Origin of the sequence: Proteiniborus sp., assembly GCF_040308045.1 — a bacterium.
In the GTDB taxonomy this organism is placed as follows: domain Bacteria; phylum Bacillota; class Clostridia; order Tissierellales; family Proteiniboraceae; genus Proteiniborus.
Genome location: NZ_JAWRHZ010000008.1, coordinates 1 through 57671, shown reverse-complemented (window position 1 = coordinate 57671; position 57671 = coordinate 1). Strand labels below are relative to the sequence as shown.

Sequence of the window (57671 nt, the reverse complement as noted above, 5' to 3'; positions counted from 1 at the left end):
AGTATTTCTACAAAGTCTTGCTCCACAAGTAGCTACGCAATTTAGCAGTAAAGAGGGAAAAGCAAAACTATTACAGGAACTTGTGAATCAAGAACTATTTTACTTAGACGCTATTAACAATAATTTTGATAAAGAAGAAGCTTTTGTCACAGAGCTTGAATTAGTAAAAGCAAATCTTTTAAAACAGTATGCAGTTGCTAAAGTATTAAATAATATAACTGCTAATGAAGAAGAAATTAAGGATTATTATGAAAAATATAAAGACACTTTTAAAAAGCCTGAAAGCGTTAGAGCAAGCCATATATTAATTGATGATGAGAACACAGCGTTAAGTATCATAAAAGAAATAAAACAAGGTCTTGCATTTCAAGATGCAGCTAAAAAGCACTCTAAATGTCCTTCAGGAGCAAATGGTGGTGACTTAGGGTATTTTACTAAAGGAAGAATGGTTCCAGAATTTGAAAATGCTGCATTCGAATTAAATATAGATGAAATTAGTGACCCTGTAAAATCTCAGTTTGGTTATCATATTATATTAGTAACTGATAAAAAAGAGGCTTCTGAAAGCAGTATCGAAGAAGTAAGAGATGAGTTAGTAAAACAAATCACTATTGTAAAACAAAATGCTATTTATTCAAAAAAGGTTGCAGAATTATCTAATAAATATGATGTAAAAATTCAATAATATATCAATCAAAGCTCTAGTGTTTACTAGAGCTTTGATGCTAATAAGGCCTCTATTACATGTTTCTCAGAAATCACAAAAGATATTTTCTTTGAAACAAACTATAAAAAAGTGTTATAGTATTATTGTAGATATAAGCTGAATATATTTTTATTTCTTATATTATTGTAAATCTTTGTATATTTGTTAAGGGAAAAGAGGTGTTAATTTGCTACTACAAATGTTTAGTAGCTTAGTAGATAAAGCTGGACTAATAATAATTCTTGCATTTGCCATGTCTAAGATGAAGCCTTTTAGAGAACTTGTTTCCAAGAAAAACATCAGTATAGGCGATAAGATTATGTTATCTTTGATTTTTGCTATATTTGGAATTATTGGAACATATAGAGGAATACCTATAAAGGGAGCATTAGCGAATTCAAGAGTAATAGGAGTTTTTGTAGGTGGACTTCTTGGAGGCCCATTTGTAGGTATTTTATCTGGAATTATTGCAGGACTTCATAGATGGTCAATTGATATAGGTGGATTCACTTCCATTGCTTGCGCTGTTTCCACTCTTGCTGAAGGGATAATGTCTGGGCTTCTGAGCACAAAACTATACAAAAGCGAGCATAGATGGCTATTTGCTCTTACAATGGGAGCTGTTGCTGAGGCAATGCAAATGATTATTATTTTATTACTAGCAAAACCATTTTCTGAAGCGTTAAATCTTGTTGAGATTATAGGATTTCCCATGATAATAGCTAATTCCATAGGTATATCGATTTTCATAGTAATAACAGACAGTGTATTCAAAGATCAAGAAAGAGCTGGTGCCTATCAGGCTCAACTTGCTTTGAAAATAGCGAATAAGACAATAAAGTATTTTAGAAAAGGTTTTAATAGTGAAACTGCATATGAAACTGCGAAAATAATTAAGAACATGACTGGCTTGAAAGCTGTAGCTTTTACGGATACAGAAAAGATAATAGCTCATGTGGGGCTTGGAGAAGAACATCATAAGGTCGGAGACAAAATAATGACAGATATTACGAGAGATGTCATATCTAGCGGCACATATAAGATAGCAAACTCCAAAGAAGAAATTCATTGTATGTGTAAGGACTGTGAACTAAAATCTGCAATAATAGTGCCTCTTAAAGAAGAAAATAAAACCATAGGCACACTTAAATTATACAAAAGTGAAGAAAATGCAGTTTCTCAGGTTGATTTAGAACTTGCACTGGGATTAGGGCTACTATTTTCAACACAAATAGAACTTAGTAAAATAGATTATCAATCAGAGCTTCTTGCAAAAGCTGAGCTTAAAGCTCTTCAAGCCCAGATTAATCCGCACTTTTTATTTAATGCTATAAATACTATTGTTTCATTAACTAGAACAAGTCCAGAAAAAGCAAGAGATTTACTTATCCATTTAGGAAATTATTTTAGGAAGAATCTGCATACTAATGTGGAGGAAGTAGATTTAGAAAAAGAAATAGAGCATATAAAATCTTATCTAGAAATTGAGAAAGCCAGATTTGGAGATAAATTAAATGTAAAGTTTAATATACCAGATAATATTGATTGCACTTTGCAGCCATTAACATTACAGCCTATAGTAGAGAATGCTATTAAACACGGGATATTAGAAAAAATAGAGGGAGGATCAGTGGAGATTGAGGCTATAGATTGTGGAGATGAGACAAAGATAATAGTTAAAGATGATGGAGTAGGCATAGATAGCCAATATCTTGACTCTATTTTTAACAGCAAAAAGCAAAACGATTCTATTGGACTGATTAATGTAAATAATAGATTGAAAAACAAGTATGGTAAAGATTATGGACTAGACATTAAAAGTAGTATTGGGCAAGGTACAACAGTAACAATTAGAATTCCTAAAGATCAGGGGGGAGGAATGAATGATAAGATGTATAATTGTCGATGATGAAAAGCCTGCTAGAGAAGAGTTAAAATATTTATTACGTGATTTTGGAAAATTAGAAATTGTGGGCGAAGCATCACATGGAGCAGAGGCAATAGAGTTAAATAACAGGCTAAAACCAGATCTTATTTTTTTGGATATTTCAATGCCTCAGCTAAGTGGTATTGAAGTAGCACAAATAATAATTAAGGAACAGAAAAATAAGCCTCTAATCATATTTGTTACTGCTTTTGAACAGTTTGCTGTAGAAGCTTTTGAGGTCAATGCCATTGACTATTTGTTAAAACCAATATCAAAAGAACGGTTAGAAAAGGCACTTTATAGGATTACGAATACTAATAAATTTACTGATTCTGAGCGTGAAGAAAGAATTGAGAGGTTAATAAGCCACTTAAAAGCTGGGGATATTAAGAGAATAAATAAAATTATGGTTTATAATAATGGAATACTAATACCCATAGCACCTTCTGAGATATTATATGTAACAGTGGAGGGAAGAAATACTATTTTGTTTTCAACTAAAGGTAAATTTGAATTAAGCAGTACTCTTAGTCAGCTGGAAGATAAATTAAGCTCAAATAATTTTTTTAGAAGCCATAAAAGCTATTTAGTAAACTTAGATTATATTGAGGCAATTGAACCATGGTTCAATTCAACTTTTATGATAAAACTTAAATATGTAAGTGAAAAAATTCCTGTAAGTAGAAGCCAATCTAAAGATTTTAAGAAAATAATGGATATAAACTAGTTGCATTTCACACTTGTTTCTATGCAATTGAAGTACAAAATTAAGCATCTTGCACAGAATAAAACCTTTTCCTGTTTATTATAGATTATAATATGTTTAAATAATTCTATAATAAACAAGGGAGGGTTATTTTCATGGTATCATTTTTACTATCTATAGTTGCTTTAATTGCAGGATATTTTATTTATGGTAAAATTGTAGAAAAAGTTTTTGGGGTAGACGAAAATAGAACTACACCAGCAGTTGAAATGGAAGATGGAGTAGACTTCGTTCCAATGAGCTGGGGAAGAATTTTTTTGATTCAATTCTTAAACATTGCAGGGTTGGGACCAATATTTGGAGCAGTAATGGGCGCATTGTATGGACCAGCAGCATTTCTTTGGATTGTACTAGGAAGTATTTTTGCAGGTGGAGTACACGACTTTTTCTCAGGGATGCTTTCAATCAGACATCAAGGCAAGAGCGTTTCGGAAATAGTAGGTATCTATTTAGGTGAAACTGCTAGAAAAATAATGAGGGTTTTCTCAGTTGTTTTGCTTATTCTAGTAGGTACTGTTTTTATGACTGGACCTGCTGATTTATTGGCAAGTCTTAAACTAGGAGGGATATCTAGTTTAAATATTTGGTTAGCTATAGTACTTATATACTATTTCTTAGCAACAATTCTTCCAGTAGATAAAATAATAGGTAAAGTTTATCCTTTATTTGGTGCAGTACTACTTTTCATGGCAATAGGGGTAGGCGGCATGTTGGTTATTAAAGGGTACAATATACCAGAGGTAACACTTGCAAGTCTTCATCCTAAAGGATTACCTTTATGGCCAATGTTATTTGTTACAATAGCATGTGGAGCAATAAGCGGATTTCACGCTACACAATCTCCAATGATGGCTAGATGTATGACTAATGAAAAATATGGGAGACAAGTTTTCTATGGTGCAATGATAGCTGAAGGAATAATAGCTTTGATTTGGGCAGCAGCAGCCATGACATTCTTTGGCAGTACTCAAGGTCTTAGCGATGCACTTGCTGCTAATGGAGGTGCAGGTGGAGTAGTAAATATTATTTCAAAATCGCTTTTGGGACCTATAGGTGGAGTATTAGCAATGCTTGGAGTTATAGCTTGTCCTATTACATCTGGAGATACAGCATATAGAAGTGCAAGACTTACAGTAGCTGATGCAGTTAACTATGATCAAGGACCTATAAAAAATAGACTTTTGTTAGCAATACCAATATTTGCAATAGGTTTTGGACTTACGAGAATAGATTTTAATATAATATGGAGATATTTTGCTTGGTCCAATCAAACACTAGCTATGATAGTTCTTTGGGCTTCAGCAGCATATCTAATAGCTAAAAAGAAGCTACACTGGATAGCTACTATACCAGCAACTTTTATGACTGCAGTAAGTATTACTTATATATTACAAGCACCAGAAGGATTTAAGCTACCAGTTACTATTTCTTATCCCGTAGGTATTGTTGCAGCAGTGTTAGCTCTTGCTATCTTTCTTTTTAAGTTTAAGGGGAAGAAAGTTCAACTAGCTAAAAACTAATTTTTAGTACTTGTCATTAAGCATTACTCTTGTTATAATCAGTTTAAAGACAAATACTATTTTAGGTGTTGCCTTTAACAATATGTATAGAAATATAATGTTGTCATTTGTGAGATTTTGGTTAAACTAATTAAATATTACTTTAATTACTATAATATAAGGGGGAATAATCCTCCTTATTTTATTATTTTTTATAATTTGTTGTAAAACTTAAGAAAGGAGATACCTATGGAAGAAAGAGACTATTATAGAGTATATTCAGAGTATCTAAGAAATAAATATGGAGCAAAATCTTATAAGCTTCCAATAAATCTTCCTCTTACATGTCCAAATAGAGATGGCTGTGTAGGATATGGAGGGTGTATATTTTGTGGAGAGAAAGGGACTGGATTCGAGAATCTTTCAAATACCATTTCTGTTAAGAACCAGCTATTGGAAAATATGGATTATATAAAAAGAAAATATAAAGCTGAAAAGTTTATTGCTTATTTTCAGAATTTTTCTAACACATATATGGACTTAGGACTTTTTAAAAAATATATTAAAGAGGCTATATTAGAAGATATTGTAGAAATATGTATTTCAACTAGACCTGATTGTATATCGGATTCATATTTAGAGTTTCTTTCATCAATAAAGAAAGAACATAATATAAATATAAGTATAGAGCTTGGATTACAGACAGTTAATTATCATACCTTGAAAATGATTAATAGAGGACATACCCTAGCAGAATTTATTGACAGTGTGTTAAGAATAAAACCTTATGACTTTGATGTATGTGCCCATATTATACTAGATTTGCCCTGGGATAACATGGACGATACTATTGAGTGCGCGAAAATATTATCTTCATTATCAGTAGAGCAGGTCAAGCTACATTCTTTATATATAGTTGAGAAGACAGTACTTGAAAGGATGTATAAAAATGGAGAGATTATTTTGCTGTCAAAGGAAGAATACATAGATAGAGCAGTAGTATTTCTTGAGCATTTACACCCTGACATTGTGATTCAAAGAGTTATAGGTAGAGCACCAGAAGAAAACACCCTTTGTGTAAACTGGCATACTAGCTGGTGGAAAATAAGAGATGAAATTCTTGAAAAGATGGAAGAAATGAAAACATACCAAGGTAGAAAATGTGATTATCTTAATGGTAAGGCTCTTAGTAAATTCAAAAAATAGCGTAAAGCAAAAAAAGTTCCAGCCTCTTGTCTTTACAGGACAAAAGTTTAGAGTATCGTATTTTAATCATTGAAATGAAGTCGAAGAAGCAAGTAGTTTTAGTCTTTCTGAAGCGAAGCTGAAGAATCTTATGTTTTTATCTATAAAGTAATGGAGGAAATAAGTAATATGAGAAGAAGAAAAAAACCAGGTGCCAAAGATGAACTATTAAGATTAGATAATATGCTAATACTAAATCCAGAAGAACATAAAGGTAGTTGGAAGGATGTTGTAAATAATAAAAAAATACATGTAGAGCTTGGCACAGGAAGAGGACAGTTTATCAATACTCTTGCAGAAAAGCATAGTGATATCTTTTTTATAGGTATAGAAGTAAAAGAAGAAATACTTTTAGATGCAATAAGAAAGTCTATTGATAAAGAATTAGATAATTTAAAATATTTTTGGTATGATATTAATAAAATTGATTCTATATTTGATGAAAATGAAATAGAAAGGCTATATATAAATTTTTGTGATCCCTGGCCTAAAAAGAGGCATAGTAAAAGAAGACTTACCCATAGAAACTTTCTGAATAAGTATAGAAAAATATTAAAACCAAATGGAGAAATACATTTCAAGACTGATGGAGAAGAACTTTTTGAGTTTTCTCTAAATGAAATGCTTGAAATGGAATATAAAGTAAGAAATGTATCTTTAAATCTTTATAGAGATGAAAACATAGATACTGTAAAGACCGAGTATGAAGAAAAGTTTATCGGTCAAGGGAAAAAAATATATAGGCTATTAGGAAAAAATAGCAAATAGGCAGAAAAATTTCTGCCTAAGGTGTATTACTATTTCATTGAAGGAGTAAAAGTCGCACAATCTGTTTCTTCAGTTGAGCTTGCATTTCTTGGCTGTATCTCGATTTTTGCAGCAGAGCAATAATCACCGTCTGTATGATAGTAGCAAGTATTAACTACACATTTAACTCCGTTTAAATTTCTATCTGTTTTTTCAATACGCATTTAGCATACCTCCTTAAAATAATATTTCCTCAATCATATTGTGTGAAAAAATTAAAGAAATATTCATCCTTTGAATAATTTAGATAAAACAGTTGAAAAATAAATAGAAAATATGTATTATATCTATTATGGGGAGTTAACTCAGCTGGTAGAGTATCACCTTGACATGGTGGAAGTCGTAGGTTCGAGTCCTATACTCCCCACCAAATATACAAGCACATTAACTGGCATATAGCACTCCATAGTGGGTGCTTTTGTTGTCTTATCTAAAAGATGATGGGGTGAAAAAATAATGAAGTTACCTTTGGCTTTTACAGAGAAAATGAAAAAGCTTTTAGGAGATGAATATAATCAGTTTATCTCTACATATGAAAATGATCACTATAAAGGCATTAGAATTAATACAATAAAAATTTCAGTAGAAGAGTTTTTAAAAATAACATCGTTTTTACTTAAGCCTATACCTTGGGCTAAAGAGGGATTTTATTATATTGATGATGAAATCCAAGATAGACCAGGTAAGCATCCTCACTATCACTGTGGATTATATTATATACAAGAACCAAGTGCTATGATTCCAGTAGAAGTGTTAAATCCAAAGCCTGGTGATAAGGTCTTAGATATTAGTGCGGCTCCAGGAGGTAAATCTACACAGATAGGAGCGAGGCTTAAAGGTGAAGGAATTCTTGTGGCAAATGATATTAGTCCTAAACGTACAAAAGCATTAGTAAAGAATATAGAGATTTTTGGCATAAAAAACTCTATAGTAACTAATGAAGAACCAAAAAAACTAGCATTAAAATTTGAAGAATATTTTGATAAGATATTAGTAGATGCTCCTTGTTCAGGTGAGGGAATGTTTAGAAGAGATCCAAAAGCTACTAAAAGCTGGAGTGAATTTTCAGTTGATGAATGCAGAAATATGCAAAGAGAGATTTTACAATGGATTCCTAAACTATTGAAGTCTGGTGGAAGCCTTGTTTATTCCACATGTACTTTTTCTCCAGAAGAAAATGAAGGTACAATTGACTGGTTTCTAAAAGAGTTCCCTGAATTTGAAATACAGCCTATTGAAGGAATAGAAGGAATAGACAGTGGGAAGCCAGAATGGATTGGAGCTAATAGTGAAATCTCAAAAGCAGGAAGAGCTTGGCCTCACAAGATTAATGGAGAAGGACATTTTGTTGCATTACTTAGAAAAAAAGGTAATCTACAAGCAAAGCCATTTAAGTCATTTAGCCTAAATAAAGACGATATTGAGGAATATTCAAAATTTGAAGAAGAAAATTTGAAAGTTGACTTTAAAGATAGATTACATAAGGTAGGAAATAGATTATATGTTATTCCACACGACTTACCTGAGCTTACAGGTATAAATGTAGTAAATACTGGTTTATATATGGGAGAGATTTTAAAGAATAGATTTGAACCTAGTCAAGCTCTTGCAATGGCACTAAAAAAAGAAGATGTAACTAATTATGTAGATATTTCAAGTGATAGCATTGAAGCAATCAAGTACTTAAAAGGAGAGACACTCTTATTAGATGGAGAGAAAGGCTGGAAACTTGTTTGCATAGACGGTTATCCAGTAGGATGGGGTAAGCAAATCCAAGGCAGTTTAAAAAACTATTATAGAAGTCAGTGGAGAATGCTATAAAGACTTTAATTAAGAGGTGGTCATATGCAAAAAAAAGAAAGATTAGACAAAATTCTTTCGAATTTAGGATATGGAAGTCGGAAAGATGTAAAGGCATTAGCAAAGTCAGGTAGAATAGAAGTTAATGAAAAAGTGATTATTGATAGTTCAATTAAGATAGAGCCTTATGAATCGATAATAAGTATAGATGGTAAAACTGTAGAATATAGAGAATTTATATACTTGATGATGAATAAGCCTCAAGGAGTTATTTCTTCAACTGATGATTTTAGAGATAAAACAGTAATAGATTTAATTTCCGATAAATATAAGGTATTTAATCCTTTTCCAGTTGGAAGATTAGACAAAGATACTGAAGGGCTTATGATACTTTCAAATGACGGGCAATTATCACATCGCGTTTTGTCACCTAAGAAACATGTGGAAAAGATATATTATGCTGAAGTAGATGGGATAGTAACAGAAAAAGACAAGCTATTGTTTAAAGAAGGAGTAACTATTGATGATGGGTATAAAACTCTACCTGCTGAATTAGAAATTATTGACTCTAATAATATTTCTAAAGTCAAATTAACTATCAAGGAAGGAAAATTTCATCAAGTAAAAAGAATGTTCTTAGCAGTTGGTAAAAAGGTAATTTATTTAAAAAGATTAGCTATTGGAGGATTAAAACTAGACGAAAGTTTAGGACTTGGAGAGTATAGAGAGTTAACTAGAGAGGAAATACTTCTTTTAGAGCAAAAAAGACTATAAGATAGGAAAAAAACAATATATATCTTATTGTTAATTATTTAGTAAAATTAGATTAATGCGTTCTCTAAATTAGTTCATTCTTTTTTATAGAAGATTTAATTTATTGTGATATAATAGAAAGAGCGAATACAAGATTAGATAGGGTGTTATTATTGAAACAGTTTAAGAGAGAGAGTATTTTTGACAGATTTTTTGAGCATAGGGACTCCTTGATAATCCAATATAAAAATGGGGACATATCAAAAAGGGAATTTTTAGAAGGAAACTTCGACTTTGTACAAAAAATAAGAATAAAGCCTTTTTCAAAAGTAGATAGTTTTGAAAAGGGAATATACAATTATCAATACTATAATGTACTTGCAAAATATTATAATATGCTAGCAGCAGATATAAAAAATGATCCTAACTTTGTAAAACAATATAAGTCATGTAGATATAAAGCAAATTATAACTATAATGAAAAGGACAAAGCAACACTACAGCTGCTAAGATTTTTAGAGTTTAAAAACGTAGAAGCGTATTTTATCAAAGTAGAATCTACTTACTTAAATAATAAGCTGTATGAAATAGTGCTAATGGATTATGAATATGCAATATTCCATTCTAAAAGCAAATGGTTATTAAGGATTTTAAGAGAAGAGGGAGTATTTATTGAAAGGAAGAGAACTTCCTTAATAGATGGCTATATTAATGAAAAATATTGAAATAAAAATAAAGCGGAATAAATCCGCTTTATTTTTATTTTGCTAAGGTTTTTATTAACTCTTCTAGGCTAGTTCCTTTTTTAATCTTAAATTCTCCAGACTTAAGCTTTGTATCGAGTTTAAGCTCTTGAGATTTTATTAAGAAATCCATCTTATTATCAATAAGCCCTTTTTCAAGCAATATGTTTGCAATAGTAGGAGGCAATGAACCGCTAGGAATTTTAAGAGTGATGATTTCTTCTGTATTAGGATTTGTATCTATAATTGTATCATTATCTGATATGCTGTCATTATTGCCTTCATCCACCTCATTATCATTAGTATCAATATTATCATTAGTATCAATATTATTATTATCGATATCAACATTATTATCTTCAATATCATTATTAGTACTATCATCTATGTTATCTTTTTCTTTGTCATTATGACTATCTTTATCATTATCGACGATATTAGTTATAGTAGTCTTATCATTGTCTATATCATGCTTGTCCATGTCTTTTGCAAACAATATATCTAATCTCCATCCTATAATAACTGCAACACCTACTATAATTACTAAAATCAAAACATAGTCTGTGGCGTCATATAAAAAGTCTTTTATTTTTTCAGTGAAATTTCTCATCTATGTATACCCCCACTATTTAGTACTACTTAAATAATAACACACATTGTCAATACTTTTCAACAATCTTGAGTGCCAATATTTGAGAATCTCAATATTAGGCTGTTTTATTTTCTCTAATTGTTGGATATAATGGAATTACTTAATGAAGTTCATATTAATATAGATTATAAGAGAACATATAAAAAGAGGAGAGTTCAATAATGAAAGAAATACTAATAGATAAAAATGAACATGATCAAAGATTAGATAGATTCTTAAAAAAATATATGCCTAATGCATCTTTAGGATTTATATATAAAATGTTAAGAAAAAAGAATATTAAACTTAATGGTAGCAAGGCACAACCAGAGGATGTTATTAAAGAAGGAGATTTAATACAGCTTTATTTTTCGGACGAAACTATAGATAAGTTTATATCAAAACCTAAAGAAATTAGTAAAGGAAAAGCAATTAATATTATTTATGAGGATAATAACATTGTTATTATCAACAAGCCAAAAGGCATGCTTTCGCATGGAACAGGCAAAGGTCATGAAAACAATGTTGTAGATAATTTCATAAGTTATCTTTATGAAAAAAAAGAATATGTACCTAGAGTTGAAAAGACATTTACTCCTTCAATATGTAATAGACTTGATAGAAATACAAGTGGACTTATTATAGGTGCTAAGAATTTTTCTTCACTTAAGTTAATTAATGAAGCTATAAGAGAAGGTAAGATAAAAAAGTATTATAAAACCTTAGTAAAAGGAAAAATTGATAAAGCAATGGAACTTGAAGGATTTCTTGTTAAAGACGAAAACAAGAATAAAGTACAAATAATTAACAAAAATATGGAGGGTGCTAAAGAAATAAGTACCATAATAAAGCCTATGCTTACTAATGGTGAATACAGTCTAATTGAAATTGATTTAATAACAGGAAGAACTCATCAAATCAGAGCTCATTTGGCATCCATAGGTCATCCAGTAGTGGGAGATTTGAAATATGGAGATATAGGTGTCAACAAAAAATTTAAAGACAAATTCAAACTTACAAGTCAGTATTTACATGCTTACAGAATTATTATGAATGGGCTATTAGAGGATTTAGGTTATCTTAACAATAAAGAATTTATTGCAGAAGCAGATGATCAGCTAATGAATATTGAAAGTAAATTGTTTAAAAATCTTTAGAATTACATATCCTAAACAAGAGAAATATTAAGGAGGATGATAGTTTTGAAGATAAAAGAAATAATGACAAAGGATGTTAAAACAGTCAGTGAAGATTGTACTGTGAAAGAAGTAGCTGAGCATATGAAAAGCTTAAATGTAGGATCAGTTCCAGTATGTGATAAGTCAAATAAGCTTGTAGGAATGGTTACTGACAGAGATATGGTTATAAGAGGGCTAACATCTAGTGGCGAACAAAATACCCCAATAAATCAAGTTATGTCTACAAATCCAGTTTCAATAAGTCCTGACACAGGAGTTCATGAGGCAGCTAGAGTAATGGCTAAAAATCAAATAAGAAGACTTCCAGTTGTAGAGAATAATGAAGTAGTTGGTATAGTATCCATAGGAGATCTTGCAGTAAGAGATATTTATGTCAATGAAGCAGGAGATGCATTATCAAGTATTTCTGAACCAAGTAATCCAATGATATAATAAAAGCTCCTGTACAACTTGATATGATACTTCCAAAGTAGACAGTCTAATTAATTAAAATAGACTATCTACTTGGAGGTATTTTTTATTTTAATCAATCTCTTGAAAAATGTGGAATAAGTGATATAGAATAGGATTAGATGAAAAAATAAAGTAGTTAAGGGAGAGGTAGTTTTGGGCGCAGAAAAGATTAATGTGATAGTAGAAGAACATGGCACTTTTAAAGTAGATAAAAACATGAGACTGCAAGATTTGACTAAGAAGATTGATAAACAAAATTATAAAAGATATCTAGGCGCAGTTATAAATAATGAAGTTAAACATTTAGAATATAGAATAACTGAGGACTGTAGCATTAGGCTACTAGATATGACTGATAAAGATGGGCAACGAATCTATGTACGAACACTATGTTTTATTTATGTTAAGGCATGTAAAGATATATTTGACAATTGTGAAGTTACTATAGAGCATTCCTTAAGTAAAGGAATCTACTCAGAAATTCATAAAACAGACAGATTAACCCCAAATGATGTAAAAAAAATAATCAATAGAATGAATGAAATCATAGAGTCAGATTATGATATAAAAAGAGAGGCAGTAAACATTAATAAAGCTAAAGAAATATTCTTAAAACAGAATATGCATGACAAAGTAAGACTTTTAAATCATGTTACAAAAACAAATATACATGTATATAATATTGAGAATCTTTATGATACTTATTATGGATATTTAGCTCCTTCTACAGGCTATATAGAAAAATTTAATTTGGTATATTATCATCCTGGAATCGTACTTCAATATCCAGTTAAAGAAGAGGGATTTAAGATTCCGAAGTTTGAGGAACACCAGAAGCTATTTAAAATTTTTAGAGAATCAGAAAAGTGGGGAGATATATTAGATATAGGATACGTAGGAGCTTTGAATGATAAGATAAAGGAAGGTTTGATAGAAGAAATAATTAGAATATCTGAGGCATTACATGAGAAAAAGATTGCCTATATAGCTGACACAATATGTTTAAATGACGATATTAGAATAATACTTATAGCTGGACCTTCTTCTTCTGGCAAGACCACTTTTGCAGAGAGACTTAGTATACAACTTAAGGTAAACGGCAAGAAACCTATTTCTATTTCTGTTGATGATTATTTTGTAAATAGAGAAGATACTCCTATTGATGAAAATGGAGAATATGACTTTGAATCTATAGAAGCTGTAGACTTAGAATTGTTTAATAGTGACTTATCAAAGCTATTATCTGGTGAAGAGGTAGAGCTTCCTACATTCAATTTTGTTTTGGGTAGAAGAGAATATAACGGAAAAAAAATTAAGATAGATGAAGATCATCCAATTATAATTGAAGGAATACACGGATTAAATAACAGACTTACTGCATCAATACCTCAAAAAAACAAATTTAAAATATATATAAGTGCACTTACCCAGCTAAATCTTGATTCTCATAATAGGATTCATACTACTGATACCAGACTAATTAGAAGATTAGTTAGAGATCATAAATATAGGGGGAATAATGCAGAAACAACCCTTGAAAGATGGGATTCAGTAAGAAGAGGTGAGGAAAAAAACATTTTTCCGTTTCAAGAAGAGGCAGATGTTATGTTTAATTCATCCTTAGTATATGATTTATCTGTACTAAAAAAATATGCAGAGCCACTTTTACGAGAAATAGATAAAACAAGTATGCACTATAAAGAGAGTAAGAAGCTACTAAGATTTTTAAGCTACTTTACAGATATTTATGATGAACAGCCAATCCCTTGTACTTCAATAATTAGAGAATTTATCGGAGGAAGCTGTTTCTAAAAGGGGGAAAAGGAGCAAATGAATGATTTGTTGAGCAAAATTATTGACAGAAACAAATGCTTGACAAGTAAGGGAAAGGTAGCCAGTTATATTCCAGCGCTGAAGAGAGCAGATCCTAAACAACTAGGAGTTTGTGTAGCAGATATAGAGGGTAACATATTTGCTGCTGGGGATTACGGGCAAAAGTTTACATTACAGAGCATATCTAAGACAATATCTCTTATGTTAGCTATCATGGATAATGGCTCAGATAAGGTCTTTAGTAAGGTTGGAATGGAACCAACAGGTGATGCTTTTAACTCTATTATTAAACTTGAAACAATTTCTCCTTCTAAGCCTTTAAATCCTATGATTAATGCTGGTGCCATTGCAGTAGCCTCATTAATAAAAGGAAAAGATCCTGAAGAAAAATTTAATAGGCTATTAGTCCTTTTAAGAAAGATATGTCAAAATGATAAATTAAGTATAAACAAAGAAGTTTACTTATCAGAAAAAGAAACGGGAAATAGAAATAGGGCATTAGCATATTTTATGAAAGATGTTGGTATTATTAACGGGGATGTAGAAGATGTATTAGATGTTTATTTCAAACAATGTTCAATTGAAGTTGATTGCATAGATATAGCTAAAATAGGATTGTTTTTAGCTAAAAATGGTGTTGTTCTTGAAACAAGCGAAAGAATTGTAGAAGAAAAAGTAGCAAAAACTATAAAATCCTTTATGGTTACATGTGGAATGTACAATGCTTCTGGAGAATTTGCAATCAATGTTGGCATACCTGCAAAAAGTGGAGTTGGTGGAGGCATAATGGCAGCGGTTCCACTAAGAATGGGTATAGGAGTTTTTAGTCCTGCTCTTGATGATAAAGGAAACTCTATTGCAGGCTATGGTCTACTAGAGGATTTATCTAAAGAATTGGATTTGAGCTTCTTTTAAGCTAATGTGCCATTAACAAGAATTCACTCATAAGATATTATATAACAGTAGCTTAGTGGGTGATAAGATGAGTGAAAATGTGATAAATGGCATTAATGAAGGATTTAAAGTTAACCTTGGAAAAGAAGCAGCTATGGAACTTGAAGATTCATATGAAAGTATTATTTTCTTATTTTATAATGATAATCTAGTTATGATGTTTGATTCAAAAAAAAAGATATGGAAGTTTCCATCTGGGAAAAAAGAAAAACATGAGAGCGCTTTAGAGTGTGCAATAAGAGAAACTTTTGAAAAAACAGGAGCAATTCTAGAAAATTCTTTTCCAGTAGGATACTATAACACTATAAAAGATGAGGTTGTTTTCAAAACAGCTATTTACTTTGGAAAAGTAGAAAGGTTTGAAACTAGACCTGAATGGTGTGAAGCTGAATTAGTGAAATTATTTGATAAGCTCCCTCAAGATGTACAAGACAGTAAGATATACAGTATAATTTTAGACTACATTAAATCAAGATAAATTTTTATAATATGTTAAAGCCTGCATTGCTTGAACGAAGCAAGTTTGCAGGCTTTAGCATTAAAAGTCTTTGCTAATATTAATATTAATATTTTCATTATTAGTTGATAATCCTAGTATATAGAGCAAGGGACAAAACCTAGTTATTCCTTCTGCTATCATCATAGAGCCTGAAATAATCATTAAAGTTGATTTTCTAACTATGCCAATGCTAAGCAAGGTAAATCCTCCACTTAATCTAAAGGTTGCATCAATATCTCCAATGTTTTTTCTGTCTTTCAAAATTAACACCACCTTAGTGTATTATAAAAATAGTTTTCCATAATAGTATGGTTTGTATTACAATAGAATATATACGATGCAAATAAAATTTAAAGGAGGTAAACTATGAAGAAAAATATTTTTTATATTATACTTATGTTGTTTCTAATAGTATCTATGGTGGCTTGTAGTAAAGCGCCTAAAGATAACAATCCTGATACCAATCCAAATAGTAATGAAGATGAAGTTCAAGATATTACTGAGACAGAGAAAAATGTAACAATATATTATTCTGATGCTGATGCAACAAATTTAGTAAAGAAGAATATAACAATTAAGCCACAAGATAACACTTTAGAAGAAGAAATAATAGGTAAACTAAAAGAACAGCCAAGTGATGAAAATCTTTTTGCTGTAATACCTAGTAATGTATCTATATTAAGTGTAAGAACTGAAAATAATATTACTTATGTAGATGTATCTAGTGAAGATTTATATGGAGGTTCAACTCAAGAAAGATTTATGATAGACGGTATAGTAATGTCTCTTACCGAATTAGAAAACATTGAAAAGGTACAATTCCTAATAGATGGGAATAAAGCAGAAACATTGATGGGACATTATACTATAGAGGAGCCTTTTACTAGAGATGATATAGCTACACCAATAATTGAATAATAATTAAATCCAAAACACTTATAAGAAAAACTAAGGGATGCTTAGTTAAGCATCCCTTGAAAAACTCAATCCTTCTCTTTTCATTCCTACACTTAAAGCTAATCCAATACAAATCATATTTGAAAGAAGAAAAGTACCGCCATAGCTTATAAATGGAAGTGGTATACCAGTAACAGGCATTAATCCCATAGTCATACCAACATTTTCAAGTATGTGGAATACCATCATTGCAGATATTCCAATAACCATAACAGAACCAAAAATATCTTTTGAATTCTTAGCTATTTTAATTAATCTATATATTAATATAGCATATAAGATAATTAATACTAATCCTCCTACTAATCCAAGTTCTTCACCAATGACTGAAAAAATAAAATCAGTATGTTTTTCAGGTAAAAAACCGAACTGAGTTTGATTACCATTGTATAGCCCCATACCTAAAACTTGTCCAGAGCCTATTGCTATTTTAGATTGAATCACTTGATATCCAGAGCCCATAGCATCGCGAGTTGGGTCTAAGAAATCAAAAATTCTGTTTTTTTGATAATTATCTAAAGAAAACCATAAAATAGGGAGACTTATTATGCTTGCAATAAAAGCATATATTATATACCTCCAATTTAATCCAGCTACAAAAAGCATAATAACAATGAAAAACACAAAAACAATAGCTGTACCGAAGTCAGGTTGTAGTAAAATTAAGACTACTGGTATAAAAGCAAAAATTAGTATTTTAATTAATGTAAATGGTTGATTTATTTTTTCGTGGTTTTTCTCAATAAATTTAGCTACAGAAATAATTACCCCTATCTTAACAAACTCAGAAGGCTGAAAACCAAAGGAACCAATTCTAATCCAGCTTTGGGCACCTTTTGCTGTAGAACCTAAAACTAAAACGGCAACAAGTAATAAGTTAGAAAAAATATATATGGGCATATAGAATTTGCCAAATGTCTCATAATTTATAAAGACTATAACAATAATTGAAAATAAGCCAAGAGCAAAAGCAATTCCTTGGGTTTTCAAATAGCTAATGCTACCTTCTCCTGCGGTGGCACTAGAAAGAATTAATAGGCCAAAAAGACCTAAGAGTATTACAATGAGTAAAAGTGTAAAGTCAAATCTTTTCCAAAGTCCTTTTCGTTTGTTTGACATGTTTAACCCTCTCTTTAATTAAACTACTAAAATTATAACATACTACCAATATAAATCACAATGTAAACTCAGAGTAAAAGTTTTTTGATAAGTTTTTAGGTATATATTCTCCAGTTGAATCAAGATATTTATATTGTCTGCAGAGGCTGTCTTTATTATTGATAATATAGTTTAGCACGTCAAAAAATATATCGATTTCTTCAAGAGTGTTGTACATACCAAAGCTAACTCTTACAAGCCCAGGTGTATTTTTTAATCTTCCAAATATCATATCTTGTTGAATTCTACGAATTTCTGCAGCAGAAAGATTCAAAAGTCTATGGACGTATGGATGTGCACAGAAACATCCATTTCTTACTCCTATGCCACCTTCATGAGCAAGTAATGAAGCTAGAAGTGAATGTGAAAAACCAGGTACATTAAATGATATTACTCCTGCCATATTAGATATTGAAATCTTATTGACATTCGAATATATTTTGACTTTTGGTACTTTAGTTATTTTATCTATAAAATATTTAGTTAATTTCATCTCATGCTCTTTAATTCTTTCCATTCCTATTTCGTTTATAACCTTTATGGCCTTAGCTAGTGCAACTGCACCTATTACATTTGGGGTGCCTGCCTCTTCACTTTCAGGAGGGGAAGAATAATATACATTGTTTTGTGAAACACTGATTATGGTACCTCCTCCTGTATATTCAGGTTCCCCACTTTGAAATACTGTTCTTGGTCCTACAAGTACACCAATGCCAAATGGTGCATACATCTTATGTCCAGACAAAACGACAAAATCTAAATAATCATCACCATTTATTCCTTCCATATTAATCTTGCGATGGGGGGCAAGCTGTGCTGCATCAACTAAAATTCTTGCTCCATATTTATGACTCAGAGACGCGATGTAGTGTATATTATTAATATATCCAGTTATGTTTGAGCATCCTGTAATAGTTACAAGCCTTACCCTACCTTCATTTGATTTTAGTTTTCTCTCTAAATCCTCTAAATCTAAGCTACCATCCTCAAGTAGGTTTGTGTACAGAACCTTACATTTATTCCTCCAAGGTAAGTCGTTTGAATGATGCTCCATAGGAGAGCTTATTACTATATCGTTATTATTAAGTTGCAATCTATAAGATAGCTTATTTATGGCTTCAGTAGTATTTTTAGTATATATAACAACATTTTTTTCGATACCTATATTAAGGAAATCAGCAACTATTTTTCTGGAATTATCGTATGCACGTGTTGATATCACTGACTTGTACCCTGTACCTCTATGTATACTTGAGTACCACTCTAGAAATTCATTGACCTTTTCAAGTACTGGTATTAAAGTAGGTGTGCTAGCAGCATTATCAAAACAAATATAATTTACTTTCTTGCTATTTCTAAGGATTACTTTTTTGTCTATACCTACAATATGTTTTCTTACATTATCTATAGAAAGCTTATTTTTCAACAGCATAGCTGGTCCTCCTAAATATTAAATAATAGGTTACATTATTAAAATATGTTATTTAATTGACTAATGACACAACTAAAATTAATGGTGCTGGTAGTTACTGAGTAATGAGGGTATAATTACCCTTAGTAGTAGGTTATACTTTTATAAAATTAAGGAGTGATGATATGTTCATAGGATGTCATTTATCTATATCTCAGGGCTTTAAAAAGGCTGGAGAAGTTGCAGTAGGTATAGGAGCTAACACATTTCAGTTTTTTACCAGAAATCCAAGAGGAGGAAATGCTAAAGAACTTAACATAGAAGATATAAAAGGACTAAAAAAAGTAATGGATGAAAATAATTTTGGACCACTTTTAGCTCATGCGCCTTATACTTTAAATATGGCATCACACAAAGAGGATACATGGAATTTTGCTAAAATGGCTTTTAAAGACGATTTGCAGAGACTTGAGACTATTCCTTGCTCATTATACAACTTTCACCCAGGCAGCCATACAGGTAAAGGAGTTGAATATGGAATAGAAAGAATATCTTCTGTACTAAACGAGATAATAACTGGCAATGAAAGTACATCAATATTACTCGAAGGTATGTCTGGAAAGGGAACAGAAATTGGAGGTACATTTGAAGAGTTAAGGTCTATTATTGATAAAGTAAAGCATAAAGAACTAATGGGAGTTTGCCTTGACACATGTCATTTATACTCAGCTGGATATGACATTGCAAATAATTTAGATGGAGTATTAGAAGAGTTTGACAAAATAGTGGGAATAGATAGATTGAAAGCAATACATTTAAATGATAGTATGAACGAGTTTGGAAGCAAAAAAGATAGACATGCTGGAATAGGAGAAGGCACCATAGGTTTAGATGCATTAATAAATGTAATAAAACATCCACAGCTTAAACATCTTCCATTTTTCCTAGAGACTCCATACGAACCAGAAGGACATAAAAGAGAAATAGAAACCATAAAAGAAATATTAAAAAACGGCTAAGTGACATGATACTTCCAAAGTAGACAGTCTAATTAATTAAAAATTAGATTATCTACTTGGAGGTATTTTTTTCCCTGTCTATGAATAATAATTTAGAAAATTATTGTATGGATGCTATAAAAGTTCCCAAAATAGCAATACTACTAACTATACAGTGTTTTACATTTGATTTCATAGATAGGAAGTGTAGAAATGTGTAAAAGCTTTATTTATAATATTATTAGAAAAGGTAAAGTAATACTATTTCTATTGATATTATCTTTATTTATAGAAAGCTATGTATTAGGACTTACAGTAGTAAGTGGAGAATCAATGATGAATTCAATAAGAAATAATGATAGAATATTAGTAAATAAGATATCATATATATTCGAAAAACCTGCTAGGGGAGATGTAGCAATTTTTAATCCTCCTATAAAAGGAAGAGAGGATGAACTATTTATAAAAAGAATTATCGCAGTCCCGGGAGACTATTTTGAAATAACAGATAATAAATTGTACCTAAATGGAATGGCTGTAACTGAAGAACATGTAAGTATTAATATTTATAATAGAAAAGAATTCAAGTTTTTAAAAGGCAGAGTTCCAAAAGGATATGTATATGTATTAGGCGATAATAGAGATAATAGCAATGACAGTAGAGTATTTGGTTTTGTACCAATTAAGAATCTTAAAGGTAAAGCAATAACGAAGGTTTGGCCATTTGTAGGAATAAAAAGTCTAGCAGTACACTATGAAGACAATTCAAATAAGTGAGGAAAAACAAAATGGATTTAAAGCAATATATAATTGATAAATCAAAGGCGTTAAATATAGATATCATAGGTTTTGCAAAAGTAGAAAAACTAGATAAAATGGCTGACTTTCTAAATAAAAGAAAAGAAAAAGGATATGATACAGAGTTTGAAGAAAAAGATATTTTACTAAGGATAGACCCTACTCTTTTAATGCCAGAAAGTAGGACAATCATAGCAATAGGAAATTCATATAATGTAGAGCACAAAAAAAGCATTTCTAAAGATATTAAATGGCGAGGACTGTTATCAAAATCTTCTTGGGGACAAGATTATCATAAAGTATTAAGGAATAGAATGGAATTATTAGCACGAGAGATAAATAAAGTTATTGATTTTAAATACACTATCTGTGTAGATACTTCTCCATTGATAGATAGAGAGATTGCTAAGAAAGCTGGCATAGGATGGTATGGTAAAAATTGTTCTATAATAAATGATTCTTATGGTTCTTTTATATTTTTAGGATATATTTTAACAAATTTGGATTTAGAAGAGGATCAAAAAGTAGAAGAAAAGTGTGGAGATTGTAAACTATGCATAAATTCATGCCCTGCAGGAGCCATACAAGAAGGTTATAACATTAATACTAAAAAGTGTATTTCATATTTGACTCAGACGAAGAACAGAATACCCTATGAGATGAGAGAAAAAATGGGGACAAAGATTTATGGTTGTGACACATGCCAACAGGTTTGTCCTAAGAACAAAGAAATACTTAAAGGCTATTCTAAAGAATTCGTTCCCAAAATAACAGATGGTATTATTGATATCGAAGAACTCATGACTATATCAAACAAAGATTTTAAAAATAAATATGGAACTATGTCAGGGGCTTGGAGGGGGAAAAATGTTTTAAGACGAAACGCTATTATTGCACTAGCGAATATTGGAGATAAAAATTGTGTTAGTTTACTAAATGGAGTATTATATGATGATAGTCCAATGATTAGAGAATATGCAGCCTGGGCTCTAATTAAAGTTGACAAAGATAATGGAGTAAAATTAGTAAGGGAAAGATTATCTAAAGAAAAAGATAATGAAGTTGCAATGGAAATGAAAAGATTAATTAAAATGCAAGAATAATTGTTTAGAAAAATCACTTGTTAAAAAAATGTCTCAAATGAAGGATAATTGATTTTTTTGTAGTAATTGTAATATATAATTTTATTGTAATTCCAAACTAAGTCTATTTCTAAAATTATAAAAACTAGGGAGGGTGTAAGATGAGTAATATTCATGATTTAGTATTTTTGAAAGAAAAAATTCAAGAACTAAAAGATCAGGGTGTTTACAGAAAGCTACCTGTACTTGAAGGGGCAAACGAAGCAGAGGTTATATTAAATGGAAAGAAAGTAATTAACCTTTCATCAAACAATTATTTAGGGTTTGCAAATCATCCTAGACTAAAAAAAGCATCAATAGAAGCAATAGAAAAATATGGTGCAGGAGCAGGTGCAGTAAGAACAATTATAGGCAATATGACTATTCATGAGGAATTAGAAGAGCTACTAGCTAAATTCAAAAGAGAAGAAGCAGCAATGGTATTCCAATCAGGCTTCAATTGTAATGCTGGTACAATACAAGCTGTTACAGAAAAAGGTGACATTATTATTTCTGATGAATTGAATCACGCTAGTATTATTGATGGCTCAAGATTAAGTAGAGCAGATAAGGCTATCTATAAGCATGCAGATATGGACAGTTTAGAGAAGGTATTAAAAGAGAGTAGAGATAAATATAGAAATATACTTATTATTACAGATGGTGTATTCAGTATGGATGGAGACATAGCAAAGCTCCCAGAAATAGTAGAATTAGCAGAGAAATATGAAGCTATGACTTATGTTGATGATGCCCATGGCTCAGGGGTTTTGGGAGAAAGTGGTAGAGGAACTGTTGACCATTTTGGACTTCATGGTAGGGTTGACTTCTCTATAGGAACTCTTTCAAAAGCAATAGGCGTAGTAGGCGGATATGTTGCAGGTAGTAAAACTATGCAAGAATGGCTAAATCATAGAGGAAGACCAATATTATTTAGTACTTCACTAACACCAGCATCAGCAGGAGCTATTATTGAGGCTATTACTATGTTAATGGAGACTACAGAATATACAGATAGACTTTGGGAAAATGCAAAATACTTTAAACAAAAACTTGGAGCTCTAGGATTTAACACAGGACATAGTGAAACACCAATAACTCCAGTAATAATAGGCGACGAAGCAAAAACTATGGAATTTAGTAGAAAGCTATTTGAAAATGGTGTATTTGTATCGGGCATTGTATTTCCTACTGTACCTAGAGGAACTGGAAGACTAAGATGCATGGTTACAGCTGGACATACAGAAGAGCAATTAGATAGAGCAGTAGCAGCTTTTGAAAAAGTTGGAAAAGAAATGTATATACTTTAGTAGTAAAAAGATGCAGGATATCCTGCATCTTTTTTATAGTGATTCAATCTATTATAAATGGATATCTATAAGATAAATACATAGTTAATAATAAAATTTTTGATTGAGGGGGATACTATGAAGTTTACTAAGTTAATTGAAGACATAAGGACTATAAGAGATTTTAAAAAAGAAGAAGTACCTGAATACATAATTGATGAAATAATTATGGAAGCTGGCGAGGCTTTATTAGCTGGAATAAGAAATGATATAGACATTAGATTTATCAAAGCTGGAGAGAAGTTTTATAATGACTTATCAGGGAAAGCAGGCTACTATGGTAAGATGATAGAGGCTCCTCATTACTTTTTAATATCATCGAAGAAGTTTGAAGGTTATATAGAAAACAGTGCATATGTCATGGAGAAAATCCGGTTAAAAGCATGGAATGTTGGATTAGGAACCTGCTGGTTAACCATAGAAAACGAAATAGAATTATTAGAGACTTTACAAATACATAAAGATTTTACTCCAGTTGCATTGATAGCTATAGGCTACCAATACAAAGGATTGTTCAAAACAGATACTTCTCCAAAAAGTGGAAGACTTGGGATAGAAGAATTAGTATTTAATAAACAGTGGGGTAAAATATGTACTACTGAAATGCTAGAGACAAGAGGAATTTCAAATATTATTTATTATGCAAGGTTGGCTCCCTCTTGGGGAAATCAACAACCGTGGAGATTTATTTTAGATGATAACAAAATAATACTAACTATTGTAGATAAAGATAAATCACAGCACCTAGATGCAGGTATTGTTATGTTATATTTTGAAAAAGTTGCACATGAGGAAGGCATAAATGGTAAATGGATGTTAGATGTTTCAGATATTAATAAGTATATTATGCCTGAGGAATACAAGGCTATAGGATATTTTGAAATTTAAAAAAAGTTCCATATAGAAGCCCTACTGACTTTGATACTAAAGTAGTAGGGTTTTTTGTTATAATAGTGATAAAATAAAATATAGTGTGACTTTTATATATTTTTGAGTTGTTTATTATAAAAGTGTCGCTAAAAATGAGGTGGAAATATGATAGTTGGTATCTGTTCAATAGAACTTATGATATATGAGTCAAACTCTTTAAAAGATAAGAGACATGTTATAAAAAGTATAATAGGAAAAATACAATCTAGGTTTAACGTATCTATTGCAGAGGTTGACTTAAATGATACATGGAGAAGCTCTCAAATCGGTTTTGCATGTGTCACAAATGATTCTACACATGCTAATCAGATTATTTCAAATGTATTAAAGTTTATTGAAGGTGATGGGAGAGTAGAAATAATAGAACACCAAATAGAGATACTATAAGAAGGAAAGGTGATACTATGGAAAGCTCATTAAATGAGAAGAAAATAATTGAAGTGCTTGATATACTAGATGCAACTTATCCAGATGCAGCTTGTGAGCTCAAGCATAATAATGCGTTTGAACTTTTAATAGCAACAATTTTATCAGCACAGAGCACAGATAAAAGAGTGAATATTGTTACAGAAGAATTGTTTAAAAAATATAAGACCCCAAAGGATTTTTTAAAGCTAACAGAAGAGCAACTAGGAGAGAAGATAAGAAGTATTGGTTTTTATAGGACAAAAAGCAAAAATATCTTAAAACTTTGTGAGATACTGGTTAATGAATATGAATCTAATGTCCCTTCAAGTAGGGAAGAACTAATGAAGCTACCTGGAGTAGGAAGGAAAACAGCTAATGTTGTACTGAGCAATGCCTTTGGACAAAATGCCATTGCTGTAGATACTCATGTATTTAGAGTTTCAAATAGAATAGGTTTAGCTAGTAGTGAGAATGTTCATGATACTGAAGAAGACTTAATGAAAAATATTAAGGAAAATCAGTGGTCTAAAGCTCATCATCTTTTAATATTTCACGGAAGAAGAATATGTAAAGCTAGAAAGCCATTATGTGATATTTGTCCTTTAACAGATTACTGTTTATATTATAAAGAAAATGTGGATAAATAATTTAAGATTGTTTAGAATAATAAACAGAAATTTGGCAAATAAAAAGGAAAAAAAGTATAAATGGAGAATAGCTTAATAGCATTATAAATTGTATAGAAGGTGGAATCTCAACCTATGGATATAATTAATAAGAACCAAATTGTATTCTCTCTAGATATTGGAACAAGAACAGTTATCGGAGTAGTAGGAGAATTACAAGATAATAATTTAAAGATTTTAGCAAGTGAAATAATAGAACATGAAAAGAGAAATATGTACGATGGGCAGATACATGATATTAGCAGTGTGGCAAGTATTGTTAAAAGAGTCAAAGAAAGACTCGAACAAAAACTAAATATTGAATTAGATAAGGTAGCTATTGCTGCAGCAGGAAGGGCACTTAAAACCTATAGAACAATGATTGAAAGAGAAATAGATTCAAGTATAGAAATAGATGCTAGGTTAGTTGAAAGTCTAGAAATGGAATCCATTCAATTAGCACAAAATTCCTTGGATGAGAATACAAAAGATGAAGATACTAGATACTATTGTGTTGGTTATACAGTAATAAACTATTATTTAGATGGCAATTTTATGGAGAACTTAGAAGGACACAGGGGAAATAAAATTGGAGCTGACGTTCTTGCAACATTTTTACCATATTCAGTAGTAGATAGCCTTTATACAGTAATGGATAGAGTTGGCCTTGAAGTAATAAATCTAACTCTAGAGCCAATTGCTGCTATGAATATTGCAGTGAAAAAAAGTTTAAGGCTTTTAAATATAGCACTCGTTGATATAGGAGCAGGAACTTCTGATATTGCTATATCGAGAGACGGTACTATTGTTGCATATGCAATGGCTTCAATAGCTGGTGATGAAGTAACAGAAAATATTGCTAAGACATATCTTCTGGATTTCGATGCAGCAGAAAAACTAAAAATTAGTTTGAATTCTAAAGAAATACAAAAGTTTACTGATATTGTAGGAATGGAGCATGAAATAAAAACTGATGACATATTAGACAGAATAGATACTACAATAAAAACTATTGCAAGAGAAATTACAGCTAAAATTCTAGAATTTAATGAGAAAGCTCCTAGTGCAGTATTTTTAATAGGAGGAGGGAGTCAATTACCTAGACTCAATGAATATATTGCAGAAAGTCTAGGGTTACAAAAAGAAAGAGTAGTAATGAGAAATACTAGTATTATTGAAAATGTTATTGATGTTCCTGAGCAATTAAATGGACCTGATGCAATTACACCAATAGGTATAGGTTTTTTTGCATTAAATAATATGTATAAGGATTTTATAGAAATAAAGGTTAATGACCAGAAAATAAAACTTTTTAATACAAAAATAATGAAGGTTACAGATGCCCTTGCATTTGCAGGATTTAATCCAAGGAGGTTAATACCTAGAAGAGGAGAAGAGACAACTTACTATTTAAATGGAGAACTGAAAAGAATTTTTGGACAGGCTGGAGAACCTGCTAGGATTTATGTTAATGGACAACTAGCTAGTCTAGAGTCCAAGCTTAATAATGGTGATAATGTAAAGGTGGTTGAAGCTACCCAAGGTAAAAAAGCAGTTATTAATTTATCTGATTGTATTGATTTAGAGAAAAGAGTAGTTGTTAACAATAAATACATTAAGCTAATTTCAGAAGTTAAGGTAAATCAAGTACCAGTATCAAATAATATTAGAATTAACCATGGCGATACAATAGAGACAGATGAGATAAGGCTTATCAGTGAAATTTTCGATTTATTAGATATAAATAATGATACATATTTAGCCTATAAAAATGGAATAGCCCTTAGCAAAGATTATAGATTAAAAAGTGATGACATTATTGAAATAAAATCTTTAGCTGAATCAATAGCTACAAGTGAAGTGCAAAGAGGTTATAAAACCTTAAATTTATTCATAAATGGAGATGAGATAGAAATACAACACAATAAGACAAGCTTTATATTTGTTGACATTTTTAATTACATAGATATCGACTTAACTAAGCCTCAAGGCGAACTTATTTTAAATATAAATGGAACTAAGGCAGAATTTACTCAAGAGTTAAAAGACAATGATATATTAGATGTTTATTGGAAGAAATAATCACAGTAAATGAAGGGAGATTTGACAATGGAGGTAGATGTTTTATACAGCAAAAAGGTAAAATGCCCTATATGTACTAATGAATTTACTACAAGTAAAATGAGGACTTCTAGAGTTAGAATTGATAGGGTAGATGGTGATTTTATGAATCATTATAAAAGCGAAAATCCTATAAAATATTACGTTTTTGTTTGCCCAAAATGTGGATATGCTGCATTAGAGAGTAATTTTAATAATGTGAAACTTTCTGAAAGAGAAATAATTAAAGAGAATGTCACAGCAAAATGGAAAGAAAGAGAATACTCTGGACCTAGAACTAATGATGACGCAATTCAGTGTTATATGTTGGCACTTTATTGTGGGCAATTATTAGATTTAAAGAAATATGAATTGGGTAATATTGCATTAAAAATAGCTTGGTTTTTTAGAGAAGAGGAAAGTAATGACGAAATACGCTTTTTACAAAATGCAGTAGAACTTTTTGAACAGTCATTTTATACAGAAAACTTGTCAGCTTCATCAATGGATGAAATAACGCTAGGGTATTTAATTGGAGAACTTCATAGAAGATTAGGAAGAAAAAAAGATGCAATACTATGGTTTGGGAAGACAATATCAAATCCATTAATAAAAACTAATCCAAGAATAGAAAAGATAACTCGAGAACAATGGCTTTTGGCAAAGGAGAAAGAGGATGAGGAATTATAGAAAAATTTATTATGAAAGTATGCAAACTGATATAGGGAATTTGTGGATAGGGTTTACAAGTAAAGGACTAGCTAGGCTAGAGTTTTTCACAAGCAAAGACCAATTTATTAATGATCTTAAGAAGGATTATGGACATATAGTTGAGTGTCAAAATGAAGCATCTGATTATAATAAGCAAATAAATTTATATTTAGAAAAAAAACTCGAGAAATTTGAATTACCCTTAGACTTAAAAGGTACAGATTTTCAAATGAAAGTTTGGAAAGAATTACTTAAAATACCATATGGAGAAGTAAAATCTTACAAAGATATTGCCATTGCTGTTGGAAGAAGCAAGGGTTTTAGAGCAGTTGGAATGGCTAACAACAGAAACCCTGTATCTATAGTAGTTCCTTGCCACAGAGTTATTGGAAGCAGTGGTGAATTAGTAGGTTATGGTGGAGGAATAGAAACTAAAGTAAAACTATTAAAGCTTGAAGGACTAAACATTATTGAAAAAGAACGAAACGGAAAAAAATTATATTTTGTTGCTTGATAAACAGTTGCTAACAAATAATAGAAATATTTAGTGAAGTGAATTTACAAGTTGTAGAACCTGATACCAAAATTGTCAGGTTTTTTTATTACACTTAAGAATATATCCCACATATTATGTAATAAAATATTTTAAAGGCGGGATATAAATGTATTATTATAATAAAAGTGCAATTTCAAAAAAATTACCTATTATACTAATACCAGGTCTTTTTGGTTCCCTTGGCGATGATATTTTATTAGGAACAGGAGATTTCAGTTTTGGCATGGCAGAACAAGTATATAGACCCATAATAGATAATCTAAAGGAATTAGGCTATAAGGAAGAGGAGAACCTATTCGTAGCTTTTTATGATTGGAGAAAGGGCTGCGAATATAATACACAAAAGTATTTGATACCAAAAATAGAAGTTGCTAAGAGAACTTCTATGGGAAATAAAGTAGATATTATAGGGCATAGCTTAGGGGGCATAGTTGCTCGCACTTATGTTCAAGGTCAATCCTATAATAATGATGTGAGAAACCTTATAATGATGGGAACTCCAAACTTAGGTGCAGTAAATGCTTATTATTTTTGGAGTGGAGGACAGGTGCCTTATGACAAACTAGAAAAAAATGTACTCTATCAATTATTAAAAATAGGTTTTTTTTGGATATATAGATTTCTACATGGTTCAGTAGATGATATAAATATTCTAAGAAAGTTATTTCCAGTAGTAGAAGAATTACTTCCTAGCTTTGATTATGGAGATTATTTGTTCTATGATGATAATACAGGAATTAAAAAGCCAGTACCTATTACACAGATGGAATCTGTAAACAGGCATTTAAATCAACTTAACAAGACTAACCATTTATTATTTAATAGAGGAATAAAACCATATCATATAATAGGAATTGGATTTGAGACAACAGATATAATTTGTGTAAGTAAAAATGAAAAGAGAATGGATAAGTGGATTGACGGAAAACCAGTATATTCTATATCAATGCCATATGGAGATGGAACCATAACCATAGGTAGTGCAGAAGCTACAATATATAGCAAAAATTATTACATGAATTCAAATCATGGGGATATGTTAGCGAAATCAAAAGATATATTAGCTTCAATACTTAAATGTCCAACATCTCATAAAAAAGAACAAAAAAGAGAAGTAAAGCCAAGTTATATATATAGCATTATATTGAGAAATGTTTCAAATGCAGGGATTAAATATGCCAACTCAGAAATTACCGTAAACGTAATGGGCAACACTAATATTAGAAACCTTATTACAAGAAGAATAGGTGATAATTTAAATTGGATTATGATAAGCTCAAAAGAAAAAGAAAAAATTGAACTTAAATTAAATTCAGAAAAAGAACAGGCTTATGAAGTTCTAGTATTTTTTGCTAAAAAAAATGGTGAGATTGAAATGATCAGAAAAAGTTATAATAGTAAGAATGCCACTATAAATCTTTATGGAACAAATCTCATATAGATGTAGAGTAAGTCATTGATGAACATTATGTCTTGAATTAAAATATTGGTTTTGCTATTATTTAGATGTATCATATAATAAAGGTAATTACTATATAACAGGAGGAGAAAAACGATGAAAAGCATAATGAAGAAACTAACTTCCATAGTTTTGGTACTATTAATGTTCTTTACTTTGATAACTGGATGTACACCAAAAGAGGAAAGCCCAAACAAAGAGGAGAATCCTATAACATCAGAAGAAAGTAGCCAAATTTACCCAATGGAAGTAGAGGATGGGTTCGGAAATAAAGTAACCATCGAAAAACAACCAACGAAAATTATATCTCTTGCTCCAAGTCATACAGAAATTCTTTTTGCATTAGGTTTAGATAATGAAGTAGTAGGGGTATCTACGTACTGTATCTACCCAGAGGAAGCTAATGCAAAAGAAAAAGTTGGAGATGCATTTAATGTAAATATAGAAAAAATACTAGAGCTAAATCCAGATTTAGTTATTCAATATGGTCCTGGCAAAGAGGACGTAAATAATAAAATAAGAAATGCTGGTATAGCCTTACTTAGTTATGAGCCAGAATCTATAGACTCTGTTATTAATCTTATAGAGGAAATTGGGAAAATTACAAACACTATGATACAAGCAAAGTCTGTGACAGTTGATATGATGAGTAAAAGGGATTATATAACTAACAAGGTAAGTAAAGTAGAAGAAAAAGCAAAAGTGTTTTTTGAAATTTGGGATGAGCCGTTACAAGCTGCAGGTCCTGGTTCATTTATAGATGAACTAATAAGATTATCTGGTGGTGAAAATATAGCAAGTGATGCAGAAGGACCATATGCTCAGTTCGATTTAGAACAGCTTATAGAAAGAAATCCTGATGTCTATTTAATGTCCAAAGATCTTGAGACTAAGACTATCGAATCAGTAAAATCAAGACCAGGATTTAGTGAGATAAATGCAATCAAAAACGATAGGATATATATGTTAGATCCTCTAATATCAATACCTGGTCCAAGAATAGTTGATGGACTTGAAATAGTAGCTAAGAGTATATATCCAGAGCTTTTTGAGAAGAAATAAAGAAGGGCTTAAGATGGAAACCAAAACGATAAAAAAGCAAAAATGGAGCTTTATTGTTATAGTTACTATAATTGCTCTAGTTTTTAGTATTATAGTGTTTTCAACCATAGGTTCAGCAAATATCAAGGCTACGGATACTTTGAAAATTGTTCTTTCTACAATACCTTTAATTGGAGAAAAAGTTAGTATTTCAGATATTCCACAATCCTATATTACTATTATCCTAAATATTAGAATCCCTAGGGTTCTTATTGGAGTAATTGTTGGTGCTGCATTAGCGGGTGTAGGAGCTGTATTTCAAGGTATGTTTAAAAACCCTATGGCAGACCCATATGTTATTGGAATATCTTCAGGGGCAGCTTTAGGAGCAGGGTTAGTAATAATCTTTAACATAACTTGGACAGCCTTAGGGATGACTTCCATTTCCATGGGAGCATTTTTTGGAGCAATTCTTAGCACTTTTTTAGTTTATTGGATTTCCAAAGTGAAAAATAAGGTTCCAATTACTATTTTACTCTTGTCAGGAATTGCTGTAGGACAATTTTTGACAGCCATACTATCTTTTCTAATGGTAATCTATACAAAAGATATGACTAAAATAATTTATTGGACATTAGGTAGTTTTTCGGGGAAAGGTTGGGAGCACCTAGTATCAATATCTATACCTATGATATTATCTATGGTTATCTTGAACTTTTTTTCAAAAGATTTAAATATTATGCTACTAGGAGAAGAATCAGCACAAAACTTAGGTGTTGACGTTGAAAAGACAAAAATAATTATATTGATTATATGTTCGTTTATTATATCAATTGCAGTATCAGTTAGTGGAATAATTGGCTTTGTTGGCCTTATTGTTCCACATATAGTGAGATTAATAGTAGGGCCTGATCATAGGATACTTATTCCTACTTCCATGCTAGTAGGTGGTATATTTATGATATTTGCCGATACATTGGCAAGGACAATTATTTCACCAACTGAAATACCCGTTGGGATAATCACAGCTCTTTTCGGTGGACCATTTTTTATATATCTTTTAAGAAAATCTAAGAGAAGCATATAATATGGAATAAGCAGGTGAAAAATATGAAATATAGATTAATTGCCATAGATATGGATGGAACTCTATTAAATAGTGACAACGAAGTATCCGAAAGAAATAAAGCTGCTATTAAAGATGCATCAGATAAGGGCATACATGTAGTAATTACTACAGGTAGGGTATTTGTATCTGCTAAATACTACGCTAGAATATTAGGGTTAAAAACGCCTATTATTGCATGCAATGGAGCGTATATACGTGATTTAGATAGTGGTAATATCTTATTTGAAGATTTCATAAGAAATGAAGATTGCAAATCTTTAGTAAAAGCTGCTGAGGAAGATGGGATGTATTATCATCTATACGATGATTATAACTTCTATACAAAAGAATTGAGACATACTTCAATGAAATACTATAAGTGGAATGAAAACCAAGCACCTGAAGATAGGATTAACATAAACTTATCTTCCGATTTGCCTGAAAAAATAGAAAGTAATAATATAAATATATATAAGATGGTTGTCATTGATGATGATATTGTAAAATTAAATAAATTTAGAAAGAAAATTAGCCAAAATAAAAATATTGAGATAGTAAGTTCTTGGAGCAATAATATTGAAATAATGAATAGAGGAATATCTAAAGGTAGCGGGCTAAACCACCTTTGCCAAATAATGAACATTAGGAAAGGACAAGTAATTGCAATTGGAGATAATTATAACGATGCTTCTATGTTTAAATTTGCTGGTCTTTCTGTAGCTATGGGAAATGGAGAAAATGAAGTAAAAAAAATGGCTGATGTAATAACAGACACTAATGATAAAGATGGAGTTGCAAAGGTAATTGAAGAAGTAGTACTTAGTTAAATAAATTAAGAATAAATAATTGAATTATTAACAATAATAGATTCTAAGAAGTATCTCTTAGAATCTTTTTTTTATTGAATAGTGTGTTATAATTTTACTTGGGGGGATAAAAATATCAAGTCTGGGAATAGCTGAAATATTTGATAAGAATATAAAGGAAATTTTTAAGCAGTTTGTTGATATAGATTTAGTTGAGAATGCTTATAAAACCTCTGAAACTAGCTTTCATGACGGGGTATCCGTAATAGTAAGCTTATTAGGTACAATATCAGGACAGATAATACTTAATATTTCAGATGAACTAATAAAACTTATTTATTTAAGATTTAGTAATGGTATTCCTGTTGTTAAAATTGATAAAAATGTAAAGAAAGCTATTTTTGATTTAGCAAAACTTATAATTGGAAACTCATGTATAAGCTTTTATGAAAATGGAGTTTCAATGGATGTGTTAAGTCATTGCATAATTGAAGGGAATGGTATTAAATATTCATGTTTTGCCCAAAATATAACAATAATTGATTATGAAAGCTTTGAAGAAAAAATGAAAATGAAACTAATGCTGGATATTGATGTAAAAGAACAAATTTAGTAACTTTATAATTGACTTTGTTTGAAAAGACGAGTAGAATTTAAAAGGTTGGTATAAATACCTTATAATTTGTTAACTTTTTAAATGGGGGGCTGAATAATGTCACTAAATGTTGTTCTAGTTGAACCAGAAATCCCACAGAATACAGGCAACATTGCAAGAACTTGCGCTGCAACAGGTTCTTCACTTCATCTCGTTAAACCGCTAGGATTTTCTATAGACGACAAGCATGTAAAAAGAGCAGGACTTGACTATTGGAGCCTTTTAGATTTACATGTTTATGAGAATCTAGAAGAATTTTTCCAAAAAAATGATATTAGTAAATTTTATTTTGCAACAACAAAAGGCCGGCAAAGTTATACTGATTTTACTTTTGAAGAAGGAGCTTTTTTACTGTTTGGAAAGGAAACTGCAGGACTACCTAAGGAGATTCTTTCTAAATATCCAGAAAAGACTATGCGAATACCCATGGTTAAGGATGAGAGGGCAAGATCTTTAAACCTTTCAAATTCTGTTGCAATTATAGTATATGAAGTTCTAAGACAACTTAATTTTCCAGAACTTATCTAAAAAACATAAGATACATTCTGGTTATAAACAAAATAAAAATTTTCTTATATTAGAGTTTAAGTAAATTATTAAATATAAGAGCAAAATTTATGCTATATTATTAATTCATTAGCTATTATCAAATGAATATTTTGAAAATAGGAGGATTATTATGGAGATTGTTTTTGGCGTATTAGGTGGTCTTGGACTATTCCTTTATGGAATGAACCTTATGGGGACAGGCCTTCAAAAAGCTGCCGGAGAAAAGCTAAAAAGACTTATAGAAGTGCTAACCAGCAATAGGTTAATGGGTGTAATTGTAGGTACTGTAGTTACAATGGTTGTTCAAAGTAGTAGTGCTACAACTGTTATGGTTATTGGTTTTGTAAATGCTGGGCTAATGAACTTAAACCAAGCAGTTGGAGTAATCATGGGTGCCAATGTAGGAACTACAATAACTGCACAACTTATAGCATTTAAATTAAGTGACTACGCACCTGTTGTAGTAGCTATAGGTGTTGCCATTTGGTTGTTTTCATCTAAGAAAAAGAATAAAGAAATAGCTGAGATACTTATTGGCTTTGGTATTCTCTTTATCGGAATGGATTTTATGGGAAGTCATTTGAAACCCTTAGGGCAATCTGAAGCTTTTAAGAACATACTTATTAGTCTTAAGAACCCTGTATTAGGTATTCTAGTAGGATTTGGATTAACTACCTTAGTGCAAAGCAGCAGTGCTTCCATAGGATTATTGCTTGCACTTGCTAGTCAAGGACTTATAACTATAGATATAGCATTACCTATTCTTTTTGGAGATAATATAGGAACTACAACAACAGCACTTATCTCAAGTATTGGAGCTAACAAAACTGCTAAAAGAGCTGCACTTATGCATTTTCTTTTTAATGTTGTAGGTACTATGTTGTTTATCATTGTATTACAGGGTCCTGTAGAGGCTTTAGTTATGAAGTTTTCACCAAATGATATTCAAAGACAAATAGCAAATGCTCATACATTATTCAATTTAATAAACGTAGTAATACAGTTCCCATTTGCAGGATTATTAGTGCTAGCTGCTAAAAAATTAATTAAGGGAGAAGAAGAAGGCGAAGTTCTTGGATTAAAATACTTAGACACAAGAATTATTGAAACTCCTTCTATAGCCGTAGGTCAGGCTAGTAAAGAAGTACTTAGAATGGGGAAAACAGTTAGAGAAAATCTACGAACATCTATTGAATCATTTTACACAAAAGATGAAAAATTGATCCAAAAGGTTTTTGAGGAAGAAAAAAATATTAATTTTATCGAAAAAGAGATAACTAAATATTTAATTCAACTTTCTAATGCACCCCTTACAGATGAGCAGCATGCTACTGTAACTACATTGTTCCATGCTATTAATGATATAGAACGTGTTGGAGACCATGCTGAGAACATAGCGGAATTATCCCAAAGCAGAATAGATAATAAGCTTTGGTTTACTGACGCAGCTCTTGACGAATTGCATATAATGTTTGATAAGGTAGAAGATATATTTAGCAAATCATTACTAGCTTTTAAGAATGCAGATCCCAAAATTGCGAATGAAGTAATCAGTTTGGAAGCAGAAGTAGATATAATGGAAAAAGATTATAGAGAAAGACATATTGAAAGGTTAAATACTCAATCATGTGAACCAAGCTCAGGAATTATTTTCTTGGATCTTATTAGTAATCTAGAAAGAATATCAGACCACTCATCTAATATTGCGATGTATATTTTAGATGCACTTAAATAATAAAAAAACAATATACTTGTTTGTAGAAATATAACAAATGTTAAAGATATTTAAGAAATTTTGTTGTGAAAAAATAAAAAAAGGTATTGTATACGAATTATTTATATATTATAATATGGTTAAACACCAAGATTGATTTTTATTTAACAATATAATACTTAAAATGAAACTGAATGAAAAATGCGGAAGAGACCAATTGTATTGGCGCCGAAGGAGTAAGTCATAAATTTGCCATTTATGGAGAAGCTCTCAGGCAAAAGGACCGTATTTGGACAGTTCTCTGGAAAGCCTATGGCACCGAAGGAGCAATTCTTTGAAAAAAGAAGAATCTCTCAGGTTTAGAACAGAGTAGAGGGGCACATAATAATGTAAACTTCTATTCTGTTTTTTTGTCTTTAAATATTGGGAGGGGTGAGGCTTATGAAAAAAGTAATAATAACAAACAATCCATTAATTAAAGAGAAGTTTGCTCCTACATATGAAATAGAACTTCACAACAAGGACTACATAGGAATCTTAGAAATCGTTAGAGACAAAATTCATATGGGATATAAGCTTTTATCACATCCCTTGGCGGGCAGTATTAAGCCTAATGAAACTCCATATAGGACTATTATTATTTCAAAAGAAAAAAACCAATTAGACATGGATTCTCTGTCACTTATAGAAAGTGCCATAACTACTACTAGAAAATTTATGGCAAACAGACCAATCCCAAATTGGAATGATGTTGCGCTTTTTGATTTTCAAACTGTAGATTTATCCTTAATAGAAAATGTACTAAATAACATAATTTAGTCTTGCATAATATTTGACAAATCTGGGTAAATTCTAGTTGAAAAAATGTATTTTTACTGATAACCCTAGAATGTTAACTATAAAAGTTAATGGGTATATTATTACTACAAATTTAAGGAGTGATTAAGATGGCAAACTTATACGATACAATAATAATTGGTTCAGGTCCTGCAGGTTTAGCAGCAGGATTATATGCAGCAAGAGCAAAAATGAAAACATTAATACTAGAAAGAGAAAAAGCTGGTGGACAAATAGTTACAACTGAAGAAGTGGCTAACTATCCAGGATCAGTTGAAAATGCTTCAGGACCGTCTTTGATTGCAAGAATGGTAGAGCAAGCAGATGAATTTGGTGCAGAAAGAGTGTTAGACGAAGTAAAAGAAGTTCAATTACAAGATAAGATTAAAGTAATCAAGGGTGCTAAAGGTGAATACCATGCTAAATCAATAATAATAGCAACAGGTGCAAAACCAAGACTAATGGGTTGCCCAGGAGAAAAAGAACTTACAGGTAAAGGTGTTTCATATTGTGCAACTTGCGATGCTGATTTCTTTACTGATTTAGAAGTTTATGTAATTGGTGGTGGAGATTCAGCTGTTGAAGAAGCAATGTACTTAACTAAATTTGCTAGAAAAGTTACTATAGTTCATAGAAGAGATGAGCTAAGAGCAGCTAAATCAATTCAAGAAAAAGCATTTAAAAATGAAAAAATGCACTTTATTTGGAATTCAGTAGTTAAAGAAGTAAAAGGCGAAGGTATATTAGAGTCAATGGTACTTGAAAATAGAGTAACTGGAGAAGTTACAGAAATAGTTGCAGATGAAGATGATGGTACATTTGGAGTATTTGTTTTCGTAGGATATGATCCAGTAACTTCACTATTTGATGGAATGGTGGAAATGCAAAATGGCTATATAATAACAGATGACAACATGAAGACTAATATACCAGGGGTATTTGCAGCTGGAGATTGTAGAGTAAAATCTTTAAGACAAGTAGTCACCGCAACAGCAGATGGTGCAATTGCTGCTACTCAAGCGGAGAAATACATTGAAAGCGCTTTTGAAGAGTAAAATCAAAACTTTTAAATAAAAAACAAATAATTTAGGAGGGATTTTCATGTTAGCAGTTGATAAGGAAACTTTTGAACAAGAAGTGCTTAAGGCAGAAGGACATGTTTTAGTAGATTTCTGGAGTGAGGGTTGTGAACCATGTAAAGCATTAATGCCACATGTTCATGAACTTGCAGAAAAATACGATGGAAAAATGAAGTTCACTAGCTTAGATACAGGTAAAGCTAGAAGACTTGCAATTTCACAAAAAATATTAGGATTACCAGTTATTGCAATTTACAAAGATGGCCAAAAAATTGATGAATTAGTAAAAGATGATGCTACACCAGCAAATGTAGAGGCCATGATTCAAAAATATATATAATAAAAAATATTCATTATTACTTAGGTAACAAACCTAAGCAGGGGGTTATAAAACCTATTGTTTAGGGTTACAATAAAAACATGCTATGCAAGTGAAATATTAAGGGGAGGTGAACTCTATGCGCCTAGAAATAGGTAATATTATCATTAAAGATGTACAGTTTGGTGACAAAACAAAAGTGGAAAATGGTATTTTATTTGTCAACAAAGAAGAGCTTATTGCAAGAGTAAGCGATGACGATCATATTAAAAGTGTAGATGTAGAGTTGGCAAGACCAGGTGAAAGTGTTAGAATTACACCAGTTAAGGACGTAATTGAGCCAAGAGTTAAGGCTGAAGGTCCTGGTGGAATTTTCCCTGGAGTACTATCAAAAGTTGATACAGTTGGTACAGGGAGAACACATGTATTAAAAGGTGCAGCAGTTGTTACAACAGGTAAGGTAGTTGCATTCCAGGAAGGAATTATTGATATGACTGGCCCTGGTGCAGACTATACACCATTCTCAAAAACAAACAACGTTGTTTTAGTTATTCAACCAAAAGATGGATTAAAACAACATGATCATGAAAGAACTGTTAGAATGGCTGGATTAAAAGCAGCTACATACCTAGGAGAAGCTGGAAAAGATGTAGAACCAAACGAAGTTAAAGTTTATGAAACTTTACCTTTACTACAAGGGATTCAAAAATATCCAGAACTTCCAAAAGTAGCATATGTTCAAATGCTTCAAAGTCAAGGATTGATGCATGACACTTATGTTTATGGTGTTGATGCAAAACAAACATTACCAACACTAATTTACCCAACAGAGTTATTAGATGGTTCCATCATAAGTGGTAACTGTGTTTCTGCTTGTGATAAAAACACAACTTATCATCATCAAAACAATCCAGTTGTTCATGACTTATTTGATAAGCATGGAAAGGAATTGAATTTTGTTGGAGTAATTATTACAAATGAGAATGTTTATTTAGCAGATAAAGAAAGATCATCAAATTGGGCTGCAAAATTAGCAGAATACCTAGGAGTAGACGGTGTTGTCATATCACAAGAAGGATTTGGTAACCCTGATACAGACTTAATAATGAACTGTAAGAAAATTGAGAAAAAAGGCGTTAAGACTGTAATTGTTACTGACGAATATGCAGGTAGAGATGGAGCATCTCAATCATTAGCAGATGCTGATCCACTAGCAGATGCAGTTGTTACAGGTGGAAATGCCAATGAAGTAATAGAATTACCAGCATTAGACAAAGTTATTGGATATCTTGAGCCAGTAAACACAATTGCTGGTGGATTTGACGGAAGCTTAGAGAAGGATGGTTCAATAGTAGTAGAGCTTCAAGCTATTACAGGTGCAACAAATGAACTTGGTTTCAATAAGCTAACAGCAAGAGGATTCTAATAGAAAATAATGTATAAATAAAATAAAGAGAGGAAGTGTGATGATGGGACTATTTGATGGCAAAAAAGTTATCGTAATAGGCGATAGAGACGGTATACCAGCTCCAGCGGTAGAAGAATGCCTTAAAAATACAGGCGCAGAAGTAGTTTTCGCATCTACAGAGTGTTTTGTCTGAACGGCTGCAGGCGCTATGGACCTAGAAAATCAACAAAGAGTTAAGGATTTAACTGAAAAGCACGGTGCAGAGAACATAGTTGTTCTTTTAGGTGCTGCTGAAGGTGAAGCTGCTGGTTTAGCAGCAGAAACAGTTACAGCAGGAGATCCAACTTTTGCAGGTCCATTAGCAGGAGTCCAGTTAGGACTTAGAGTATATCACGTTGTAGAACCAGAAGTTAAAGACGAATTTGATGCAGATGTATATGATGAGCAAATTGGTATGATGGAAATGGTTCTTGATGTTGATGATATAATCAATGAAGTTAGCTCAATAAGAAATGAGTATTGTAAATTTAATGATTAATTAATAATCTAAATTACCCAAAAATACGAGAGGGGGGAAACTAATGAGTAAAATTAAAGTTGTTCATTATATAAATCAGTTTTTTGCCGGAATAGGTGGAGAAGAAAAAGCTGACCATAGACCAGAAGTAAGAGAAGAAATAGTTGGACCAGGTTTAGCGTTATCTGCAAGTCTTGGTGACGAAGCTGAAATAGTTGCAACAATTATTTGTGGAGACTCTTACTTTAACGAAAATCTAGAAGAAGCAAAGGCAGAAGTAATTGGTATGATTAAAAAATACAACCCTGATTTATTCATTGCTGGACCAGCTTTTAACGCAGGTAGATATGGTGTTGCATGTGGAACAATTACTGATGCTGTTAAACACGAACTAGGAATCCCTGTTTTAACTGGTATGTACATTGAAAATCCTGGAGCTGATATGTTCAAGAAAAGTGTATATATCGTTGAAACAAAAAACAATGCTGCAGGTATGAGACCAGCAGTTAAAGATATGGCAAGACTAGCTCTTAAATTAGCTAAAGGTGAAGAAATAGGTTCACCAGCTGAAGAAGGATATATGCCTAGAGGAATAAGAAAGAATGTTTTTGCTGATAAAAGAGGCTCAGAAAGAGCTGTTGAGATGCTCATTAAGAAACTTAAGGGAGAAGAATTCGTTACTGAGTTCCCAATGCCTAATTTTGATAGAGTAGATCCAAACCCAGCAGTTAAAGATATTACAAAAGCTAAAATTGCATTAGTTACTTCTGGTGGAATAGTTCCAAAAGGAAATCCAGATCACATTGAATCTTCAAGTGCTTCTAAATATGGCAAGTATGATATCTCTGGAGTAGAAGATTTAACAGAAGCAACTCATGAAACAGCTCATGGTGGATATGACCCAACATATGCAAACAATGATGCTGATAGAGTTCTTCCTGTTGATGTTCTTAGAGACATGGAAAAGGAAGGCAAAATTGGAGAATTGCATAGATACTTCTATACAACAACTGGTAATGGAACTGCCGTTGCTAGCGCTAAAGCTTTTGCAGCAGAATTTGCAAAAGAATTAGTTGCTGACGGGGTGGATGCAGTTATATTAACATCTACCTGAGGTACTTGTACACGTTGCGGTGCAACGATGGTTAAAGAAGTTGAAAGAGCAGGTATTCCTGTTGTTCATATGTGTACAGTAGTACCTATATCCTTAACAGTAGGTGCTAATAGAATAGTTCCAACTATAGCTATACCTCATCCACTTGGAAATCCAAGTTTAGATAAGGCTGAGGAAAAAGCTCTAAGAAGAAAGCTAGTTGAAAAAGCCCTAGAAGCTTTAACAACTGAAGTAGAAGGTCAAACTGTATTTGACAAATAATCTTTGCTGGCTGCAATTCGCAGCTAGCAGCTGCAAATATTATAAAAGGGTGATTAAGTTTATCACCCTTTTATAAAACCATAGCAACGCAGTTAGGGACTAATTATAGTCTGTAGCTGCCAGCTGCGAGTTAATAAGTTATGTATTTTTCAATTATTTTGGAGGTGAAGTATATGACATTCCCAGTAGTAAAAGGTGCTGGATATATTCTAGTTCACACACCAGATATGGTGATACACAATGGTACAACACAAACTTCAGAAAGAGTAATCAATCCTAACTCTGATTATTTAAAAGAACTTCCAAAGCATTTACGTAGCTTTGAAGAGGTAATAAGCTACCCACCAAATCAAACATATATCGGTTCTATGACTCCACAAGAGTTAGCTAAATATGAAGCACCTTGGCATGATAAAAAAGTAGAAGGTGCTGATAGATTTGGCAAATTAGGGGAAATAATGCCTCAAGACGAGTTTATCGGTCTTATGCAAATATGTGACGCTTTTGATCTTGTTAAATTAGAAAAGAATTTTGCAGAAGATGTTAAAGGGAAATTGGCTAAACATCCATTAATGAGAGAAGAACTAGTAGCAAAAATCAAAGAAGGCGAATCAGTAGAAGATATTAAGAAATTAGTAGATGAACATCATGCAGAAGCAATTTACAGCAATAACGAGTTAGTAGGTTGTGTAAAAAGAGCTCACGAAATAGATATAAATTTAAATGCACATACTATATTCGAAAATCTAGTTGTTAAAGCTTCAGGTGTTCTTGCACTAATGAATCTATTAGATAAAAATGATTTAGATCCAAATAGTATAGAATATGTAATTGAATGTTCAGAAGAAGCATGTGGAGACATGAACCAAAGAGGTGGAGGTAACTTCGCTAAATCTATAGCTGAGATAGTAGGCTGTCAAAATGCTACAGGTTCTGACACAAGAGGTTTCTGTGCGGCGCCAACACACTCACTAATTGAAGCATCAGCATTAGTACAAGCTGGAATATACGAAAACGTAGTATTGGTAGCAGGTGGAGCTTCAGCTAAATTAGGTATGAACGGTAAGGACCACGTTAAGAAAGGCCTACCAATATTAGAAGATGCAGTTGGAGGTTTTGCAATATTAGTAAGTAAGAATGACGGAATAAATCCAGTACTAAGAACTGACTTAGTAGGTCGTCATACTGTAGGAACTGGATCATCTCCACAAGCCGTTATAACATCACTTATTACTACACCATTAGATAAAGGAAACCTAAAGATTACTGACATAGATAAATACTCAGTAGAAATGCAAAATCCTGATATAACTAAACCAGCAGGAGCAGGAGACGTTCCAGCTGCAAACTACAAGATGATAGCTGCATTAGGAGTTAAGAGGGGAGAACTTGAAAGGGCAGATGTAGCAACATTTGGAGATAAGCATGGCTTACCTGGATGGGCGCCAACTCAAGGACATATTCCTTCAGGAGTTCCTTATATAGGATTTGCTAGAGAAGCTATGTTAAATGGTGAAATTAATAGAGCTATGATAGTTGGAAAGGGAAGCTTATTCCTAGGCCGTATGACAAATTTATTTGACGGTGTTTCTATAGTTATAGAAAAGAATAGTGGAAAAGTTGAAGATGACAAAGGTGTTTCAGAAGAAGAAGTAAAGAAATTAGTAGCAGAGGCTATGAGAGAATTCGCGTCACATCTATTAGGAAATTAGAGGTGATATAAATGTCAGATAATATTAAAAACATAATAGGCAAAGTATTTAATGATATAGCAGATGCTGTAGAAACTGGACAATTTGGACAAAAAGTAAGAGTCGGTATTACAGTGTTAGGTAGCGAGCATGGAGTAGAAAACATTGTAAGAGGAGCTGAATTAGCTCAAAAAAGAAACTCTAATGTGGAAGTTGTCTTAATTGGACCAAAAGTAGATACAGAGCTTAAAATATATGAAGCCAATACAGAAGAAGAGCAACACAAAAGAATGGAAGAACTTTTGGATAGTGGAGAAATTAACAGTGCAGTAACAATGCACTATACTTTCCCGTTAGGAGTATCTACAGTGGGTAGGGTAATAACCCCTGGAAAAGGTAAAGAGATGTTCATAGCTACAACTACAGGAACATCATCTGCACATAGAGTTGAAGGAATGGTAAAGAATGCTCTATATGGAATAATTACTGCAAAAGCAATGGGAGTAAATAACCCAACAGTAGGACTTTTAAATGTAGATGGAGTAAGACAAGTTGAAAGAGCATTAAATGAATTAAAATCGAATGGATATGAATTTAGCTTTGCTGAATCCATGAGAGCTGATGGTGGTTCAGTAATGAGAGGAAACGACTTATTAACTGGTACACCAGATGTAATGGTAACAGATTCATTGACAGGAAACCTTCTTATGAAGGTGTTCTCATCATATACTACAGGTGGAGACTATGAAGCTATGGGATTTGGATATGGCCCTGGAATAGGAGAAGACTATGAAAGAACTATCCTTATCCTATCAAGAGCATCAGGAGTACCTGTTGTAGCAAATGCAATCGAATTTGCTGCAAGCCTTGCACAAGGTAAAGTTATGAGTATTTCAAAAAATGAATTTTCTAAAGCAAAAAAAGCTAAATTTGATGACATACTAAAGGGTTTAAAGAAGGATACAAAAAAAGAAAGTACTAAAGATGAAGGAGAAGTAGTAGCTCCTGCTAAAGAAGTAGTTACTGGTTCAATTGCAGGCGTAGACATTATGGAATTAGAAGATGCTGTTATTGCACTTTGGAAAAATGGCATATATGCTGAAAGTGGAATGGGATGTACTGGACCTATAGTAATGGTTAATGAAGCAAAAGTAAATCAAGCAGTTGAGGTACTTTCAAAAGCAGGATATATAGCTGGAGAATCTACTCCTTGTTAATAAAAATCCGGACATTAGTCCGGATTTTTTGTGTTTTATACCTTATCATGATGAAGCACATATAAATTAATCTATGGATTAATGTCATGCAATATTTATTAACTTTTCATCTTTTATAAAAGGGTTTTCCTGATGTATGTAGAAATAGTATATATGCATATTGCTGTAGGTAAAACTACGAAATGAAAGCATATAAACACGATCCAAAAATCAAGGAGGCTCTAAAAGATGAAAAGAATTTCGTCGTTAACTTTAGTGATAATTTTAGTTTTATCTTTAGCTGTAGGCTGCTCTATTAAAGACAATAAAAAATTTGTAGTTGGAATGATAACAGATACAGGTAGTTTAGGAGATCAATCATTTAACGATTCAGCTTGGTATGGACTAGAGAAAGCTAAAAAAGACCTAAAAATTGAGCCTAAAGCATTAGAGTCACAATTAGCTGATGATTATGTTCCAAACTTAACTAGATTTGCAGAAGAAAAAGTAGATTTGATAATTGGCGTTGGATATCTTTTTAAAGAAAGCATGAAAGCGGTAGCAACTCAATATCCAGAGCAAAAATTCGCTGTATTAGACACTATTGTAGATGCACCTAATGTTGCATCACTTATGTTTGCAGGTAATGAAGGATCATACTTAGTCGGTATAGCTGCTGGATTAGCGACAAAAACAAACAAAGTAGGTTTTATTGGTGGTATGCAATCAACATTAATCCGAGAATTCGAGTATGGCTTTAGAGCTGGTGTTAAAGCAGTTAATCCAAATGCAGAAGTTTTTGTTCAATATGCAGACTCATTTAATGACTCAGCTAGAGGTAAGGAAATTGCACTTGCTCAAAATAGCAAAGGAGCAGACGTAATATATCATGCTGCTGGTGGGGTAGGAGTTGGTTTGATAGAAGCAGCTGAAGAAAAAGGATTTTGGGCAATAGGAGTTGACAAAGACCAATCAGAACTAGCTCCAAAGAATGTGCTTTGTTCAATGATAAAAAGGGTAGATGTAGCAACTTATGAAATATCTAAAGATGTAATAGAAGGTAAGTTTCAAGGTGGATTAAAGAAATATGGCATCAGCGATGAGGCAATAGGCTATAGTGATAATGCAGGAAACTTACCAGAAGATATTAAAACTGCTATGGAAAAACATAAACAAGCAATTATAGATGGTAAAATAGTTGTACCTAAAGTAGAAGAAGAGTTTCAAGCATTTAAATCTCCAGAACTTAGATGAGAATTTTACAGTTTACAAGAGGAATTTATAATTAATAAACTTTTTTAGGTTTTTAAAAGATCCTTTACTGACACTCTAGATAATATTTTCTTTACTACCATGAGTGTCAGTAAAGGATTTTTCATTTTTCAAAATCTGTGCTTTGTATAACATTAAATTTGGCGAAAAACATTAATATCTGGTATAATAGTACTAGAGAATAATTAACTAAAAATTGTTTCATAAACTACTTCATATTTTTAATATAAATACAAATATATTTTTAGTCAGGAGTGAGCCATATGCGTCTAGGATTTGATTTGACATTAGAACAAGCACAAAAATTAATAATGACACCAGAACTGAGACAAGCTATTCAAATGCTCCAGTTTACAAGTCAAGAGCTATGGCAATATGTGGAAAGCCAGTTGGAAGCCAATCCATTATTAGAAGTGGAAAATAAACGGGAAGCTGAAGAGCATATTGAAGAGTATAATAATAACTCTGAGGACATAGACTGGAAGGAATACGCAGAGCAATATGATGATATAAGCTATAGAAATACCAGTAGTAGAGATGAAAAAGAAAATACATTTGAAAATTATGTTTCAGCAAGAACATCACTAAAAGAGCATCTGCTTTTCCAATTAAACTTATCAATATTTGATAAAAAACAAAAAGAAGTTGGCGAATTTATCATTGAGAGCATAGATAAAAATGGATACTTGAGTAATTCTGTAGCTGAGATATCTGAACAGTTGAATGTTGGGTGCAAGATTGTTGAAAACGTTGTCAAAGTAATTCAAACTTTTGACCCTGCAGGTGTTTGTGCAAGAGATTTGAAAGAATGTTTATTGATACAACTTGATTTAAAGGGCATAGATAATCCTGATATTCGTGAAGTTATAACTAACCATCTAGAGGACGTGGCTCAAAATAGATTAGCTAAAATATCAAAGGAACTGAATATCAGTTTGAAAAGCGTTCAATGGATATGTGATTTAATAAAGTCATTGGAGCCGAAGCCTGGGAGAGGATTTTCACATGACAGTGATGAGATAAAATATGTTACTCCTGACGTTTATTTATATTATATTGATGGGGAATATGTAATAAGCGTAAACGATTCGTCAGCACCAAGACTTATTATCAACAACTACTATAAACAATTATTAAGTAGGTCAAGCGATGAAAACACTACAAGCTTTCTTACAGAAAGGCTAAATTCCGCAATGTGGCTAATAAGAAGTATAGAACAAAGAAGGATGACTATATACAAAGTAGTTGAATCTATACTAAAGTTTCAAATGGAATTTTTTGAAAAAGGGAAGAAATCATTAAAGCCATTAACTTTGAAGGATATAGCAGATGATATAGGGGTTCATGAATCAACAGTTAGTAGAGCAACAAATGGTAAATATATTCAAACTCCTAGAGGATTATTTGAACTGAAATATTTCTTTTCTAGCGGTGTACCAAGTGGTGATGGAGGTATATCTTCCACAAGTATCAAATCAATTATTAAAGAAATAATTGATGGAGAAAATCCTAAAAAGCCACTTAGCGATCAACAAATAGTAAAGATTCTTAAAACAAAAAATATAGATATATCTAGAAGGACAGTTGCAAAATATCGTGATGAATTAGGAATTTTATCATCATCGGGAAGAAGAAGATTTTAGTCACTTGGACTAATGTATAATAATATAGGAACGCATAAATGCGTTCCCCTTTCAAATTTAAGTTTATTTATTTATTAACAATTACATTAGACTATTGAAATTTATAATTATTATAGTTATAATTATATCTAGGGTATTAATATTTTTTATATTAAAACTGGGACGTTATTTATATACCTGGGACTATACAAGACCATATCTGCAAGATTGGTAATAAGAAATAGTAGGAAAGCATAATACTAGTACATATAAGGGATAATATTATAGTCTTTACTTTGTTGTTGAATAATTATTTAATTGACGGGTCATTTCCCGACATCATGGACTAATTTTGCCCACAAGGAGTGTGTATTATGAAAGACCTAATAGAGCTTCAAAGAAAGATTGCACCAGAAATAATAGATATAATAGAGAAAAGATACTCGATACTTAGAAATATATACTATAATCAACCAATAGGAAGAAGGGCATTAGCAAATAATTTAAGCCTAGGAGAAAGAGTGATTAGAACAGAAGTCAGTATTTTGAAAGAACATGGGCTTTTAGATATCGAAACGAATGGTATGAATGTAACAGAAGAGGGAAGATTAGTCATAGAAGATTTAAAAGACTATATACATGGGTTAAAAGGCCTTAATAGTTTAGAGAAAAAGATTAAAGATATGTTGAACATTAATAGGGTATATATCGTACCAGGAGATTCAAGTGGAGATATACTTACTTTTAGAGATATGGGTAAAACAGCCTCAACTGTTATAAAGCAAGTTGTTAATGATGGCGATATCATAGGGATTACAGGTGGTACAACTATGGCCCAATTAGCAGAAGAGATGTCCATTGAAAAAACTAAAAGGAACGTTACAGTAATTCCCGCTAGAGGAGGATTAGGAAAAGACCTAGAGACACAGTCAAATAATATTGCAGCTAAAATAGCCAAAAAGCTGGGTGGGAGCTATAGATTACTCCAAGTTCCAGATAACGTCGGAGCGGAAGCTCTAAAGGCATTGATGACTGTTCATGAGGTAAAAGAGGTACTAGAGATTATAAAAAATATGAATGTGCTAGTGTTTGGCATTGGAAGAGCTGATGTAATGGCCAGAAGAAGAGACTTGCAACAAGACAAAATCAATAAGATAAATAGTGAAGGTGCAGTAGCAGAAGCATTTGGTCACTACTTCAATACTAATGGAGACATTGTCTTAGAAACAAGTACAATTGGGTTATCATTGGAAGATTTCAAGAATATAAATACCGTAATTGGAGTGGCAGGAGGAAAGGAAAAAGCAGAAGCTATTGTAGCAGTTTGTAAATTACATAGTAACATGGCCATTGTAATAGATGAAGCTGCTGCAAGAAAAATATTATCAATGTCTATAAATGCTACTAAATAGGTAGCTAATAATATAAAAGGAGGAATTTTAATGTCAATTAAAGTTGCTATTAATGGATTTGGTAGAATAGGAAGAAATGTTATGAGGATCGCTTTCGAGAATAATGTAAAGGAATTAGAAATAGTTGCAGTAAATAGTTCTCAAAGCCCAGCGAGCTTAGCTCATTTATTCAAGTATGACACTTGTTTTGGTAAGTTTGAAGGCACAGTAGGCTCAACAGAAGACTCAATAGTTGTAAATGGTAAAGAAGTTAAAGTAGTAAATAGTAGAGATCCAGAAGGTCTTCCTTGGGCAGAATTAGGAGTAGACCTAGTAATTGAATCTTCAGGTAAATTTAGAGACAAGGAAAGTAATATGAAGCATATTAAGGCAGGAGCAAAAAAAGTTTTAATTACTGCACCAGGAAAAAATGAAGATGCTACTATAGTTATGGGTGTAAACGATAAAGACTATGATCCTGTAAATCATATAATCGTATCTAATGCGTCCTGTACAACAAACTGTTTAGCACCATTTGCAAAGGTAATTGTTGAGAAATTTGGAGTGGTGAAAGGCTTAATGACAACTGTACATGCTTATACAAATGACCAAAGAATTCTTGATGGCTCTCATAAGGACTTAAGAAGAGCGAGAGCGGCTGCAGAGTCTATAATACCGACAACTACAGGTGCAGCAAAAGCAGTAGCACTAGTAATACCTGAACTAAAAGGAAAACTTAATGGAATGGCAATGAGAGTTCCTACGCCTACAGTTTCAGTAGTAGATGTTGTGTTTGAAGTAGAAAAGCCTACTACAGCTGAAGAAGTAAACAAAGCATTAAAAGAAGCATCAGAAGGTGAATTAAAGGGAATACTAGGGTTCTCAGATGAGCCATTAGTATCTATAGATTATAGAAAAGACCCACGTTCATCAATAATAGATGGACTATCAACAATGGTAATTGATAATATGGTGAAAATAATATCCTGGTATGACAATGAGTGGGGATATTCAGCTAGAGTTGTAGATTTAGCAGTATTAATGGCAAATAAGTGGCAGTAATATAAATTGTCCGGTTTAATAGCTTAAAGCTATTAAACCGGCTTTTGAACGCTTTTGATCATTCTTTATTTCAAGTCATTAGGGAGGGATATTATGTTAAACAAAAAAAGCATAAAAGACTTAAGTCTATCAGGGAAAAGAGTCCTAGTAAGATGCGACTTTAACGTTCCTATGAATGATAAAGGTGAAATTACAGATGATAGAAGAATAAGAAGTGCACTACCTACTATAGATTACATAATTAAAAATGGAGGAAAAGCCATTGTAATGTCACACTTTGGAAGACCAAAAGGTGAACCTAATTCTAAATATTCATTGGAGCCAATAGCAAAAAGATTAAGTGAATTATTAAATAAAGAAGTTATATTTGCTAAAGATGATACGGTGGTAGGCGAAAAAACAAAAGAAATAGTATACAATATGAAAGATTCAGAGGTCGTATTGCTGGAAAATACTAGATTTAGAAAAGAAGAAGAAAAAAATGGAGAGGAATTTGCAAAACAGTTAGCTTCATTAGGAGAACTATTTGTAAACGATGCTTTTGGTACTGCACACAGAGCTCATGCATCTAATGTGGGAGTAAGCAATTATTTACCATCAGCATCAGGATATTTGGTAAAGAAAGAAATAGAAGTAATGGGTAAGGCAATGTCTAGTCCAGAAAGACCTTTTGTTGCTATACTTGGTGGAGCAAAGGTATCAGATAAAATAAACGTAATAGAGAATTTCCTTGATAAGGTAGATAGTTTACTTATTGGTGGAGGAATGGCTTATACATTCTTAAAAGCACAGGGCTTAGAAATAGGTAAATCATTAGTAGAAGAAGATAAATTAGAATTGGCAAAAGAATTAATACAAAAGGCGAAAAATAAGAAGGTAAACCTTATACTACCACTAGATGTAGTTGTAGCTAAGGAATTTAACAATGATTCAGAATTTAGAACTGTTAATATAGAAGACATCCCACAAGATATGATGGGATTAGATATAGGAGAAAAAACAATAAAAGCTTTTTCAGAGATTATTAAAGAAGCTAAGACTATTTTGTGGAATGGACCAATGGGAGTATTTGAAATGTCGAACTTTGCAAAAGGAACTAACTCTATTGCAAAAGCAATGTCAGAATCTAAGGGAGTGACCATTGTAGGTGGAGGAGATAGTGCTGCTGCAGTAGAACAAGCTGGCCTAGACGAAAAAATGACACATGTTTCTACTGGTGGAGGAGCATCACTAGAATTTTTTGAAGGAAAGGTTCTTCCTGGCATTGCTGCAATAGATGATAAATAAGGAGGTTGCTATGAGAACGCCTATTATAGCTGGTAATTGGAAAATGAATAAAACTATTGAAGAAGCTACAGAATTAGTAAGAGAAATAAAAGATAATTTAAAGGAAAATATAGAAGCAGTAGTTTGTGTCCCATTTACCGCACTAAGTCAAGTGAAAAAAGAAATATCTGGCACAAACTTAAAACTTGGGGCGCAAAATATGCATTGGGAAGAAAGTGGTGCTTTTACAGGAGAAATATCTCCCTTAATGCTTAATGAGATTGGAGTAGATTATGTAATAATTGGGCATTCAGAGAGAAGACAATATTTTGGAGAAACAGATGAAACAGTAAATAAAAAAATTAAAGCTGCATTAAAGCATGATATTAATCCCATAGTTTGCGTAGGTGAAACACTAGTACAGAGAGAAGATGGAATTGAAAAGGAAGTAGTAGAAGCACAAGTATTAAAAGCATTAGAAAACATAAATAAAAATGACATGGATAAAATAGTAATTGCATATGAACCAATATGGGCTATAGGTACAGGAAAGACAGCTTCAAGTGAAGAAGCCAATGAAATAATATCATTCATAAGAAAAATTTTAAAAGATAAATATAGCCAAGAAATATCAGATAAGGTTAGGATACAATATGGAGGTAGTGTTAAACCAAGCAATATTGCTGAAATAATGAATCAGTCAGACATCGATGGAGCATTAGTAGGAGGAGCCAGCTTAAAATCAGATGAGTTCATTAAGCTTGTTAGTTTTTAGAGAGGTGTAAATATGACAAAAAATTTAGTATCCATTATAATACTAGATGGCTGGGGATTAGGAAAAAACTATGAAGGTAATGCAATACTTAAAGCTAGAACTCCAAACTACAAGTTGTTAATGGAGAATTTTCCAAGTACCACATTAAAATCTAGTGGACTTTCTGTAGGGCTACCTGAAGGACAAATGGGAAACTCTGAAGTAGGACATTTAAATATAGGTGCAGGCAGAATAATATACCAAGAATTAACTAGAATAACTAAGTCAATTGAAAATAAAGAGTTTTTCAATAAAAAAGAGTTTTTAGATGCTATAGAGAACTGCAAAAACAATGACTCGAAACTTCATTTAATGGGACTTTTATCAGACGGTGGAGTCCATAGCCATAATAGTCATCTATATGCGCTACTGGAACTTGCAAAAAATCATGGGTTAAAAGATGTATATGTGCATTGCTTCTTAGATGGTAGAGACGTACCTCCTCAAAGTGGCAAAGAATATCTTGAAGAATTAGAAAACAAGCTATCAGAAATAGGAGTAGGGAAAATTGCCACTATTTCAGGAAGATATTATTCTATGGATAGAGACAAAAGATGGGATAGAACTAGACTAGCATATGACGCACTTACTCTAGGAATTGGTAATACCGCGGGTTCTGCTGCGGAGATTATAAATAAATCCTACTCAGCTAAAGTAACAGACGAATTTGTAGTACCTTCTGTAATCATAAGCAATAATAAACCCGTTGCAGTAGTAGAAGATAAAGACTCTATAATATTCTTCAATTTCAGACCAGATAGAGCAAGGCAATTGACAAGAGCTTTTGTAGATAAGGATTTTGAAGGTTTTGAACGTCAGAAAAAGGTCAATACTTACTATATTTGTATGACCCAATATGATAAAACTATAGAAAACGTTGAAATAGCTTATAAACCTCAGGCTTATTCAAATACATTTGGAGAGTATATAAGTAACTTAGGAATGAAGCAACTTAGAATTGCAGAAACAGAAAAGTATGCTCATGTTACCTTCTTTTTTAATGGTGGTGTTGAAAAGCCTAACGAAGGTGAGGATAGAGTATTGATACCTTCTCCAAAGGTAGCGACATATGATTTGAAGCCAGAAATGAGTGCAATAGAGGTTAAAAATGAAGTAATAAAAAGAATTAGAAGTGAATCATATGATTTTATTGTACTAAACTTTGCTAATACAGACATGGTAGGACATACAGGAGATTTTAATGCTGCTGTGAAAGCCATAGAAACTGTAGACTTTTGCCTTGGAGAGATAGTAAAAGAAATCATAAAAATAAACGGTAAAATACTTGTTACAGCAGATCATGGAAACGCAGAAGAAATGATAGATGAAAAAACAGGAGGTAAACTTACAGCACATACAACAAATAGTGTTCCATGTATTATAATAGGTGAAGGTGATGTAAAACTTAGAGAAGGTATTCTAGCCGATATAGCACCTACTTTGTTAGAGATGATGGGAGTAGACATTCCCCGGGAAATGACTGGGAAATCATTAATTGTTAAGTGATGCAATAGGGACGGTTCTTTTTGCATCGGATTTGGAGGGGATTAGACGCCAGATAGTTTAACTATTGTTCAAATGTTATCCCGAGCAAAGCGATGAATCTATCTTCATTAATTTTAAATGTTAATTATGTGAAATCAAGGAGGCAATATTATGACAATGATAACTGATATTTATGCAAGAGAAATACTTGACTCAAGAGGAAATCCAACAGTAGAAGTTGAAGTTTGGACTGAAAGTGATGGTTATGGAAGGGCGGCAGTACCTTCAGGTGCATCAACAGGAGCATTTGAAGCAGTAGAGCTTAGAGATAACAACAAAAACAGATATTTAGGAAAAGGTGTAACTAATGCTGTAAATAACGTAAATGATATAATAGCTCCAGAGATAATAGGTATGGATGCGTTAGATCAAGTATCTATTGACATGAGACTAATAGAGCTTGACGGTACTGATAATAAAGGAAAACTAGGCGCAAATGCAATTCTTGGAGTTTCTATGGCAGTAGCAAAAGCAGCAGCAGATGTATTAGGCTTGCCACTATATCAATATCTGGGTGGAGTAAATTCAAAAGCTCTTCCAGTTCCAATGATGAACATATTAAATGGTGGAGAGCATGCTGACAACAATGTTGATATTCAAGAATTCATGGTAATGCCTGTAGGTGCTCTTAATTTTAGAGAAGCACTTAGAATGGGAGCAGAAGTATTCCATAATCTTAAAAAAGTACTTAAAGATAAAGGTTTAAATACTGCAGTAGGGGATGAAGGTGGATTTGCCCCAAATTTAAGCTCTAATGAAGAAGCCTTAGCTACAATAGTAGAAGCTATTAAAAAAGCTGGATATAAACCAGGTGAAGATGTATTTTTAGCATTAGACGTTGCAGCAACAGAGATGTATAATAAAGAAACAAAAATCTATACATTAGCAGGTGAAGGTAAAAAATTTACTTCATCTGAAATGATTGATTTCTATTCAGAATTAGTAGACAAATATCCAATTATATCTATAGAAGATGGTTTAGACGAAGAAGACTGGGAAGGATGGAAAGCACTAACAGAAAGACTTGGAGAAAAAATACAACTTGTTGGAGACGACCTATTTGTTACCAACACAAAAAGACTAGAAAAAGGTATTAAGACTGGAGTAGCTAACTCAATACTTATTAAGCTTAACCAAATAGGTACTATTACAGAGACTCTTGATGCTATCGAAATGGCTAAGAGAGCAGGATATACAGCAGTTGTATCCCATAGATCAGGAGAAACTGAAGATTCGACAATAGCAGATTTAGTTGTTGCTGTAAATGCTGGTCAAATAAAAACAGGTGCACCTTCAAGAACAGATAGAGTAGCAAAATATAATCAACTATTAAGAATAGAAGACATGTTAGGGGAAGCCAGCCAATACAATGGTAAAGAAGTCTTTTATAATATAAAAAGCAAATAAGACAAGTAAAAATGAATGAATAACCGAAGAATGCCGAATAATATTAATAAATGTTTTTAATATTATTCGGCTACTAAGGTTCTAAATCAAATATGTATTGATTTTATAGTGGCACTATGTTAAAATTATTGTGTTTATGAGACAGAACAGGAGGTGGAGAGATGACAATATTCTTTTATGTATTAATCGTATTAGCAAGTTTAGCACTTATTGCCAGCATACTATTACAATCAGGGAAAAGTGCAGGTCTGTCAGGCAGTATAGGTGGTGGAGCTGAAAGCATTTGGGGTAGAAGTAAAGGAAGAAGCTTTGAAGGGATACTTAGCAAGTTAACTACTATTTCTGCAATAGTATTCGTTATATCGGCATTAGTACTAACTGCATTGCAGTAGTAACAATATAGTCAAGGAGGAAATGAAATATGGATATACTTTTGTTCTCAGCACCAGTTGTTGGGATAGTTGCTTTATTATTTGCTCTTTATAAAGCATCTTCAATTAATAAAGTAGCTCCTGGTAATGACAGGATGAAAGAAATAGCATCCTATATAGAAGAAGGGGCTATGGCTTTTCTTTCAAGAGAGTATAAAACTCTAGCAATTTTCGTAGTAGCATTATTTATTATTTTAGCAATTGGAATAAATCCTTGGACTGCTGTAAGCTTTTTAATAGGAGCAGTTTTTTCAGCTTTAGCAGGATTTTTTGGAATGAAAGTTGCTACTAAAGCTAATGTTAGAACTGCTAGTGCAGCAAAAGAAGGCGGAATGAATAAAGCTTTAAGTGTAGCATTTTCAGGTGGAGCAGTTATGGGAATGTGTGTTGTAGGTTTAGGACTTTTAGGTGTTGGTATTCTTTATATTACTATAGGAGAACCCGCAATCATTACTGGTTTTGGATTAGGAGCTTCATCAATAGCTCTATTTGGACGTGTTGGTGGAGGAATATATACTAAAGCAGCTGACGTAGGAGCAGACCTTGTTGGAAAGGTTGAAGCAGGTATTCCAGAAGACGACCCAAGAAACCCAGCTGTTATAGCTGATAACGTAGGAGATAATGTTGGCGACGTTGCAGGTATGGGAGCGGACTTATTTGAATCATATGTTGGTTCTATTATATCAGCTATTACATTAGGTATAGTAGTATTTGATGCAAAAGGAGCTATATATCCACTAGTTTTATCAGCAGTTGGTGTGTTAGCTTCTATGATAGGAACATTTTTCGTTAGAGCTAAAGAAGGCTCAGATCCTCAAAAATCTCTAAACATGGGAACACTTGTTAGTGCGATATTAACAGTTATAGTTGCATTTTTCTTAAGTAAGTCTTTATTAGAATCATATCAACCTTTTATAGCAATAGTTGCAGGACTTGCTGTAGGCTTAATAGTAGCAAGGTTTACAGAATATTATACTTCAGGCGATTATAAACCTGTTCAAAGCATAGCAGATGAATCTGAAACAGGAAGTTCAACTAACATAATAGGTGGACTATCAGTAGGTATGATGTCTACTGCATGGCCAATATTAGTTATAGCAGTAGGTATTCTTGTAGCTTTCTATGCTACAGGAGGAGCTACAGAACCAGCTAGAGGTCTTTATGGTATAGCACTTGCTGCAGTAGGTATGCTATCTACAGCTGGTATGACAATAGCTGTTGATGCTTATGGTCCAATAGCAGACAATGCTGGTGGTATTGCAGAAATGAGTGAATTACCAAAAGAAGTACGTAATGTTACAGATAAACTTGATGCTGTAGGAAATACAACAGCAGCGGTTGGAAAGGGATTTGCTATAGGTTCAGCTGCACTTACAGCTTTAGCATTATTTGCATCATATACACAAGCAGTTCAGCTTACTAGCATAGACTTAACTAAACCAACAGTAATTGCTGGATTATTAATTGGTGGTATGCTACCATTCCTATTCTCAGCTATTACTATGAAGGCTGTTGGTAAAGCAGCATTTAGTATGATTGAAGAAGTTAGAAGACAATTTAGAGAAATTCCTGGCTTAATGGAAGGAAAAGCTAAGCCAGAATATAGAAAATGTGTTGATATTAGTACAACAGCTGCATTAAGAGAAATGATAATTCCAGGTTTATTAGCTGTTATTGCACCAGTAGCTACAGGAATAATCTTAGGTACCGAAGCACTAGGCGGATTATTAGCTGGATCATTAGTTACAGGAGTTCTAATGGCAATATTCATGGCAAATGCAGGTGGAGCATGGGATAATGCTAAGAAGTACATTGAATCAGGAAACCATGGTGGTAAAGGCAGTGAAGCACATAAAGCTGCAGTAGTTGGTGATACTGTTGGTGACCCGTTCAAAGACACATCAGGACCTTCAATTAATATATTAATAAAACTTATGACAATAGTAGCTTTAGTATTTGCTCCTCTATTCTTAAAATTTGGAGGAATCATAATTAATATGTTTTAATTGAGTAGTGACTACAAGGAGGTAATTCTAGTAATTACCTTCTTTTTTTATGTTTGACGGGCATGTCATATGTCTAAGGTGAAAGTCCTAAGGGGCGTAGTTACCAACGAACCCAATAGCGAAA

The 57671-nt window shown here is 32.2% G+C and carries 55 protein-coding genes, 1 tRNA gene and 2 riboswitches (1 of these 58 running past the window's edge); of the genes, 51 read left to right on the top strand and 5 right to left on the bottom strand.

Features of this window, described 5'->3' with window-relative positions; genetic code table 11:
- The 6 genes from ABV008_RS01265 to trmB form a co-directional block, all read left to right on the top strand.
- Window positions 1–685, top strand: the 3' portion of a protein-coding gene (locus tag ABV008_RS01265; protein ID WP_352418003.1) for a peptidylprolyl isomerase. It extends 62 nt beyond the left edge of the window; only the last 685 of its 747 coding nucleotides appear in the window; its start codon lies beyond the left edge, outside the window; it ends in the stop codon at window positions 683–685.
- A gap of 220 nt (window positions 686–905) precedes the next feature.
- Complete coding sequence (locus tag ABV008_RS01260; protein WP_352418002.1) at window positions 906–2615, top strand: LytS/YhcK type 5TM receptor domain-containing protein; 1710 nt, start codon at window positions 906–908, stop codon at window positions 2613–2615.
- Entirely contained in the window at window positions 2590–3360 is a 771-nt protein-coding gene (locus ABV008_RS01255) for a LytR/AlgR family response regulator transcription factor (protein ID WP_352418001.1), read from the top strand. Before ABV008_RS01260 ends, ABV008_RS01255 begins: the two co-directional genes overlap by 26 nt.
- Window positions 3361–3494: 134 nt before the next feature.
- Entirely contained in the window at window positions 3495–4919 is a 1425-nt protein-coding gene (locus tag ABV008_RS01250; protein ID WP_352418000.1) for a carbon starvation CstA family protein, read from the top strand.
- Between the two features lie 228 nt (window positions 4920–5147).
- On the top strand, window positions 5148–6104 hold the full coding sequence (mnmL, locus tag ABV008_RS01245; RefSeq protein WP_352417999.1) for a tRNA modification radical SAM protein MnmL/YtqA: 957 nt from the start codon (window positions 5148–5150) through the stop codon (window positions 6102–6104).
- A 168-nt stretch (window positions 6105–6272) separates the two neighbouring features.
- On the top strand, window positions 6273–6911 hold the full coding sequence (gene trmB / locus ABV008_RS01240; RefSeq protein WP_352417998.1) for a tRNA (guanosine(46)-N7)-methyltransferase TrmB: 639 nt from the start codon (window positions 6273–6275) through the stop codon (window positions 6909–6911).
- Window positions 6912–6940: 29 nt separating this feature from the next.
- Here trmB and ABV008_RS01235 read toward each other — a convergent pair whose 3' ends face one another.
- Window positions 6941–7114: a DUF1540 domain-containing protein gene (locus tag ABV008_RS01235; protein ID WP_352417997.1), complete on the bottom strand. Its 174-nt coding sequence runs from the start codon at window positions 7112–7114 to the stop codon at window positions 6941–6943.
- A 130-nt stretch (window positions 7115–7244) separates the two neighbouring features.
- On the opposite strand from ABV008_RS01235, the gene ABV008_RS01230 reads away from it, so the two are divergent.
- The 4 genes from ABV008_RS01230 to ABV008_RS01215 all read left to right on the top strand — a co-directional run bounded on the left by ABV008_RS01230 (window position 7245) and on the right by ABV008_RS01215 (window position 10228).
- Window positions 7245–7320, top strand: a tRNA-Val gene (locus tag ABV008_RS01230).
- An 86-nt stretch (window positions 7321–7406) separates the two neighbouring features.
- Window positions 7407–8771, top strand: coding sequence for an RsmF rRNA methyltransferase first C-terminal domain-containing protein (locus ABV008_RS01225; protein WP_352417996.1), 1365 nt, complete (start codon window positions 7407–7409; stop codon window positions 8769–8771).
- A 24-nt stretch (window positions 8772–8795) separates the two neighbouring features.
- The gene (locus ABV008_RS01220) at window positions 8796–9524 is read left to right on the top strand and encodes a pseudouridine synthase (protein WP_352417995.1); all 729 of its coding nucleotides are present in this window, start codon (window positions 8796–8798) and stop codon (window positions 9522–9524) included.
- A 152-nt stretch (window positions 9525–9676) separates the two neighbouring features.
- Window positions 9677–10228, top strand: coding sequence for a DUF6648 family protein (locus ABV008_RS01215; RefSeq protein ID WP_352417994.1), 552 nt, complete (start codon window positions 9677–9679; stop codon window positions 10226–10228).
- A 34-nt stretch (window positions 10229–10262) separates the two neighbouring features.
- Here the strand turns inward: ABV008_RS01215 and ABV008_RS01210 are convergent, their stop codons facing one another.
- Window positions 10263–10856, bottom strand: coding sequence for a hypothetical protein (locus ABV008_RS01210; protein WP_352417993.1), 594 nt, complete (start codon window positions 10854–10856; stop codon window positions 10263–10265).
- A gap of 203 nt (window positions 10857–11059) precedes the next feature.
- On the opposite strand from ABV008_RS01210, the gene ABV008_RS01205 reads away from it, so the two are divergent.
- The 5 genes from ABV008_RS01205 to ABV008_RS01185 all read left to right on the top strand — a co-directional run bounded on the left by ABV008_RS01205 (window position 11060) and on the right by ABV008_RS01185 (window position 15794).
- Window positions 11060–12034: an RluA family pseudouridine synthase gene (locus tag ABV008_RS01205; RefSeq protein ID WP_352417992.1), complete on the top strand. Its 975-nt coding sequence runs from the start codon at window positions 11060–11062 to the stop codon at window positions 12032–12034.
- A 45-nt stretch (window positions 12035–12079) separates the two neighbouring features.
- Window positions 12080–12508, top strand: a complete 429-nt coding sequence (locus tag ABV008_RS01200) for a CBS domain-containing protein (protein WP_502929729.1) — start codon at window positions 12080–12082, stop codon at window positions 12506–12508.
- 237 nt (window positions 12509–12745) lie between these two features.
- Window positions 12746–14341 carry a uridine kinase family protein gene (locus ABV008_RS01195; RefSeq protein ID WP_502929730.1) on the top strand — a complete coding sequence of 532 codons (1596 nt, stop codon included), beginning with the start codon at window positions 12746–12748 and terminating at the stop codon, window positions 14339–14341.
- An 18-nt stretch (window positions 14342–14359) separates the two neighbouring features.
- Window positions 14360–15277: a glutaminase A gene (glsA, locus tag ABV008_RS01190; RefSeq protein ID WP_352417989.1), complete on the top strand. Its 918-nt coding sequence runs from the start codon at window positions 14360–14362 to the stop codon at window positions 15275–15277.
- Between the two features lie 67 nt (window positions 15278–15344).
- The gene (locus tag ABV008_RS01185; RefSeq protein WP_352417988.1) at window positions 15345–15794 is read left to right on the top strand and encodes an NUDIX domain-containing protein; all 450 of its coding nucleotides are present in this window, start codon (window positions 15345–15347) and stop codon (window positions 15792–15794) included.
- Between the two features lie 60 nt (window positions 15795–15854).
- Here the strand turns inward: ABV008_RS01185 and ABV008_RS01180 are convergent, their stop codons facing one another.
- On the bottom strand, window positions 15855–16076 hold the full coding sequence (locus ABV008_RS01180) for a YgaP family membrane protein (RefSeq protein WP_352417987.1): 222 nt from the start codon (window positions 16074–16076) through the stop codon (window positions 15855–15857).
- Between the two features lie 105 nt (window positions 16077–16181).
- Between ABV008_RS01180 and ABV008_RS01175 the strand changes: the two genes are divergently transcribed.
- Entirely contained in the window at window positions 16182–16733 is a 552-nt protein-coding gene (locus ABV008_RS01175; protein ID WP_352417986.1) for a GerMN domain-containing protein, read from the top strand.
- Between the two features lie 45 nt (window positions 16734–16778).
- Here the strand turns inward: ABV008_RS01175 and rodA are convergent, their stop codons facing one another.
- Window positions 16779–17891 carry a rod shape-determining protein RodA gene (gene rodA / locus ABV008_RS01170; RefSeq protein ID WP_352417985.1) on the bottom strand — a complete coding sequence of 371 codons (1113 nt, stop codon included), beginning with the start codon at window positions 17889–17891 and terminating at the stop codon, window positions 16779–16781.
- A gap of 55 nt (window positions 17892–17946) precedes the next feature.
- A complete protein-coding gene (locus ABV008_RS01165) occupies window positions 17947–19362 on the bottom strand; it encodes an aminotransferase class V-fold PLP-dependent enzyme (RefSeq protein ID WP_352417984.1) in 1416 nt (471 codons plus the stop codon).
- A 164-nt stretch (window positions 19363–19526) separates the two neighbouring features.
- Here ABV008_RS01165 and ABV008_RS01160 point away from each other — a divergent pair, with 164 nt between their 5' ends.
- From ABV008_RS01160 to ABV008_RS00990, 35 genes are all read left to right on the top strand, one after another.
- Window positions 19527–20360 (top strand): deoxyribonuclease IV, encoded by an 834-nt coding sequence (locus ABV008_RS01160; protein ID WP_352417983.1) that lies wholly within the window; start codon window positions 19527–19529, stop codon window positions 20358–20360.
- 192 nt (window positions 20361–20552) lie between these two features.
- On the top strand, window positions 20553–21116 hold the full coding sequence (gene lepB, locus ABV008_RS01155) for a signal peptidase I (protein ID WP_352417982.1): 564 nt from the start codon (window positions 20553–20555) through the stop codon (window positions 21114–21116).
- An 11-nt stretch (window positions 21117–21127) separates the two neighbouring features.
- Complete coding sequence (queG, locus tag ABV008_RS01150; protein WP_352417981.1) at window positions 21128–22240, top strand: tRNA epoxyqueuosine(34) reductase QueG; 1113 nt, start codon at window positions 21128–21130, stop codon at window positions 22238–22240.
- A 140-nt stretch (window positions 22241–22380) separates the two neighbouring features.
- Window positions 22381–23568 (top strand): glycine C-acetyltransferase, encoded by a 1188-nt coding sequence (locus ABV008_RS01145; RefSeq protein ID WP_352417980.1) that lies wholly within the window; start codon window positions 22381–22383, stop codon window positions 23566–23568.
- Between the two features lie 117 nt (window positions 23569–23685).
- Entirely contained in the window at window positions 23686–24495 is an 810-nt protein-coding gene (locus ABV008_RS01140; RefSeq protein ID WP_352417979.1) for a nitroreductase family protein, read from the top strand.
- Between the two features lie 147 nt (window positions 24496–24642).
- Entirely contained in the window at window positions 24643–24924 is a 282-nt protein-coding gene (locus ABV008_RS01135) for a DUF503 domain-containing protein (protein WP_352417978.1), read from the top strand.
- 17 nt (window positions 24925–24941) lie between these two features.
- The gene (gene nth / locus ABV008_RS01130; RefSeq protein ID WP_352417977.1) at window positions 24942–25592 is read left to right on the top strand and encodes an endonuclease III; all 651 of its coding nucleotides are present in this window, start codon (window positions 24942–24944) and stop codon (window positions 25590–25592) included.
- A 114-nt stretch (window positions 25593–25706) separates the two neighbouring features.
- Entirely contained in the window at window positions 25707–27692 is a 1986-nt protein-coding gene (locus ABV008_RS01125) for a cell division protein FtsA (RefSeq protein WP_352417976.1), read from the top strand.
- 27 nt (window positions 27693–27719) lie between these two features.
- Window positions 27720–28400 (top strand): DUF2225 domain-containing protein, encoded by a 681-nt coding sequence (locus ABV008_RS01120; RefSeq protein WP_352417975.1) that lies wholly within the window; start codon window positions 27720–27722, stop codon window positions 28398–28400.
- Complete coding sequence (locus ABV008_RS01115; RefSeq protein WP_352417974.1) at window positions 28387–28935, top strand: methylated-DNA--[protein]-cysteine S-methyltransferase; 549 nt, start codon at window positions 28387–28389, stop codon at window positions 28933–28935. Before ABV008_RS01120 ends, ABV008_RS01115 begins: the two co-directional genes overlap by 14 nt.
- Before the next feature lie 148 nt (window positions 28936–29083).
- A complete protein-coding gene (locus tag ABV008_RS01110; RefSeq protein ID WP_352417973.1) occupies window positions 29084–30418 on the top strand; it encodes a lipase family alpha/beta hydrolase in 1335 nt (444 codons plus the stop codon).
- A gap of 114 nt (window positions 30419–30532) precedes the next feature.
- Entirely contained in the window at window positions 30533–31498 is a 966-nt protein-coding gene (locus ABV008_RS01105; protein ID WP_352417972.1) for an ABC transporter substrate-binding protein, read from the top strand.
- Between the two features lie 13 nt (window positions 31499–31511).
- Window positions 31512–32564, top strand: a complete 1053-nt coding sequence (locus ABV008_RS01100; RefSeq protein ID WP_352417971.1) for a FecCD family ABC transporter permease — start codon at window positions 31512–31514, stop codon at window positions 32562–32564.
- 23 nt (window positions 32565–32587) lie between these two features.
- Window positions 32588–33412, top strand: coding sequence for a Cof-type HAD-IIB family hydrolase (locus ABV008_RS01095; protein ID WP_352417970.1), 825 nt, complete (start codon window positions 32588–32590; stop codon window positions 33410–33412).
- A 442-nt stretch (window positions 33413–33854) separates the two neighbouring features.
- Window positions 33855–34004: a hypothetical protein gene (locus tag ABV008_RS01090; protein WP_352417969.1), complete on the top strand. Its 150-nt coding sequence runs from the start codon at window positions 33855–33857 to the stop codon at window positions 34002–34004.
- A gap of 99 nt (window positions 34005–34103) precedes the next feature.
- Entirely contained in the window at window positions 34104–34574 is a 471-nt protein-coding gene (gene trmL / locus ABV008_RS01085) for a tRNA (uridine(34)/cytosine(34)/5-carboxymethylaminomethyluridine(34)-2'-O)-methyltransferase TrmL (protein ID WP_352417968.1), read from the top strand.
- A gap of 151 nt (window positions 34575–34725) precedes the next feature.
- A complete protein-coding gene (locus tag ABV008_RS01080) occupies window positions 34726–36330 on the top strand; it encodes a Na/Pi cotransporter family protein (RefSeq protein ID WP_352417967.1) in 1605 nt (534 codons plus the stop codon).
- Between the two features lie 173 nt (window positions 36331–36503).
- A riboswitch (glycine riboswitch) is annotated at window positions 36504–36605 on the top strand.
- A 1-nt stretch (window position 36606) separates the two neighbouring features.
- Window positions 36607–36681, top strand: a riboswitch (glycine riboswitch).
- Window positions 36682–36750: 69 nt separating this feature from the next.
- The gene (locus ABV008_RS01075; protein ID WP_352417966.1) at window positions 36751–37128 is read left to right on the top strand and encodes a GrdX family protein; all 378 of its coding nucleotides are present in this window, start codon (window positions 36751–36753) and stop codon (window positions 37126–37128) included.
- A 128-nt stretch (window positions 37129–37256) separates the two neighbouring features.
- Window positions 37257–38201: a thioredoxin-disulfide reductase gene (gene trxB / locus ABV008_RS01070; RefSeq protein ID WP_352417965.1), complete on the top strand. Its 945-nt coding sequence runs from the start codon at window positions 37257–37259 to the stop codon at window positions 38199–38201.
- 46 nt (window positions 38202–38247) lie between these two features.
- Window positions 38248–38565 carry a thioredoxin TrxA gene (gene trxA / locus ABV008_RS01065; protein WP_352417964.1) on the top strand — a complete coding sequence of 106 codons (318 nt, stop codon included), beginning with the start codon at window positions 38248–38250 and terminating at the stop codon, window positions 38563–38565.
- A gap of 118 nt (window positions 38566–38683) precedes the next feature.
- The gene (locus ABV008_RS01060; RefSeq protein ID WP_352417963.1) at window positions 38684–39970 is read left to right on the top strand and encodes a glycine/sarcosine/betaine reductase component B subunit; all 1287 of its coding nucleotides are present in this window, start codon (window positions 38684–38686) and stop codon (window positions 39968–39970) included.
- A gap of 43 nt (window positions 39971–40013) precedes the next feature.
- Window positions 40014–40490, top strand: a complete 477-nt coding sequence (grdA, locus tag ABV008_RS01055) for a glycine/sarcosine/betaine reductase complex selenoprotein A (protein WP_352418006.1) — start codon at window positions 40014–40016, stop codon at window positions 40488–40490.
- Window positions 40491–40533: 43 nt separating this feature from the next.
- A complete protein-coding gene (gene grdB / locus ABV008_RS01050) occupies window positions 40534–41844 on the top strand; it encodes a glycine reductase complex selenoprotein B (protein ID WP_352417962.1) in 1311 nt (436 codons plus the stop codon).
- Between the two features lie 173 nt (window positions 41845–42017).
- Window positions 42018–43556: a glycine/sarcosine/betaine reductase complex component C subunit beta gene (gene grdC / locus ABV008_RS01045; RefSeq protein WP_352417961.1), complete on the top strand. Its 1539-nt coding sequence runs from the start codon at window positions 42018–42020 to the stop codon at window positions 43554–43556.
- 11 nt (window positions 43557–43567) lie between these two features.
- A complete protein-coding gene (grdD, locus tag ABV008_RS01040) occupies window positions 43568–44752 on the top strand; it encodes a glycine/sarcosine/betaine reductase complex component C subunit alpha (protein ID WP_352417960.1) in 1185 nt (394 codons plus the stop codon).
- A gap of 228 nt (window positions 44753–44980) precedes the next feature.
- Window positions 44981–45985, top strand: a complete 1005-nt coding sequence (locus ABV008_RS01035) for a BMP family lipoprotein (RefSeq protein WP_352417959.1) — start codon at window positions 44981–44983, stop codon at window positions 45983–45985.
- Between the two features lie 281 nt (window positions 45986–46266).
- Window positions 46267–47646, top strand: coding sequence for an RNA polymerase factor sigma-54 (rpoN, locus tag ABV008_RS01030; protein WP_352417958.1), 1380 nt, complete (start codon window positions 46267–46269; stop codon window positions 47644–47646).
- A 353-nt stretch (window positions 47647–47999) separates the two neighbouring features.
- Window positions 48000–49037 (top strand): sugar-binding transcriptional regulator, encoded by a 1038-nt coding sequence (locus tag ABV008_RS01025; RefSeq protein ID WP_352417957.1) that lies wholly within the window; start codon window positions 48000–48002, stop codon window positions 49035–49037.
- A gap of 30 nt (window positions 49038–49067) precedes the next feature.
- Window positions 49068–50078 (top strand): type I glyceraldehyde-3-phosphate dehydrogenase, encoded by a 1011-nt coding sequence (gene gap, locus ABV008_RS01020; RefSeq protein WP_352417956.1) that lies wholly within the window; start codon window positions 49068–49070, stop codon window positions 50076–50078.
- A gap of 90 nt (window positions 50079–50168) precedes the next feature.
- On the top strand, window positions 50169–51365 hold the full coding sequence (locus ABV008_RS01015; protein WP_352418005.1) for a phosphoglycerate kinase: 1197 nt from the start codon (window positions 50169–50171) through the stop codon (window positions 51363–51365).
- Window positions 51366–51375: 10 nt separating this feature from the next.
- Window positions 51376–52119 carry a triose-phosphate isomerase gene (gene tpiA / locus ABV008_RS01010; RefSeq protein ID WP_352417955.1) on the top strand — a complete coding sequence of 248 codons (744 nt, stop codon included), beginning with the start codon at window positions 51376–51378 and terminating at the stop codon, window positions 52117–52119.
- Window positions 52120–52131: 12 nt separating this feature from the next.
- Complete coding sequence (gene gpmI, locus ABV008_RS01005) at window positions 52132–53664, top strand: 2,3-bisphosphoglycerate-independent phosphoglycerate mutase (RefSeq protein ID WP_352417954.1); 1533 nt, start codon at window positions 52132–52134, stop codon at window positions 53662–53664.
- A gap of 150 nt (window positions 53665–53814) precedes the next feature.
- Window positions 53815–55110 carry a phosphopyruvate hydratase gene (eno, locus tag ABV008_RS01000; protein ID WP_352417953.1) on the top strand — a complete coding sequence of 432 codons (1296 nt, stop codon included), beginning with the start codon at window positions 53815–53817 and terminating at the stop codon, window positions 55108–55110.
- 161 nt (window positions 55111–55271) lie between these two features.
- Entirely contained in the window at window positions 55272–55502 is a 231-nt protein-coding gene (gene secG / locus ABV008_RS00995; protein WP_352417952.1) for a preprotein translocase subunit SecG, read from the top strand.
- Between the two features lie 29 nt (window positions 55503–55531).
- Window positions 55532–57547, top strand: coding sequence for a sodium-translocating pyrophosphatase (locus ABV008_RS00990; protein ID WP_352417951.1), 2016 nt, complete (start codon window positions 55532–55534; stop codon window positions 57545–57547).
- Window positions 57548–57671: the final 124 nt, after the last annotated feature.

What these genes read in the sequence shown, in the direction of transcription:
- gap (WP_352417956.1), top strand. Translation starts at nt 49,068, where the DNA reads ATGTCAATTAAAGTTGCTATTAATGGATTTGGTAGAATAGGAAGAAAT.
- ABV008_RS01145 (WP_352417980.1), top strand. Translation starts at nt 22,381, where the DNA reads ATGAGTAATATTCATGATTTAGTATTTTTGAAAGAAAAAATTCAAGAA.
- ABV008_RS01225 (WP_352417996.1), top strand. Translation starts at nt 7,407, where the DNA reads ATGAAGTTACCTTTGGCTTTTACAGAGAAAATGAAAAAGCTTTTAGGA.
- grdD (WP_352417960.1), top strand. Translation starts at nt 43,568, where the DNA reads ATGTCAGATAATATTAAAAACATAATAGGCAAAGTATTTAATGATATA.
- rpoN (WP_352417958.1), top strand. Translation starts at nt 46,267, where the DNA reads ATGCGTCTAGGATTTGATTTGACATTAGAACAAGCACAAAAATTAATA.
- rodA (WP_352417985.1), bottom strand. Translation starts at nt 17,891, where the DNA reads ATGTCAAACAAACGAAAAGGACTTTGGAAAAGATTTGACTTTACACTT.
- ABV008_RS01140 (WP_352417979.1), top strand. Translation starts at nt 23,686, where the DNA reads ATGAAGTTTACTAAGTTAATTGAAGACATAAGGACTATAAGAGATTTT.
- gpmI (WP_352417954.1), top strand. Translation starts at nt 52,132, where the DNA reads ATGACAAAAAATTTAGTATCCATTATAATACTAGATGGCTGGGGATTA.
- ABV008_RS01105 (WP_352417972.1), top strand. Translation starts at nt 30,533, where the DNA reads ATGAAAAGCATAATGAAGAAACTAACTTCCATAGTTTTGGTACTATTA.
- ABV008_RS01060 (WP_352417963.1), top strand. Translation starts at nt 38,684, where the DNA reads ATGCGCCTAGAAATAGGTAATATTATCATTAAAGATGTACAGTTTGGT.
- trxB (WP_352417965.1), top strand. Translation starts at nt 37,257, where the DNA reads ATGGCAAACTTATACGATACAATAATAATTGGTTCAGGTCCTGCAGGT.
- ABV008_RS01120 (WP_352417975.1), top strand. Translation starts at nt 27,720, where the DNA reads ATGGAGGTAGATGTTTTATACAGCAAAAAGGTAAAATGCCCTATATGT.
- ABV008_RS01220 (WP_352417995.1), top strand. Translation starts at nt 8,796, where the DNA reads ATGCAAAAAAAAGAAAGATTAGACAAAATTCTTTCGAATTTAGGATAT.
- ABV008_RS01205 (WP_352417992.1), top strand. Translation starts at nt 11,060, where the DNA reads ATGAAAGAAATACTAATAGATAAAAATGAACATGATCAAAGATTAGAT.
- glsA (WP_352417989.1), top strand. Translation starts at nt 14,360, where the DNA reads ATGAATGATTTGTTGAGCAAAATTATTGACAGAAACAAATGCTTGACA.
- trxA (WP_352417964.1), top strand. Translation starts at nt 38,248, where the DNA reads ATGTTAGCAGTTGATAAGGAAACTTTTGAACAAGAAGTGCTTAAGGCA.
- ABV008_RS01175 (WP_352417986.1), top strand. Translation starts at nt 16,182, where the DNA reads ATGAAGAAAAATATTTTTTATATTATACTTATGTTGTTTCTAATAGTA.
- queG (WP_352417981.1), top strand. Translation starts at nt 21,128, where the DNA reads ATGGATTTAAAGCAATATATAATTGATAAATCAAAGGCGTTAAATATA.
- ABV008_RS01255 (WP_352418001.1), top strand. Translation starts at nt 2,590, where the DNA reads ATGATAAGATGTATAATTGTCGATGATGAAAAGCCTGCTAGAGAAGAG.
- ABV008_RS01075 (WP_352417966.1), top strand. Translation starts at nt 36,751, where the DNA reads ATGAAAAAAGTAATAATAACAAACAATCCATTAATTAAAGAGAAGTTT.
- ABV008_RS01095 (WP_352417970.1), top strand. Translation starts at nt 32,588, where the DNA reads ATGAAATATAGATTAATTGCCATAGATATGGATGGAACTCTATTAAAT.
- ABV008_RS01100 (WP_352417971.1), top strand. Translation starts at nt 31,512, where the DNA reads ATGGAAACCAAAACGATAAAAAAGCAAAAATGGAGCTTTATTGTTATA.
- ABV008_RS01210 (WP_352417993.1), bottom strand. Translation starts at nt 10,856, where the DNA reads ATGAGAAATTTCACTGAAAAAATAAAAGACTTTTTATATGACGCCACA.
- mnmL (WP_352417999.1), top strand. Translation starts at nt 5,148, where the DNA reads ATGGAAGAAAGAGACTATTATAGAGTATATTCAGAGTATCTAAGAAAT.
- ABV008_RS01195 (WP_502929730.1), top strand. Translation starts at nt 12,746, where the DNA reads ATGAGACTGCAAGATTTGACTAAGAAGATTGATAAACAAAATTATAAA.
- ABV008_RS01250 (WP_352418000.1), top strand. Translation starts at nt 3,495, where the DNA reads ATGGTATCATTTTTACTATCTATAGTTGCTTTAATTGCAGGATATTTT.
- ABV008_RS01235 (WP_352417997.1), bottom strand. Translation starts at nt 7,114, where the DNA reads ATGCGTATTGAAAAAACAGATAGAAATTTAAACGGAGTTAAATGTGTA.
- nth (WP_352417977.1), top strand. Translation starts at nt 24,942, where the DNA reads ATGGAAAGCTCATTAAATGAGAAGAAAATAATTGAAGTGCTTGATATA.
- ABV008_RS01025 (WP_352417957.1), top strand. Translation starts at nt 48,000, where the DNA reads ATGAAAGACCTAATAGAGCTTCAAAGAAAGATTGCACCAGAAATAATA.
- ABV008_RS00990 (WP_352417951.1), top strand. Translation starts at nt 55,532, where the DNA reads ATGGATATACTTTTGTTCTCAGCACCAGTTGTTGGGATAGTTGCTTTA.
- eno (WP_352417953.1), top strand. Translation starts at nt 53,815, where the DNA reads ATGACAATGATAACTGATATTTATGCAAGAGAAATACTTGACTCAAGA.
- ABV008_RS01035 (WP_352417959.1), top strand. Translation starts at nt 44,981, where the DNA reads ATGAAAAGAATTTCGTCGTTAACTTTAGTGATAATTTTAGTTTTATCT.
- ABV008_RS01090 (WP_352417969.1), top strand. Translation starts at nt 33,855, where the DNA reads ATGGATGTGTTAAGTCATTGCATAATTGAAGGGAATGGTATTAAATAT.
- ABV008_RS01110 (WP_352417973.1), top strand. Translation starts at nt 29,084, where the DNA reads ATGTATTATTATAATAAAAGTGCAATTTCAAAAAAATTACCTATTATA.
- grdC (WP_352417961.1), top strand. Translation starts at nt 42,018, where the DNA reads ATGACATTCCCAGTAGTAAAAGGTGCTGGATATATTCTAGTTCACACA.
- ABV008_RS01185 (WP_352417988.1), top strand. Translation starts at nt 15,345, where the DNA reads ATGAGTGAAAATGTGATAAATGGCATTAATGAAGGATTTAAAGTTAAC.
- lepB (WP_352417982.1), top strand. Translation starts at nt 20,553, where the DNA reads ATGTGTAAAAGCTTTATTTATAATATTATTAGAAAAGGTAAAGTAATA.
- ABV008_RS01115 (WP_352417974.1), top strand. Translation starts at nt 28,387, where the DNA reads ATGAGGAATTATAGAAAAATTTATTATGAAAGTATGCAAACTGATATA.
- ABV008_RS01135 (WP_352417978.1), top strand. Translation starts at nt 24,643, where the DNA reads ATGATAGTTGGTATCTGTTCAATAGAACTTATGATATATGAGTCAAAC.
- secG (WP_352417952.1), top strand. Translation starts at nt 55,272, where the DNA reads ATGACAATATTCTTTTATGTATTAATCGTATTAGCAAGTTTAGCACTT.
- trmB (WP_352417998.1), top strand. Translation starts at nt 6,273, where the DNA reads ATGAGAAGAAGAAAAAAACCAGGTGCCAAAGATGAACTATTAAGATTA.
- ABV008_RS01125 (WP_352417976.1), top strand. Translation starts at nt 25,707, where the DNA reads ATGGATATAATTAATAAGAACCAAATTGTATTCTCTCTAGATATTGGA.
- ABV008_RS01260 (WP_352418002.1), top strand. Translation starts at nt 906, where the DNA reads ATGTTTAGTAGCTTAGTAGATAAAGCTGGACTAATAATAATTCTTGCA.
- ABV008_RS01160 (WP_352417983.1), top strand. Translation starts at nt 19,527, where the DNA reads ATGTTCATAGGATGTCATTTATCTATATCTCAGGGCTTTAAAAAGGCT.
- ABV008_RS01080 (WP_352417967.1), top strand. Translation starts at nt 34,726, where the DNA reads ATGGAGATTGTTTTTGGCGTATTAGGTGGTCTTGGACTATTCCTTTAT.
- trmL (WP_352417968.1), top strand. Translation starts at nt 34,104, where the DNA reads ATGTCACTAAATGTTGTTCTAGTTGAACCAGAAATCCCACAGAATACA.
- tpiA (WP_352417955.1), top strand. Translation starts at nt 51,376, where the DNA reads ATGAGAACGCCTATTATAGCTGGTAATTGGAAAATGAATAAAACTATT.
- ABV008_RS01165 (WP_352417984.1), bottom strand. Translation starts at nt 19,362, where the DNA reads ATGCTGTTGAAAAATAAGCTTTCTATAGATAATGTAAGAAAACATATT.